Source organism: Balneolaceae bacterium, assembly GCA_034521495.1.
Classification (GTDB): Bacteria; Bacteroidota; Rhodothermia; order Balneolales; family Balneolaceae; genus Rhodohalobacter.
Genome location: JAXHMK010000021.1, coordinates 115,343 through 173,013 on the forward strand (window position 1 = coordinate 115,343; position 57,671 = coordinate 173,013).

The 57,671-nt window shown below is 42.1% G+C and carries 59 protein-coding genes and 1 pseudogene (2 of these 60 running past the window's edge); 39 read left to right on the forward strand and 21 right to left on the reverse strand.

The annotated features are described in order from the left end of the window. Window positions 1-187: the start of a heme exporter protein CcmB gene (locus U5K72_18660; protein ID MDZ7720848.1), read on the reverse strand. Its footprint begins 476 nt before the window's first position; only the first 187 of its 663 coding nucleotides appear in the window; the start codon lies at window positions 185-187; the stop codon falls past the left edge of the window. A gap of 16 nt (window positions 188-203) precedes the next feature. Between U5K72_18660 and U5K72_18665 the strand changes: the two genes are divergently transcribed. From U5K72_18665 to U5K72_18715, 11 genes are all read left to right on the forward strand, one after another. After that, entirely contained in the window at window positions 204-494 is a 291-nt protein-coding gene (locus U5K72_18665; protein MDZ7720849.1) for a hypothetical protein, read from the forward strand. A gap of 233 nt (window positions 495-727) precedes the next feature. Further along, on the forward strand, window positions 728-1,198 hold the full coding sequence (locus U5K72_18670) for a PTS sugar transporter subunit IIA (protein ID MDZ7720850.1): 471 nt from the start codon (window positions 728-730) through the stop codon (window positions 1,196-1,198). 90 nt (window positions 1,199-1,288) lie between these two features. Further along, window positions 1,289-2,551 (forward strand): D-alanyl-D-alanine carboxypeptidase/D-alanyl-D-alanine-endopeptidase, encoded by a 1,263-nt coding sequence (gene dacB, locus U5K72_18675; protein MDZ7720851.1) that lies wholly within the window; start codon window positions 1,289-1,291, stop codon window positions 2,549-2,551. Further along, window positions 2,499-2,747 (forward strand): D-alanyl-D-alanine carboxypeptidase, encoded by a 249-nt coding sequence (locus tag U5K72_18680; GenBank protein MDZ7720852.1) that lies wholly within the window; start codon window positions 2,499-2,501, stop codon window positions 2,745-2,747. The genes dacB and U5K72_18680 overlap by 53 nt, the downstream gene beginning before the upstream one ends. Before the next feature lies 1 nt (window position 2,748). Further along, window positions 2,749-4,119 (forward strand): sigma-54 dependent transcriptional regulator, encoded by a 1,371-nt coding sequence (locus U5K72_18685; protein ID MDZ7720853.1) that lies wholly within the window; start codon window positions 2,749-2,751, stop codon window positions 4,117-4,119. A gap of 177 nt (window positions 4,120-4,296) precedes the next feature. Then, complete coding sequence (folD, locus tag U5K72_18690; protein ID MDZ7720854.1) at window positions 4,297-5,190, forward strand: bifunctional methylenetetrahydrofolate dehydrogenase/methenyltetrahydrofolate cyclohydrolase FolD; 894 nt, start codon at window positions 4,297-4,299, stop codon at window positions 5,188-5,190. Window positions 5,191-5,339: 149 nt separating this feature from the next. Continuing rightward, window positions 5,340-7,466, forward strand: a complete 2,127-nt coding sequence (locus tag U5K72_18695; protein ID MDZ7720855.1) for a M3 family metallopeptidase — start codon at window positions 5,340-5,342, stop codon at window positions 7,464-7,466. Window positions 7,467-7,798: 332 nt separating this feature from the next. After that, window positions 7,799-9,400 (forward strand): sulfatase, encoded by a 1,602-nt coding sequence (locus U5K72_18700; protein MDZ7720856.1) that lies wholly within the window; start codon window positions 7,799-7,801, stop codon window positions 9,398-9,400. Between the two features lie 635 nt (window positions 9,401-10,035). Next, window positions 10,036-10,278, forward strand: coding sequence for a type II toxin-antitoxin system Phd/YefM family antitoxin (locus U5K72_18705; GenBank protein MDZ7720857.1), 243 nt, complete (start codon window positions 10,036-10,038; stop codon window positions 10,276-10,278). Further along, entirely contained in the window at window positions 10,275-10,541 is a 267-nt protein-coding gene (locus tag U5K72_18710) for a Txe/YoeB family addiction module toxin (protein ID MDZ7720858.1), read from the forward strand. The genes U5K72_18705 and U5K72_18710 overlap by 4 nt, the downstream gene beginning before the upstream one ends. Before the next feature lie 152 nt (window positions 10,542-10,693). Further along, the gene (locus tag U5K72_18715; protein ID MDZ7720859.1) at window positions 10,694-12,640 is read left to right on the forward strand and encodes an AAA family ATPase; all 1,947 of its coding nucleotides are present in this window, start codon (window positions 10,694-10,696) and stop codon (window positions 12,638-12,640) included. A gap of 538 nt (window positions 12,641-13,178) precedes the next feature. Here the strand turns inward: U5K72_18715 and U5K72_18720 are convergent. Beyond that, window positions 13,179-14,248, reverse strand: a pseudogene (locus U5K72_18720) (IS110 family transposase). Window positions 14,249-14,742: 494 nt separating this feature from the next. Between U5K72_18720 and U5K72_18725 the strand changes: the two are divergent. From U5K72_18725 to U5K72_18760, 8 genes are all read left to right on the forward strand, one after another. Then, window positions 14,743-14,985, forward strand: coding sequence for a thioredoxin family protein (locus U5K72_18725; GenBank protein MDZ7720860.1), 243 nt, complete (start codon window positions 14,743-14,745; stop codon window positions 14,983-14,985). Between the two features lie 15 nt (window positions 14,986-15,000). Then, on the forward strand, window positions 15,001-15,975 hold the full coding sequence (locus U5K72_18730) for a permease (GenBank protein ID MDZ7720861.1): 975 nt from the start codon (window positions 15,001-15,003) through the stop codon (window positions 15,973-15,975). A gap of 13 nt (window positions 15,976-15,988) precedes the next feature. Continuing rightward, complete coding sequence (locus tag U5K72_18735; GenBank protein MDZ7720862.1) at window positions 15,989-17,038, forward strand: ArsO family NAD(P)H-dependent flavin-containing monooxygenase; 1,050 nt, start codon at window positions 15,989-15,991, stop codon at window positions 17,036-17,038. Between the two features lie 135 nt (window positions 17,039-17,173). Further along, complete coding sequence (locus U5K72_18740; GenBank protein MDZ7720863.1) at window positions 17,174-17,773, forward strand: sigma-70 family RNA polymerase sigma factor; 600 nt, start codon at window positions 17,174-17,176, stop codon at window positions 17,771-17,773. Window positions 17,774-17,976: 203 nt separating this feature from the next. Beyond that, entirely contained in the window at window positions 17,977-18,201 is a 225-nt protein-coding gene (locus U5K72_18745) for a DUF433 domain-containing protein (protein MDZ7720864.1), read from the forward strand. After that, window positions 18,198-18,545 (forward strand): DUF5615 family PIN-like protein, encoded by a 348-nt coding sequence (locus U5K72_18750; protein ID MDZ7720865.1) that lies wholly within the window; start codon window positions 18,198-18,200, stop codon window positions 18,543-18,545. The genes U5K72_18745 and U5K72_18750 overlap by 4 nt, the downstream gene beginning before the upstream one ends. 123 nt (window positions 18,546-18,668) lie before the next feature. Further along, window positions 18,669-19,748, forward strand: coding sequence for a serine hydrolase (locus tag U5K72_18755; GenBank protein MDZ7720866.1), 1,080 nt, complete (start codon window positions 18,669-18,671; stop codon window positions 19,746-19,748). 162 nt (window positions 19,749-19,910) lie between these two features. Beyond that, a complete protein-coding gene (locus tag U5K72_18760) occupies window positions 19,911-20,126 on the forward strand; it encodes a hypothetical protein (protein ID MDZ7720867.1) in 216 nt (71 codons plus the stop codon). A gap of 253 nt (window positions 20,127-20,379) precedes the next feature. On the opposite strand, the gene U5K72_18765 is transcribed toward U5K72_18760, so the two are convergent. After that, a complete protein-coding gene (locus U5K72_18765; protein MDZ7720868.1) occupies window positions 20,380-22,176 on the reverse strand; it encodes an ABC transporter transmembrane domain-containing protein in 1,797 nt (598 codons plus the stop codon). 500 nt (window positions 22,177-22,676) lie between these two features. On the opposite strand from U5K72_18765, the gene U5K72_18770 reads away from it, so the two are divergent. The 5 genes from U5K72_18770 (at window position 22,677) to U5K72_18790 (ending at window position 26,859) form a co-directional block, all read left to right on the forward strand. Next, entirely contained in the window at window positions 22,677-23,174 is a 498-nt protein-coding gene (locus U5K72_18770; protein ID MDZ7720869.1) for an NfeD family protein, read from the forward strand. A 1-nt stretch (window position 23,175) separates the two neighbouring features. Beyond that, entirely contained in the window at window positions 23,176-24,111 is a 936-nt protein-coding gene (locus U5K72_18775; protein ID MDZ7720870.1) for a stomatin-like protein, read from the forward strand. Between the two features lie 2 nt (window positions 24,112-24,113). After that, on the forward strand, window positions 24,114-25,064 hold the full coding sequence (locus tag U5K72_18780) for a stomatin-like protein (protein ID MDZ7720871.1): 951 nt from the start codon (window positions 24,114-24,116) through the stop codon (window positions 25,062-25,064). Window positions 25,065-25,157: 93 nt separating this feature from the next. Next, complete coding sequence (locus tag U5K72_18785; GenBank protein MDZ7720872.1) at window positions 25,158-26,108, forward strand: alpha/beta hydrolase; 951 nt, start codon at window positions 25,158-25,160, stop codon at window positions 26,106-26,108. A gap of 196 nt (window positions 26,109-26,304) precedes the next feature. Beyond that, window positions 26,305-26,859 (forward strand): hypothetical protein, encoded by a 555-nt coding sequence (locus U5K72_18790; GenBank protein MDZ7720873.1) that lies wholly within the window; start codon window positions 26,305-26,307, stop codon window positions 26,857-26,859. Window positions 26,860-27,182: 323 nt separating this feature from the next. On the opposite strand, the gene nuoH is transcribed toward U5K72_18790, so the two are convergent. The 11 genes from nuoH to U5K72_18845 all read right to left on the reverse strand — a co-directional run bounded on the left by nuoH (window position 27,183) and on the right by U5K72_18845 (window position 37,693). Further along, window positions 27,183-28,184 (reverse strand): NADH-quinone oxidoreductase subunit NuoH, encoded by a 1,002-nt coding sequence (gene nuoH / locus U5K72_18795; protein MDZ7720874.1) that lies wholly within the window; start codon window positions 28,182-28,184, stop codon window positions 27,183-27,185. Window positions 28,185-28,355: 171 nt separating this feature from the next. Then, window positions 28,356-30,089 (reverse strand): molybdopterin-dependent oxidoreductase, encoded by a 1,734-nt coding sequence (locus U5K72_18800; protein MDZ7720875.1) that lies wholly within the window; start codon window positions 30,087-30,089, stop codon window positions 28,356-28,358. Between the two features lie 71 nt (window positions 30,090-30,160). After that, window positions 30,161-30,514 carry a four helix bundle protein gene (locus U5K72_18805; GenBank protein MDZ7720876.1) on the reverse strand — a complete coding sequence of 118 codons (354 nt, stop codon included), beginning with the start codon at window positions 30,512-30,514 and terminating at the stop codon, window positions 30,161-30,163. 70 nt (window positions 30,515-30,584) lie between these two features. Next, entirely contained in the window at window positions 30,585-31,880 is a 1,296-nt protein-coding gene (gene nuoF / locus U5K72_18810) for an NADH-quinone oxidoreductase subunit NuoF (protein ID MDZ7720877.1), read from the reverse strand. Window positions 31,881-31,883: 3 nt separating this feature from the next. Next, complete coding sequence (locus U5K72_18815; protein MDZ7720878.1) at window positions 31,884-32,417, reverse strand: NAD(P)H-dependent oxidoreductase subunit E; 534 nt, start codon at window positions 32,415-32,417, stop codon at window positions 31,884-31,886. Window positions 32,418-32,422: 5 nt separating this feature from the next. After that, window positions 32,423-33,715 (reverse strand): NADH dehydrogenase (quinone) subunit D, encoded by a 1,293-nt coding sequence (gene nuoD, locus U5K72_18820; GenBank protein ID MDZ7720879.1) that lies wholly within the window; start codon window positions 33,713-33,715, stop codon window positions 32,423-32,425. Window positions 33,716-33,726: 11 nt separating this feature from the next. After that, on the reverse strand, window positions 33,727-34,239 hold the full coding sequence (locus tag U5K72_18825) for an NADH-quinone oxidoreductase subunit C (protein ID MDZ7720880.1): 513 nt from the start codon (window positions 34,237-34,239) through the stop codon (window positions 33,727-33,729). Window positions 34,240-34,246: 7 nt separating this feature from the next. Continuing rightward, the gene (gene nuoB, locus U5K72_18830) at window positions 34,247-34,729 is read right to left on the reverse strand and encodes an NADH-quinone oxidoreductase subunit NuoB (protein ID MDZ7720881.1); all 483 of its coding nucleotides are present in this window, start codon (window positions 34,727-34,729) and stop codon (window positions 34,247-34,249) included. Window position 34,730: 1 nt separating this feature from the next. After that, a complete protein-coding gene (gene ndhC, locus U5K72_18835) occupies window positions 34,731-35,120 on the reverse strand; it encodes an NADH-quinone oxidoreductase subunit A (GenBank protein ID MDZ7720882.1) in 390 nt (129 codons plus the stop codon). Window positions 35,121-35,319: 199 nt separating this feature from the next. After that, window positions 35,320-36,933 carry a hypothetical protein gene (locus U5K72_18840; protein MDZ7720883.1) on the reverse strand — a complete coding sequence of 538 codons (1,614 nt, stop codon included), beginning with the start codon at window positions 36,931-36,933 and terminating at the stop codon, window positions 35,320-35,322. Then, window positions 36,878-37,693, reverse strand: a complete 816-nt coding sequence (locus U5K72_18845; GenBank protein MDZ7720884.1) for a glycoside hydrolase family 95 protein — start codon at window positions 37,691-37,693, stop codon at window positions 36,878-36,880. Before U5K72_18845 ends, U5K72_18840 begins: the two co-directional genes overlap by 56 nt. A 192-nt stretch (window positions 37,694-37,885) precedes the next feature. Here U5K72_18845 and U5K72_18850 point away from each other — a divergent pair, with 192 nt between their 5' ends. Beyond that, window positions 37,886-38,614, forward strand: coding sequence for a hypothetical protein (locus U5K72_18850; GenBank protein MDZ7720885.1), 729 nt, complete (start codon window positions 37,886-37,888; stop codon window positions 38,612-38,614). 5 nt (window positions 38,615-38,619) lie between these two features. Here the strand turns inward: U5K72_18850 and U5K72_18855 are convergent, their stop codons facing one another. The 4 genes from U5K72_18855 to U5K72_18870 are packed head-to-tail and all read right to left on the reverse strand — an operon-like array spanning window position 38,620 to window position 42,712. After that, window positions 38,620-38,763 carry a hypothetical protein gene (locus U5K72_18855; protein ID MDZ7720886.1) on the reverse strand — a complete coding sequence of 48 codons (144 nt, stop codon included), beginning with the start codon at window positions 38,761-38,763 and terminating at the stop codon, window positions 38,620-38,622. After that, window positions 38,744-40,918 (reverse strand): transglycosylase domain-containing protein, encoded by a 2,175-nt coding sequence (locus U5K72_18860; protein MDZ7720887.1) that lies wholly within the window; start codon window positions 40,916-40,918, stop codon window positions 38,744-38,746. The genes U5K72_18855 and U5K72_18860 overlap by 20 nt, the downstream gene beginning before the upstream one ends. Beyond that, window positions 40,908-41,687, reverse strand: coding sequence for a UDP-2,3-diacylglucosamine diphosphatase (locus U5K72_18865; protein MDZ7720888.1), 780 nt, complete (start codon window positions 41,685-41,687; stop codon window positions 40,908-40,910). Before U5K72_18865 ends, U5K72_18860 begins: the two co-directional genes overlap by 11 nt. An 8-nt stretch (window positions 41,688-41,695) precedes the next feature. Continuing rightward, on the reverse strand, window positions 41,696-42,712 hold the full coding sequence (locus U5K72_18870; GenBank protein MDZ7720889.1) for a polyprenyl synthetase family protein: 1,017 nt from the start codon (window positions 42,710-42,712) through the stop codon (window positions 41,696-41,698). Window positions 42,713-42,840: 128 nt separating this feature from the next. Here U5K72_18870 and pfkA point away from each other — a divergent pair, with 128 nt between their 5' ends. The 14 genes from pfkA (at window position 42,841) to U5K72_18940 (ending at window position 55,493) form a co-directional block, all read left to right on the forward strand. Next, window positions 42,841-43,809: a 6-phosphofructokinase gene (gene pfkA, locus U5K72_18875; GenBank protein ID MDZ7720890.1), complete on the forward strand. Its 969-nt coding sequence runs from the start codon at window positions 42,841-42,843 to the stop codon at window positions 43,807-43,809. Between the two features lie 12 nt (window positions 43,810-43,821). Further along, window positions 43,822-45,114, forward strand: a complete 1,293-nt coding sequence (locus U5K72_18880; GenBank protein MDZ7720891.1) for a glucose-6-phosphate isomerase — start codon at window positions 43,822-43,824, stop codon at window positions 45,112-45,114. Window position 45,115: 1 nt separating this feature from the next. Beyond that, entirely contained in the window at window positions 45,116-45,751 is a 636-nt protein-coding gene (locus tag U5K72_18885; GenBank protein MDZ7720892.1) for a deoxynucleoside kinase, read from the forward strand. A gap of 41 nt (window positions 45,752-45,792) precedes the next feature. Continuing rightward, a complete protein-coding gene (locus U5K72_18890) occupies window positions 45,793-46,311 on the forward strand; it encodes a DUF177 domain-containing protein (protein ID MDZ7720893.1) in 519 nt (172 codons plus the stop codon). Between the two features lie 206 nt (window positions 46,312-46,517). Continuing rightward, complete coding sequence (gene plsX / locus U5K72_18895) at window positions 46,518-47,507, forward strand: phosphate acyltransferase PlsX (protein MDZ7720894.1); 990 nt, start codon at window positions 46,518-46,520, stop codon at window positions 47,505-47,507. A gap of 8 nt (window positions 47,508-47,515) precedes the next feature. Next, the gene (locus U5K72_18900; protein ID MDZ7720895.1) at window positions 47,516-48,502 is read left to right on the forward strand and encodes a beta-ketoacyl-ACP synthase III; all 987 of its coding nucleotides are present in this window, start codon (window positions 47,516-47,518) and stop codon (window positions 48,500-48,502) included. After that, window positions 48,502-49,389: an ACP S-malonyltransferase gene (gene fabD / locus U5K72_18905; protein ID MDZ7720896.1), complete on the forward strand. Its 888-nt coding sequence runs from the start codon at window positions 48,502-48,504 to the stop codon at window positions 49,387-49,389. Before U5K72_18900 ends, fabD begins: the two co-directional genes overlap by 1 nt. 6 nt (window positions 49,390-49,395) lie before the next feature. Then, a complete protein-coding gene (gene fabG, locus U5K72_18910) occupies window positions 49,396-50,142 on the forward strand; it encodes a 3-oxoacyl-[acyl-carrier-protein] reductase (GenBank protein ID MDZ7720897.1) in 747 nt (248 codons plus the stop codon). A gap of 119 nt (window positions 50,143-50,261) precedes the next feature. After that, window positions 50,262-50,498, forward strand: coding sequence for an acyl carrier protein (locus U5K72_18915; GenBank protein ID MDZ7720898.1), 237 nt, complete (start codon window positions 50,262-50,264; stop codon window positions 50,496-50,498). Window positions 50,499-50,522: 24 nt separating this feature from the next. Continuing rightward, entirely contained in the window at window positions 50,523-51,767 is a 1,245-nt protein-coding gene (fabF, locus tag U5K72_18920; GenBank protein MDZ7720899.1) for a beta-ketoacyl-ACP synthase II, read from the forward strand. 3 nt (window positions 51,768-51,770) lie between these two features. Then, window positions 51,771-52,529 (forward strand): ribonuclease III, encoded by a 759-nt coding sequence (gene rnc, locus U5K72_18925; GenBank protein ID MDZ7720900.1) that lies wholly within the window; start codon window positions 51,771-51,773, stop codon window positions 52,527-52,529. A gap of 98 nt (window positions 52,530-52,627) precedes the next feature. Continuing rightward, entirely contained in the window at window positions 52,628-54,010 is a 1,383-nt protein-coding gene (gene mgtE, locus U5K72_18930) for a magnesium transporter (GenBank protein MDZ7720901.1), read from the forward strand. Window positions 54,011-54,174: 164 nt separating this feature from the next. After that, window positions 54,175-55,023 carry a thymidylate synthase gene (locus U5K72_18935; GenBank protein ID MDZ7720902.1) on the forward strand — a complete coding sequence of 283 codons (849 nt, stop codon included), beginning with the start codon at window positions 54,175-54,177 and terminating at the stop codon, window positions 55,021-55,023. After that, the gene (locus U5K72_18940) at window positions 55,020-55,493 is read left to right on the forward strand and encodes a dihydrofolate reductase (protein ID MDZ7720903.1); all 474 of its coding nucleotides are present in this window, start codon (window positions 55,020-55,022) and stop codon (window positions 55,491-55,493) included. Before U5K72_18935 ends, U5K72_18940 begins: the two co-directional genes overlap by 4 nt. A gap of 144 nt (window positions 55,494-55,637) precedes the next feature. On the opposite strand, the gene U5K72_18945 is transcribed toward U5K72_18940, so the two are convergent. The 3 genes in view from U5K72_18945 to U5K72_18955 are tightly spaced (at most 45 nt apart) and all read right to left on the reverse strand, a layout consistent with a single transcriptional unit that may run on beyond the window. After that, complete coding sequence (locus U5K72_18945; protein MDZ7720904.1) at window positions 55,638-56,885, reverse strand: HD domain-containing protein; 1,248 nt, start codon at window positions 56,883-56,885, stop codon at window positions 55,638-55,640. Continuing rightward, complete coding sequence (locus tag U5K72_18950) at window positions 56,878-57,324, reverse strand: thioesterase family protein (GenBank protein MDZ7720905.1); 447 nt, start codon at window positions 57,322-57,324, stop codon at window positions 56,878-56,880. The genes U5K72_18945 and U5K72_18950 overlap by 8 nt, the downstream gene beginning before the upstream one ends. 45 nt (window positions 57,325-57,369) lie before the next feature. Continuing rightward, window positions 57,370-57,671, reverse strand: the 3' portion of a protein-coding gene (locus U5K72_18955; GenBank protein ID MDZ7720906.1) for a type II toxin-antitoxin system VapC family toxin. It continues 97 nt past the right edge of the window; 302 of the gene's 399 nt are visible here — the last part of the coding sequence; its start codon lies beyond the right edge, outside the window; the stop codon is at window positions 57,370-57,372.

Consider the following 57,671-nt stretch of genomic DNA (forward strand, 5'->3'; position numbering starts at 1 on the left):
AAGCAAAAAGTATAATAATCCACACCAGCCCGCTTTTTGGAGTCGGATCCATTTGATGAGCCCGGAGCGTAAATAAAATCAGCAGAAGTGAAGCACCGGTAAACGCAAGAATGGTGTTGAGCGCATACTTGGTACGAAGCTCCTGGGTGATCTCCTTTTTTAAAATTGCAGTGGCTGATTGAATCATGAAACGGGGAAAAAGATTGAGTATAAAAGTACTAAAAAAGAAAACGGCAAAAAATGGTGAAAGTGCCAAGGATTTACCCCATTTTCTAATGGAAAACGAACTGCAATATATTCTTGTCTCACCGCCCTGCACTCTGTTTCACAGCAGAGCGGTGAAACAAGAGAATAAGGTTTTTCACCTAATTAAAGCGTTATCTATAAATTTTTATATTACTTATAGAGGGCTTTGCAAAACCGTGGTTATTGGTCAATCTGAACTCGATTCAGATTCTCCATTTGTCTTTATAGCCAGTATCTGGAGATCCTGAATCAAGTTCAGGATGACGGTCAGAGTTTTGCAAAGCCTTCTTATAGTTCATACAAATTAATTTCGGGATAACTTCACTAAAAATGCTCCACTACCTTGATGTGAATTAAAAGAGTTGGTTTGTAGATTTTTATTCCAATCAGTTTTTAAAATTTTTGATTCTTACCTTTGTGTGAAGCGTTAAAGCCCCGTAACTTCCATACGTAACCAAAAAATGTGATTTGAAAGAAATTTATGAATATCTATTCACTCATTGACAGATCCACTATTTTGGCAGATATAGAGATTGATGGAAAAAAAGACCTTCTGCACAAAATGGTTGATGTTTTGAAAAATCAGGTAAATGATAAACAACTGAAGGATATTCGGGATGCCGTTTTTGAAAGGGAAAAAATTATGTCGACCGGTGTGGGTAAACAGCTTGCTATTCCACACGGCAAGGTAGATTCCATAGAAAAGAATTATGCCAGTTTTGCCGTTTTAAAGGAACCCATTGAGTACGATTCTATTGATGATAAGCCGGTCAATATGGCTTTTTTACTGGTTGGGCCTTCGGGCGAAAACAGGCTTCATATCAAATTGCTGAGTAGAATTTCACGATTGATGAACAGTACTTCGTTCCGAGAAACCCTTTCAGAATGTAAAACACCTGATGAGATCTATGATGCATTTCATAAAGAAGAAGTTAAATATTTTGGCAATTGAGATTCTGCTTTTTTCTTTGGATTTAACAATTTCCCGGTATTTCTCTTTAGATATCATTTTAAATGATTGACAGTATTTTATATTTCTAAAATGAAATTTCGAGCATTTCTACCGGCTTTTATTTCTTTACTTTTCTTGATCTCTTTCTATACAAGAGCGGAAGCCCAGGTCTCGGAATCAATACTGGATTTAATCGAAAATAATCGGGCTGAGAATGCACTTTGGGCTATACAGGTAAGAGATTCAACCGGATCTATACTGGAGAGCTACAATGCAGATAAGATCGTTCGTCCGGCATCGAACCTGAAGCTTATAAGTTCCGGAGCGTATCTTGAATTATTGGGTTCTGAATTCCGATTCAAAACCCGGTTGTATGGAGAGGGCGAACAGGTGGATGAGACATGGTCAGGTGACCTGGTTGTACAGGGTTCCGGCGATCCATCTCTCAGCGGAGAATTTTACGATGAAAACCCACTCTTTCTGTTTGAAAAGTGGGCCAAACTTTTCATCGAAAAAGGGATCACAAAAATTGATGGAAACCTGATTGGGCATGCCGGATTGTTTGATGATATTCCCTATCCCGAAGGATGGGAGTGGAGTGATCTCTCATTTTATTACGCACCGGAAATTAGTGCTCTCTCTTTTAACGGGAATGTGGTTGACCTGGAAGTAAGAGCAGATGGACCGGTCGGGTCTACCCCGGAGATTCAGTGGTTTCCATTCAATACACCTTATGTGGAATTTGTGAACGAGCAGCAGATTACACCACGAGGTAGTGAATATGATGAATCATATCGTCGTGTTTTGGGAACAAACACCATTCTTCTTCGAAGCACACTCCCCCAGGGCTATTATGAGACAGAACCTCTTACTGTTTTAGAGCCGGCCTACTACTTTATGGATACATTTAAGCGCTATCTTTCGAAGCGTGGTATCGATGTTACAGGGCAGATTTTTATTGATCGTAACTATGATTTCTACAGTAATAACCGATTAACGCTCCTGGACGAACATCAATCCGAACCCCTGTATAAACTGGTTCAATGGATGAACCGTGAGAGTGATAATTTTTATACAGAGATGATCCTGAAAAAAGTTGTGACGGAGGAGCTTGATGTTCAGGGCTCAACGGAGACAGGCCTGGAAATGTTAAAATCGTACATGCACAAACTGTCGTTTGATACTACACAGGTAAGTCTGAAAGATGCATCCGGAATGGCTCCGGCAACACTCTTGAAGGCGAGTGATCTCAATCGATACCTTTTAAAGGTACAGCAGAAAGAGTATTTTCCCCACCTGTATGAATCTCTCTCAGTGGGGGGCAGAAACGGAACACTTAAGTTACAGGTTTAGAAACAGTTCCGTTTGGGGTAAATTTTATGGAAAAACCGGGTTTGTTACGGGGGTTCGGGCACTTTCGGGTTACCTGGAAACAGAATCCGGACAGCAACTGACCGTTTCAATATTTACAAATAACTATACTGCAAAGACCTCGCATGTAGATCTGATTCATCAGCGTATTCTCGAATTTCTCTATACTGCATATTGATATGAGTTCCAAAACAACCATACTAATTACTGATGATGAACAGAGCATCCGCAATGCCCTGAAGGAGATTCTTGAGTTTGAGGATTATGCTACTCTTGAAGCGGAAAATGGCGAGAAAGCCCTGGAGATTGTAGAAAACGAGCGGGTAGATTTGGTAATGCTGGACATTAAAATGAAAGGAATGGATGGCATAGAAGTACTGGGGAAATTGAAAAAGAGAAAGCCCGAGATCCCGGTCATCATGATATCCGGGCACGGCACTATAAAAATTGCTGTGGAAGCAACAAAGAACGGAGCGTTTGATTTTCTCGAAAAGCCGCCGGACCTGAACCGGCTTTTGACAAGTGTTCGAAATGCGCTAAAAAGCGGTGAACTGATCCAGGAGAATCGCGAGATTCGAAAAGAACTGCATGGAAATACAGAGATTATAGGGGAAAGTCCGGCAATCCTCAAAGTGAAGAAGATGATTGAGAAAGTAGCGCCGAGTAATAGCCGGATATTAATTACCGGTGAAAATGGAACCGGGAAAGAGCTGGTTGCACGCGCCATTCATGAAAAAAGTAAACGGGCATCAAAGAAGTTTGTGGATGTGAACTGTGCGGCCATTCCGCCTGACTTGCTGGAAAGTGAACTTTTTGGCCACGAAAAAGGGGCGTTTACCGGGGCATCATCTCAGCGAATTGGAAAGTTTGAGCAGGCCGACGGCGGAACGCTGTTTCTTGATGAGATTGGAGATATGAGTGCAGATTCCCAGGCCAAAGTTTTACGTGCTCTGCAAGAAAATCAGATCACCCGCGTTGGCGGTTCGGAACGTATTGATATTGATGTCCGTATTCTCTCAGCAACCAATCAAGATCTGCAGGAGCAGATTGATAATGGCAATTTTCGTGAGGATCTGTTTCACCGCCTCAATGTTATTCCCATTCATCTGCCGCCGCTTCGCGAGAGAAAAAATGATATTACTATATTAGCCAAGTGGTTTTTGAAGCAGTTATCTGAACGTGAGATTGTTTTTGCCGGGAAATCTTTTTCTGAAGAAGCACTTGAACTGCTTGAAAAACAACCGTGGTCAGGGAATATCAGGGAACTGCAAAATGTAGTGGAACGCCTTGCGCTTTTGTCTGCAGATGATGAAATCAGCTCTGAGGATGTGGAGCAGTTGGTCATCCAAAAAAAGAAACAGAAAAATATGCTTGATGATCTCCTGGATCATACTGATAGTTTCCATGAATACAAAGAGGAAGCTGAACGCCTCTTTCTTCTGAAAAAGCTCGAAAAGTACGACTGGAATGTATCGGCCACTGCCGAAGCGATCGACATTCAGCGGAGCCATATTTATAACAAGATGAAAAAATACGATATAGAACGGTAAAAAAAGCAGATGTGAAACGGCAAACTCCCCCGGCTGCCGAATTTGTCGGCTGCCGGGTATTGAGTAACAGACTTGGAGGTGATGGTGGAGTCGGCAGGTGAAAAAGGCAATCACCAGCCGACGAGAATCCTTGAACCACAATAAAGAAAGAATCATAATCTATTAACACAATTTAAAATGTCAGCCAAACTAATTGACGGTAGAAAAGTTGCAGATGAAACCATGTCCATCATCAAAGAGGATGTTGAGAATTGGGTAGAGTCCGGAAAAAGGCGGCCATTTCTAAAGGTGATACAGGTGGGAACTGATCCGGCTTCATCAACCTATATCAAAGCGAAAACCCGGGCGTGTAATAAAGTTGGAATTAAAACAGATACCAAACATCTGCCTGATACTGTTTCTGCTAAAGAGTTGAAAGCTACGATCCGATCGTTTAATGAGGATGATTCTGTTGACGGAATCCTTGTTCAGCTCCCTTTGCCATCGCATTTATCTTCGCACGATGTTATAGAGAGTATCGATTACCGAAAAGATGTGGATGGATTTCATCCCATGAACGTTGGGCGGCTGACGGTCGATCAGCCCACATTCCGATCGTGTACCCCGGCCGGAATTTTTGAGCTGTTCAAATACTACAGCATTCCCGTGAAAAGCAAGCATGCGGTGGTTGTGGGAGCCAGTAATATTGTCGGTTCTCCGATGGCCATTATGTTGTCCAGAGAAAATTCTGCGGGTAAAGCCACAACAACTATTTGTCATAAATTTACCCGGGATCTGACCAGCCATACCATCTCGGCAGATATACTTGTTGTGGCCGCAGGACAGCCCGAATTGATCAAACCGGAAATGGTAAAAGAGGGCGCTGTGGTAATTGATGTTGGCATCAATCGTGTGGCGGATGAAACCAGAGATAAAGGCTATAAACTGGTAGGTGATTGCGATTTTGAAGGGCTTAAAAAGAAAGCCAGCTTGATTACTCCCGTACCCGGTGGCGTTGGACCTATGACGGTGGCAATGCTGATGAAAAACACTCTTTTGGCTGCCAAGAAATCGATCTATCCGGAAGATTAAACCCCATCAGACGGTTGTTTTTACCGACCGATGGGTAGATAAACATCATGTGACCCGTCAGACCGCCCGAAGTGTTCAGACGGGGTAGTATTGAAAAATATTTATGAAAAATTTACATAACATTCTTACTTAATCTTAAACCAAATCTTATGAATAAACTATTAATATCAGTTGCTGTTGTGGCGTGTCTGTTTATGTTCACAGCTTGCAGCGAAGAGGAATCAATGACAGAAAACCCACTACTTACACCCAGTACACTTCCTTTCGAAGCCCCCGATTTCGACGCCATATCCGTAGAGCATTACCGGCCGGCTTTTGCAGAGGGCATGGAACGTGAACTTGCCGAGATGGACTCGATCGCATCGAACCCGGAGCCGCCTACTTTTGAAAACACTATTGTTGAGATGGAAAAAAGTGGTCAACTGCTTAACCGGGTCAGCAGCGTATTTTATAACCTTACCTCGGCTCATACCAACGATCAGATCCAGGAGATTCAGTCTGAAATGGCGCCAAAACTCGCTTCACACAGCGATAATATCTACCTGAATGCAGATCTGTTTGAGCGGGTTCAAACACTTTATGAACAGAGAAATGAACTTGATCTCGATGAAGCATCGCTGAAACTTCTTGAAGATACGTACCGGGATTTTGTAAGAGCCGGTGCGCTGCTTACTGATGAGGAGCAGCAGCGAATGCGGGAAATCAATGAGCGTACATCCAGCCTGACCACCGAGTTCCAGGACAACCTGCTGAAGATGACACAGGAGCGGGCCGTTTTGGTAGAGGATGTTGATCAACTGGATGGATTGAGCGAAGACCGAATTGCAGCGGCACAAGAAGCCGCCGAAGAACGAGGGCATGACGGACAGTACCTGCTGTCAATCACAAACACAACTCGTGTACCCATTCTTAAAAGCCTTAATAACCGCGATCTCCGAGAACGGGTTTGGAAGGCATCGGCATTTCGTGGAATTGGCGAGGATGGCGGTGTAGATAATCGTCCGCTGGTTCTGGAACTTGTTGAGCTTCGGGCTGAACGAGCGGAACTGCTTGGATATGAAAATCATGCATCCTACCGTCACGATCCGCAAACAGCCGAAAACCCGGAAAATGTATTGGATATGCTGACCGACCTGATTCCCGATGTGATTGCAAATACCGAGCAGGAAGCTGCCAAAATCACCGAAATGATGCGGGAAGACGGTGTTGAAGGAGAACTGCAGCCGTGGGATTGGAACTATTATGCTGAGAAGGTACGCCAGGCAGAGTATGATATAGACGAAGCAGAAGTACGTCCCTATTTTGAGCTGGACCGTGTACTAAAAGAGGGTGTGTTTTTTACCATGAACAAGTTATTTGGTATCACCTTTGAAGAGCGATTTGACCTGCCGGTGTATCACGAAGATGTGCGGGTATTTGATGTGTTTAATGAGGATGGTTCTCAGCTTGGGCTGTTTTATGCCGATTACTTTACCCGCGATTCCAAACGGGGCGGTGCCTGGATGAACAGCTTTGTATCTCAATCGCATTTGTTGGATAAGCAACCGGTGATTGTTAACGTGATGAATATTCCTCCGCCTGCTGAGGGAGAGCCTGCACTTATCAGCTTTGATAATGTAACCACCATGTTCCATGAGATGGGTCACGCCGTTCACGGGCTTTTTTCTGATGTGAAATATCCTTCGCAGAGCGGAACATCCGTGCCAAGAGATTTTGTAGAGTTTCCATCAACCTTTGAGGAAGATTGGGCAATTTTGCAGGATGTTCTTGAAAATTACGCAGTGCATCACGAAACAGGTGAACAAATTCCATCAGAACTGCTGGACAAAGTGATTGCAGCCCGAAACTTCAACCAGGGCTTTGATACACAGGAATATCTGTCGGCAACCATGGTAGATCTGGAATGGCACCTGCTGGACACCAACGAAATACCGAATGATGTAGTTGATTTCGAAGACCAGGCACTGGCCAAATACAATCTCGATATGAATGCCGTTCCACCCCGGTATAAATCACCATATTTTGCGCATATTTTTGCAGGCGGATATTCAGCTAACTACTATGCATATATCTGGAGTGAAATTCTTGCAGCAGATGCATTTGCTTTTATGAGAGAAAACGGAGGACTGACCCGCGAAAATGGCGATCGATTCCGTGAATATATTCTCTCCAAAGGCGGCAGCCGTGATGCGATGGAACTCTACGAAGCCTACAGAAACGGTGAGCCGGATGTGGTTCATCTCCTGAGGAGACGAGGTTTAACGGCTGAAAATTAAAGAATCCTCCTTCGAAGGGGGGAGAGGCTGTCCAGAAAAAATGTCATTCTGAACTTGATTCAGAATCTCCAATCATTAATCAAGTTTGGAGATACCGGATCGGGGTCCGGTATGACAAAATTTAGTTTGTTGTTTTCCAACATCCTTTTGGGACAGCCTTAAAAGGATGATCCTCAGATTCTAAGATTGTATCAATCCCAGATCCGCGAAGTTTCTAAAACTTCGCGGATCTTTTTGTTTAAAAGCCCTTCATTTTCATTAGCATCTCTCACCACAGTTTTTTATTTATGTAAGCTGAAATTGTGTCCAACAAATAACGACTGTAAAAAAAGATGAAACAAACTGTACTGCTGCTCACCTCAATTCTTTTAATGATTCTCAATGGTTGTACAAGCGAGAGCCAGACCGAGTCAGACCGGCCAAATATCATTTTTATCATGACAGACGATCATGCTTTCCAGGCAATCAGTGCATATGGGTCTGATCTGATTGATACTCCAAATATAGACCGACTGGCAGACGAGGGAATGTTGTTCCGCCGGGCGTATGTTTCTAATTCCATATGTGCACCGAGCCGGGCCGCAATTCTTACTGGTAAACACAGCCATATGAATGGACACATCAACAATGGAAGCGTGTTTGATTCCACACAGGTCACGTTCCCAAAATTGTTGCAGCAGGAAGGTTATGAAACATCGATTGTGGGGAAATGGCATTTGAAATCTGAACCCACCGGGTTTGATTTCTGGAAAGTGCTGCCGGGACAGGGGCATTATTACAATCCCGATTTCCGAACACCCGAGGGGATGATTCAAGAAGAGGGACACTCAACAGAACTGATTACGGATACAGCGATTGAATATCTCGATTCTATTCGTGACAAAGAAAAACCATTTATGTTGATGTACCAGTTCAAAGCGCCGCACCGCCAGTGGTGGCCCTCGGCCGAAGATATTGGAGTTTATGCTGACAGGGATTTTAAAGAGCCGGAAACCCTGTTTGATGACTATGAAAATCGGGGCACGGCAGCGAAAGAAGCCGAGATGAGAATTGCCGATCACATGGGGCTCACTCTGGATAATAAAATCCATCCCGATTCTTTAGCGAAAACCGGCCTTGAGGAGTTTAGCCCGGATATCTATCCACGAATTTACCTGGATGTGTACAGCCGCCTGAATGACGAACAAAAAGAGCAATGGGATGCTTACTACGGACCCATCAACAAAGAGTTTGTAGAGAATACACCCGGGGGAGATGAGTTGACAAGATGGAAATATCAGCGCTATATGGAGGATTATCTGGGAGTGATTCGAAGTGTGGACCGAAATCTGGGCCGGCTTCTGGAGTATCTCGATGAAAACGGACTGAGCGATAACACGATGATTGTTTATACATCTGACCAGGGATTTTATCTCGGTGAGCACGGTTGGTTTGATAAGCGATTTATGTATGAAGAGTCCTTCCGAACACCGCTCATTATTCGATATCCGTCAGAAATTGAGGCGGGATCAGAGAATAATGACTTCGTTCAAAATATCGATTTTGCTCCAACCATTTTAGATGTAGCCGGTGTGCAAATTCCGGAGGAGATCCAGGGAGAAAGTTTAACTCCGTTATTTACCGGAACAAATGATAATTGGCGGGATCAGTTGTACTATCACTACTACGAATATCCCGCTGAACATGCGGTGAAGCGTCACTACGGAATTCGAACCGATCGCTACAAACTGATTCATTTCTATTACGATATCGACGAGTGGGAACTTTATGACCTGGAGAATGATCCAAGTGAGATGACGAATGTGTATAATGATCCGGATTATACTGACATACGAGACAGCCTGCATCAAGAGCTTGAAGCAATCCGGCAATACTATGGCGATTCGGACGAGCTAACTCAACAATTCCTGGAAAGAGATCTCGCGGAAGAATAATCCTGAGATTTTGGACATATTTAAATGTCGTCTAATTGAAGGCTTTGCAAAACCGTGGTTATTGGTCAATCTGAACTCGATTCAGATTCTCCATTCGTCTTTACTGCCAGTATCTGGAGATCCTGAATCCCCCGGAGGGATCCCGATGTTCAGGATGACGGTCAAAGTTTTGCAAAGCTTTCTCTAGAATTTTATAAATAAATAGTTTGAGCCAGGAAAAGTGCCCGTGTGTAAACGGGCATTTTTTTACTTACCACAGAAGCTTATAGGAATTGAAGAAATACTCCAAAAGAGTAAAAATTAAAATTACCGTGTAAATGAGAGACGAACACCACCCGGGATTCTTAAAATGCGATTCTATTTCATGAAAACCACCCAGAGTTTATTCGGTGAACGCTCATCTCTGACTTATACATAGATGTTATGCAAATTTCATGCATTTTAAATTTGTATAACATTGAATAAACAGGCTTTTACTTGGTTTTTTGAGGGGTTTGAAATATTATACATCGTATTCGTACGGATTATGAAATTTGCTTAATTATATGTAATGCTCCCTCATCTTAAAGACTTGACAATACGAACGGAATAGCGTACGTTTTATGTTCAGGCAATTAACCAAACTTATTTATTCCATGAAAACTCTAACAGCAACACAAGCCCGAAAAGATATTTATCGATTGTTGGATGAAACTTCAGAGACTCATAAACCCATCCAAATTACCGGAAAACGATCGAATGCCGTATTAATCAGTGAAGAGGATTGGCGGGCTATTCAAGAAACTCTTTATTTGACATCTATTCCTGGAATGCAAGAGTCTATTGTTGAAGGAATAAATACACCTCTTGAAGAAACCGACGAAGAACTTGACTGGTGAGTAACTACAAACTCGTTTATACCAAACAAGCTAAGAAAGACGCCAAGAAAGCAGCTTCATCAGGATTAAAATCAAAGATCGAAGACTTATTGGAAATTGTTAAGGAAGATCCGTTTGAAGAATATCCTCCTTATGAAAAGTTAGTCGGTAATTTGGAAGGGGCTTATTCGCGGAGAATTAACATCCAACATCGCTTGGTTTATCAAGTGTATGAAAAGGAAAAAATTGTCAAGGTGATTAGAATGTGGACTCATTATGACTAATCCGGTAGCATAACAAGGCGTTTCAAGCGGATTTTAACGCAGCGTGATTTGCCACTTAGAAGTTTTTGGTCGTTATTGCCGTTGTTAAAAACCATCTTGTTAAAACCGCTTAAACGCTGGGTCGTTAGGGGTATTAATCACAAATTAATTATATGCTAAATTTTATATCTATCGATCTGGAGAATGAACCAGAAAACTCAAATAACATATCATCAAGTGGAAAATTAGTACTATCGAATGATGTCACTTTTATTGCTGGACCTAATGGTTCAGGCAAGACTCAAATTTTGTCTTATTTATCCAAAAATTTCTCAAACCTTAACTCTCTCCCAGTCGGCACAAAGTTTAGATTTGATATACAAAGCATAGACGACAGTTTTAAAAAATATATTGAGTCTAAAATAGATTACGACAAGGATTATTTTGGTCAAATAACTGAAGGAAGCTTTATAAATGCCAGACTTTCAGAAACTAATCAAAACTTAAGATTACCTGACTGGTTTAAAACCAATGAGGGAAAAACAATCAATAGATCCTCGAATGAAAGTGATGAGCTATTTAAGCTTATTGGAGAAGCTAGAATTAATCATAACACTGGTAAAGTAGTAAGGGTAAATGATGAATTTGAAATACCAGCTACCTACTTTGAGGTTCCTAGCACTAAGTTTTTAGATGCTAAGCGAATGAGAAATATTTCGATGGATCGCCAATCAAATCCACAAGAGTTTATTCTAAAACAAAACTCTAATAATACTAAACCAGTTGAACTATTCTCAATTCTTGAGGCTGATCCAGAATTAGAAGTTGAAATATTAGCTAGGATTGAAGCACTTACTGGAGTTAAAATTCATATTGAAAAAGAAGGGAGACAATATAACGTAAAATGTAGTAGAACAGGTAGAGAAGGTAGTTGGAATTATAAATCCGAAGCTGATGGCATTATTAGTTTGTTGGTACTCTTACCATATCTTTATTCTGAAATCTATGATATAATATTTATTGATGAACCCGAAGCTCATTTATATCCAGGCCTTCAACAAACTCTTCGCACATTAATATACGACGCTTGTGAAAAGACGGGAAAAAAAGTGGTTTTAGCAACGCACTCTGAAAAAGTAGTTGCTCCTCCAATGACTAATTTTCGTGAATCAGTACACGTTACTATCCCCCACCCTAACCATCATGAAGTAATCCAACTTCATAAAGCAATTTCAAACCTTGGTGAGGATTCATCTGAAATACATCAGTGGCTAAGTGAGCAAGCATTTGGGGATAATCAAGATAGTGTTTTCTCTTCATTGTTTGCATCCGAAACAATTATTGTTGAAGGTCCATTTGATATGATCTTCCTAGATCGTATTGCAAGGTTTGTTGGCAGAGAATTTAGAGCAGGGTCAGTTGCTTTTTTAGAAGCTGGTGGTGTAGGCGGAGTTCACAGATTGGTAAGGCTGTTAAAGTCAATGGGCAGACTGACAAAAGTTATAGTTGATTCAGATATAACTGATCAGCCAGGTGTGCTACTAAATATTGCTAAAGAAATGGGGGTTTCTAACAAAATAATTGAAAAAGCTGTTGATTCAGACTTAAACTTCCAAGAACTACAGAAAAAATGTAGAAAGTTTGACATTCATATTCTCTCGCATCCGGGTATAGAATTTTACTATCATGAAGAAGACAATGCTGAAAATTTAGAACATCCATCTCAAAAACGGACCTCACTGATAAGAGAGTTGAAATCTTTGGAGGGTCTTGGTTTTGATGAAGTAAGAAAAAGATATAGTAATCTAATTGATATTATTGAATCAGCTGTCCATCGGATGCCAAATGAATGGTTAGAGGCACATTCAAGAGAAACAAACAAATTGCTTGCCGAAATATTACATGAGTGGAAGCTTCACGAAAAAGAAAATGGGAAAGACCGAGATGGACTTATAGAAAATCTAGAACCTCAATTACAGCGGTTTGCAGATTATGAATTTGATGATGAGGAAAATTTAGTGTTAACACATCGTTTTTTATCAGCAGTAAATATAAAATTGGGTATTAATGATAACCCTGTTGAAACTAATTCGGAATGGATTGAAAATTTTGAAATATAAATACCCCTAACCTATATATGGCCTCCAATGTCAAGTGGCAATAGCATTCCCTGGCAAGAAAAATTTTCCTCACCTAACCGCACTCGATAGCCTTTCCGTGGAATTGTACTACAAGCAGTATTCAACGATGGTTTGCAGCATCATGACTGCACCAAACACATATAGAGGCTCGACAGCTGGCAGTCAGTATATAAACCGACTGTAACCAACCGGTCCTGCCGGTTGCAAGACGGCCATAGAACATATTGCGTACCCTGATCCCGGATGATCAAGCGCGGGGCTATGGCATTATCGAATCGCCATTCCAGTTATGGAGCATCTCGGAGCAGGGGCAGTACATGCCGATGGTTTCGGCACACCACATGCCGAGTATCGAAAAATCCAGGGGCAGCTACCGCCTCCAATCAAGCGGTGCGAGCTGGGCGTTATGGCCTGGCCAGCCGAGGAATGATCTACAAAATAGTCATAGTGAATGGGCTGGACGAAAGGCTCTTACCATAAAGCTTAGTTAGACGTCGGGCTGGCGGTAGCTCCCCATTTATGTTTTTTGTTTATTCATGATCGAATTTGTCAGAAATTTGTGCTCATTAAAGGGTTCCCGCCGCTTGAGCATATAATAGACCGCCACTCCCAGGCGCTTGGCAATGATGGTCAAAGCTTTTCCTTTTCCGTGACGGCTGATCAGGCGGTTATAATATTTTTCAGCCTGGGTATTTCCTCGCAGATATAACAGAGAAGCTTCCGAGAAGGCCCACCGCAGGTGCGCATTGCCGATGCGGCCGCCAGTGGTCCCGTAATTTTTTCCATTGGAGGATTTCTGCCCTTTCACCAACCGGGCATAGGAGCAAAACTCACCCGGCTGGGAAAACGGCCAATATCGTGGATCTCGTAGAGCATCGTCAAGGCCAGCACATCCCCGACTCCTCTAATGCTTTTTAGAAGGTACAGGCTTGTAGGATCGTGTCCCTTTGCCAGAGACAAGATCTGCTTATCCAGTCGTTTGATGATCGGGTCATAATGGTCGATCAGTTCCAAATCGGTTTGAATCATAAGCTGTACAACCGGATCGGGAAAATGCCCCACGATATCTTTATCCCGGCGATGATGTGGGCGCGAGAGTGTCCCCAACGACGGCAAATTGTACTGGCTCGTTGTATTTTGAATATGCCCCAACAGCTCCGCCCGTTTGCGGACAAAATGATTGCGCCGTCGCATCAAATCCCGGGTCGCCCGCATCTGAGGCGGATAGACATAAGCCACCGGAAAGTTCCCGCCCCGTATCAGCCGGGCGATCTTCAGCGAGTCGATGCGGTCGTTCTTGGTTTTGACTCCGTGAATGGCCTTCATATACAGGGCGTGACCCAGGATAAAGTCAATGCCCTCTTGCTCACATAGATCTGCAATCCAATACCAACAGAAAATGCACTCAACACCAACGACAAGACCATCCCGAAACTCGGCAACGGCTTCTAAAAAAGCTTCCGGAGTGCACGGACGGTTCTTGTGATAGACAACGCTGCCTTCGCTGTCCAGGATACAGATGTACATAAACCTTGCGTGTAGGTCAATTCCGTAGTAATATGAATGGATACCGGTATAAACGTTCATGGTTTTTCCTCCTTGAATAAGTTATAGGTAAGAACATAATGTACTTGAATAAGTTATAGGTAAGAACATAATGTAAGCCTCGGAGGAGGCCATGAACAATATCAAGCGCATTAACGCGGACAGGCCTCGCCATCCCCTTGCCTCCCTTTCATTTATTAGTTAATCTTTCGTTTTAAAACGAATTCGACACTCGGCGCCTGCCGGTTATGCGCAATGTCGATATGGCTTGAACACGGCATGCTAAAATATTAGAGAACTTAAGAAGCCGTGCTCTTCAATATAAGACTTTTAAGTAATTTTAAACTTTAGCGAGTAGACATTTCATTACGATCAAAAACTATTCTGTATCAAGTCTAGTCCATTTCTTAGAATTATAGACGCTTTTAGCTTTCCTGAAAGTTGATGCTTTAAAGTTTTTTGTGACTTTTTAGCTATTTCTCCGACTACAATACCACAACGACATTCTAAACTTTAATCACATATACCAACTTATTATGAGTACTGACATCAAAATATTACACTCGTCTTGCTGCGCAAGCGGCTCACCTATTAAAGAACGAATCAAAAAAATTGCTGCTGAAAATAGTATAGAAATATCGATTGAAGAATTATCAGACATACAAGAAACAGCTAAATACGGTACTACAACCTTTCCCTCGCTGGTAGCAGGAGGAGAGGTTTACGACTATAGAAAGCTGTCGACTGATAAAGAAATATTGTCAATTTTGAATCAATAATTGAGCACGTCAACAATGGAACAATTGACTAATCTCTTTTCGAGTTTTGCAGATTATATTGTCTATAATTTGCTCGAGTTGGAAAAAGCAGGGCTGTTTAGTACAGCCCTGCAATACTTTATCACTACATTTATTTTGATATCTGTGCTGGTAATTTTGGTTACATACATTATGGGTATTGTAACCAGCTATTTGCCAATGGATAAAATCAGGAAATATCTTGAAAAGTATAAAACAACGGGGTTGGGAAATATTATGGCCTCCGCATTAGGTGCTATTACTCCTTTCTGCTCCTGTTCTTCTATTCCATTATTCGTGGGCATGATGCAAGCAAAAATACCGCTGGGTATAGCTCTCTCATTTTTAATTACTTCTCCTTTGGTTAATGAAATAGCAATTGCATTATTTTGGGTGACTTATGGCTGGAAAATTACGGTCATCTATATTATTTCAGGAATTTTATTGGGCATATTTGGCGGTATTATATTAGAAAAGCTGGGTATGGCTAAATATGTAGCCGATTGGTTGCAGGATTTAGATAAAAGTAACACCCGGGTTAAAGAAGATGAGCGATCATTTCTTCAACGGATACCTGAAATAAATGCAGAAGCCTTACAGACAACAAAAAATTTAATGCCCTATATTTTTGTTGGAATCGCTATCGGAGCGTTTATTCATGGCTATGTTCCGCAATCCTTTTTTGAAGAATATATTTCAGAAAGTAATCCTTTAGCAGTTCCCATTGCGGTTGTTCTTGCTATTCCGCTGTATATTGATGCGGTCGGGATTCTGCCGATTATAGAATCCCTGATTGGCAAAGGAGTTCCCCTTGGTACTGCAATTGCTTTTATGATGGCTTCCATAGGCCTGTCACTTCCAGAAGCTCTTTTATTAAAAAAAGTGATGAAGAAAAAATTAATTATTTCATTTTTTACCACCATCGGAATAGGAATGATCTTGTCAGGTTATTTATTTAACCTTGTAATGTGAGTAAAAAAAGTTTATGAAGATTTATGATACCATCATAATAGGTGGTGGGCAAGCGGGTTTATCTGTTGCTTATTTTTTACGAAGGAGTGATTTAGAATATCTTATTTTGGATGATCACAAAGAAGCCGGAGGTTCCTGGTTGGAAACCTGGGACAGTTTAAAATTATTTTCACCATCTGAATATAGCTCCTTACCGGGTTGGCAGATGCCAAAAAGTGAAAATGAATACCCAACCAAAAATGAGTTTATTGACTATCTGAAGGCATATCAAGAACGTTACGATTTTCCTGTTCAAAGAAATACCTATGTCAGTCGGGTAGAAAAAGAAAATGGACTTTTTAAAATTGAAACCAGTGAGGGCGATCTTTGTACCAAAACACTGGTAAGTGCCACGGGAACGGCAAAAAATCCATTTATACCCGACTATCCAAATCGCAATGATTTTAAAGGTATGCAAATACATTCAGTGACCTATAGAAATCCAAATGATTTCAAAGGTAAAAAAGTACTTGTTGTAGGAGGGGGCAACTCCGGAGCCCAAATATTAGCAGAAGTCTCTAAAGTAGCCAAGACTAAATGGGTAACGAAAGAACCACCCGAATTTCTTCCGGAAGAAATAGATGGACGTTACTTGTTTAAGCAAGCCAATGCCAGATACCTTAAGAATGATACGCAAACCTATAAGCAGGAAGTTTCATTGAGTAATATAGTGCAGGTTGAAAGCGTAAAGGACGGTTTAAAAAGAGATATTTATGACGCTGTAAGACCATTCGATTCTTTTTACGAAAATGGGGTTGTATGGCAAAACGGAGAAAAGGAAGGCTTAGATGCGGTAATTTGGTGTACCGGTTTTAGACCAAATATTCATCATTTGCAACCCATAAATATTATGGAAAGCAACCACATTAAAACCGAAAACACACGCTCTCTAAAAGAACCAAACCTTTGGTTAGTAGGCTATGGAAATTGGACAGGTTTTGCCTCTGCAACTATCTACGGCGTAGGGAAAACGGCCAGAGCAACCGTTAAAGAAATAAAAGAGGAATTTGAAAATGTTTCCTAACGACGAAAATTCCGTTGCCAACAGGTTGTAGATTATGGAAAAAGAATTTATAAACTATTTAGTTTACGTCGCAGTTGGTATGTTTCCTTCCGCCGGCGTTTTTAAGTTGATATTTGAACTAAGTAATTTTTAGTCATGGATGATCACTCATTGGATATCAGTAGCACGGCTCAGGAATTTTATTCTTACTTGAATAATTATATATCGAAAAAAGTAGGCGATCCCCATATTGCTAAAGATTTGACACAGGAAGTCATGTATCGACTGGCTAAAGCAGATGATGAGGATCGAAAAATCCAGAACGTAAAGGCTTGGCTTTTCCAAACAACCCGTCATGTAGTGGCCGACTACTATCGCGATAAAAATAAAAACCCTGTTAATGACATTCGTAGCAATTTTTCGACAAATTCAACCACATTAGAGGCACCTCCACTATCTGAAGTTGATTTTCTTATACCAATGATTAAGTTACTGCCAGATAAATATAGCCGTCCATTACTGATGAGTGATATTAAAGAGCTTCCTCAAAAAGAAATTGCAGAGAAGTTAAACATTGGGCTCTCGGCTACTAAAATGCGCATCAAGAGAGCACGAGAAAAACTACATGAACTATTTACTATTTGCTGTGATATAGAGTTCAGTTCAAATGGAGATTTTGTTAGCTGTACTGTCAAAGATCATTGCGAACCATTGCAGAAGTTTCGAGAAGAATTGTGTCAGGAAAATAGATGCTAAGTAAAATTCTTGTTATCGATCCTATCATGTAGTGCCATATAACCATGCAAATCAAGCGGACACCTTTGCGTTTAGGTTACCTACATTCAAGCGCTTAGCAGCGCCGCTTATTTGCTAAGCCGTTAACCTCCTTTTCCTCAATCTATGATATTTGCCTTGTTTTAAGTAGATTTATAGTAATCAGCAACAAAATTTTTACCAAAATGAAAGATTGGAAACAACGCATAACGACTAATCCGGACCAATGTGGCGGCAGACCCTGCATTAGAGGAATGAGAATCCGGGTTGTGGATGTATTGGATCTGCTTGCAGTCGGTCTTAGCCACGATCAGATTTTGGAAGAGTTGCCTGATTTAGAAAAGGAAGATATTGAAGCTTCTATCAAATATGCCCGTGGTAAAATTGATCACCCGGTAGTCGCGGCATGAAAATTTGGGTTGATGCACAACTCTCTCCTTCTATTGCCGCGTGGATCAATCGCACATTTGATGATATCGAAGCAGAATCTGTACGAGCTTTGGGGCTTAGAGACGCGACTGATTCTGAAATATTTGAATCGGCAAAGAAAGCGGGTGCGGTTGTTATGAGTAAAGATGATGATTTTATCCAGCTCATTGAACAAAGGGGAACACCGCCAAAGCTTATTTGGATTACATGCGGCAACACTTCAAACGCCAGGATGAGAGATATTTTATCAACAGCACTACTTAAAACAAAAGAGCTGTTGGAAAGTGGCGAGAATATTGTTGAAATCAGCGATAAAGTAGGTTAACAATGTGGCTCAAGCGGACGAGTTTTCAGTTCGAGACTTTGGAAAATTAATCGCCTCGCCGCTTAGCCATCGAACCGTTAGGCTTCTTTCTTAAGAGCATTAAAAATTCAATCGCTTTATCTTATGAAATTAATCATCAAGTTTTTATTGTTTCCTTTGATTTTGGCATTGTCGACCAATTGTTTTGGCCAATCAAAAAATAACAAGTCTTTCCCAGATACAACTTGGTATCAATATTCATCTCCACAACAAGTTGGCTGGTCATCAAATGGAATTACAGAAGCAAAAAATTTTGCAGATTCTCTTGGAGCTAAAGCAGTTATGCTCATTGAAGATGGGGCAATTGTAACTAAATGGGGAGACAACACGGGATTAGCACCCATTTTTTCTATTCGCAAAAGCTTGCTCAATGCCTTATATGGAATCTATATTGAAAAAGGGATCATTGACACGACTATGACTCTTGCTGAGTTAGGAATTGATGATAAGCAAGGTCTAACCAAGAAGGAAAAATCAGCAACAATAGCTGATCTACTTACAACAAGTTCCGGTGTTTATCACCCTGCTGCATTTGAACCACCGGGTATGCAAAAACCAGATCGGGGCAGTTTCAAACCTGGTGAAAGGTGGTACTACAACAACTGGGATTTTAATGTATTGGGAGTCATTTTTGAAAAGTTAACCAATAAAAAAATATTTCAAGTTTTTGAAGAACTTATTGCCAATCCTATCCAAATGCAGGATTATAATAGCGGTTGGGGAGCTTACCATTTTCAACCAGAACGTTCACAGCATCCAGCTTATACGATACGAATGTCTGCTAGAGATCTCGCAAGGTTTGGTCTTTTATACGAACAAAACGGCGTTTGGGAAAATAAACAGCTGATTCCAAAAAAATGGATTCAAACGAGCATCTCTCCGAAAATGACTGTGCCCTATGGTCAGGATTATTCTTATGGTTATTTATGGTGGATTTATGGACAATCAATTCTGGGACATAAAACTTTTTTTGCATCCGGTAGTGGTAGTCAACTCATTGTTGTTATTCCTGATTTAGATATAGTTTACGTAATGAGAGCGTCTGCAGAATTAGAACGTGGAGTAAATGGCCTTGAGGCAAGAGAAATTCTAACTAAATTATTAGATGCAAAAAATGAAAAAGCTATTTCGGAGCCGAAAATAGTGCCAGCCAAATTTGAATAAAGGGAAAAGAAAGAAACCTAATCGCATTAACTGGGACGCGGACGTGGCTTCGATTTACAGAGTTGCTTGTTTTGAATTTTTAGCCGTTAATTAACTCATAATCTCCGCGCCCGTTATGCGCTGAGTCGTTATATTTTTAAACTTTAAATTAAAAATTTCATCATGTTAGAATTTATAGGTGGTCTTCTCGTAGACCTATGTCTTTTCGGTGGTATTGCCCTATTTGGTATGAGCTTTTTCAAAAAGTTCAAAAAACATCAATTCAAAATGATTATTTTTAGTATTGTTCTACTTGTACTCTGGATTGTGTTTATAGATATGGCAGCTCTTTCTGAAGCATTTCAGCAAGGCGTTGAAGCAGGTAGAGGTAATCAATAAAACTGTTTAAAATATCAAGCGCATTAACTCGGACAGGCCTCGCCATCTCCTTGCCTCGCTTCCACTTATTAGTTAATATTTCGTTTTAAAACTAATTCGACATTCTGGCGCCTGCCGGTTATGCGCAATGTCGTTATCTGAATAACTTTCCCTCTCGTTTTCAACTGATGCACTCATTATCCATAGCCACTTTCCAGGTTATCGGTCTTCCGTATTGATCTGCTCAACCCCTCAATATCTCTGCGACCATCTGCTAAAATCTCATATTCAACTGACTATCCTCATCCAGATCGCGGAATTGCAGTTCATAGAGATGGCTGTACAATCCTTTCTGTTCGATCAATTCGAGGTGAGTTCCCTCTTCCACAATTTTGCCTTCATCGAGTACAAGGATTCGATCTGCATGCTGTACGGTGGAGAGACGATGTGCAATGACAAACGTAGTACGATTTTGCATCAGCCGATAGAGTGCTTCCTGTACCTGGGCTTCTGATTCGGAATCGAGGGAGGAGGTGGCTTCATCCAGTAATAGAATCTTGGGATTTTTAAGGATGGCACGGGCAATGGCCAGCCGTTGTCGCTGGCCGCCGCTCAATTTTACACCCCGTTCACCGATCATGGAGTCATATCCATTTTCGGATTCCAGGATAAATTCATGGGCATTGGCATCTTTTGCGGCTTTTACTACCTCCTCATCCGTGGCATCCAGTTTTCCATACAGAATATTGTCTTTGATGCTGGTTCCGAACAGGTGAATCTCTTGTGGTACGATGGATATTTTCTCGCGGAGTGATTTTACTTTCAGGTTTCGAATATCCTGTCCGTCAATAAAAATAGAACCCTCTTGTGGATCATAAAATCGAGGCAGTAAATTCAATAGCGTTGTTTTTCCCGCGCCGCTGGGTCCGACGAGAGCAATTGTTTCCCCCGCTTTTCCTTCAAACGAAATTCCTTTCAGAACATCTCGTCCATCTTCATAAGCAAATCGTAGATTTTCCAGAGTCACCTTCCCCTTTACATTTTTGAGTGGCTTGGCATCAGGTGAATCTTCGATTTCGGGTGTTTCATCCAAGAGCTCAAAAATCCGTTCAGAAGCACCGGCTGCGGAGTTTACGGCAGTATAAAGTCGCGAGGACTGGTTAATAGACCTCGAAATATTGAGTGCATAAATGATAAAAGCCACGAGGTCACCCGCGGTTAAGCGACCGGCAAGAACCTCTTGTCCGCCATACCAGAAGATGATGACCAATGTTGTCATAAACATAATTCCCACACCCGACCAAAAAAGCTGTGTGAGGACTACTTTGCGCCGGGCTGTTTTGAAAAGTTTTTCTACTGCATTCTGATACCTGTCTACCTCATAGTCTTCACGTACAAATGCTTTTACAAGACGAACCGCCCCGAGGGCATCTTCAGCAACAGCGGTGGAGTCGGCCAGTTCATCCTGGATGCCACGCGAGAGCTCTCGAATTTTCTTTCCAAAATATCTTGTGGCGATAGTTACAACAGGAACCGTCAGGAATATGACGGAACTCAGCCGCCAGTTCAGCATGACCATTAATGAAACGGAACCAATCAGGGAAAATGAGATGGTAAGCAGTTGCGGGAGTGAATCTGTCAGCGCGGTCCGTATCGATCCAACATCATTCGTAAGGCGTGATGTGATCTCTCCTAATCTTCGCTCGGCAAAAAATCGAAATCCTAATCGGTGCAGGTGTTGATAGAGTTTCTTTCGAAGGTCGGTAATCACCCGTTCACCCACCCACTCCAGGTGGTAATTCCCGGCGAATGAGAATACAGCCTGTAAAATAAACAGTACAAATAACCCGATAGCGAGCATATTCAGCAGGCCGGCATCACCCGTTTCAAAAACGGCATCCAGCAGTTCACGTAATCCCAGTGGAACCGTCAGCCAAATTCCGGATGCAATAATCGTAGCTACAGTAGCCGCATAAAACCGAAGTCGATACGGCTTGCTGAGTTCAAATATTTCCATCAGAGTCGTCCAAAGAGACTTGATGGATCGCTGCTGTTTTTCTTCTTCTGGCATTGAATACTTATTAAGGATTAAAATCTCCCCTTGAGGGGAGTCCCCGATTTATCGGGGGAGGGGTGTTCCCGTCGCAAGACCCACACCTGCTTTTCTGGCATTATATAATTGTTAAAGTCATTCCAGCCCCTGAGCCGGAATCTCCAATCGAAAGAATATTTGGGGATTCTGAGTCAAGCGCAGAATGACTGAATCTATTATTAAATTATCAGAAATTGTCTCCCTCACCCCAACCCCTCTCCCGCGGGAGAGGGGCAAAGGGGAGAGGGCAAAAACTCATTTCGACCCCCTGATCCGGAATTCGGCTGGCGCAAACGTCTCGTTTGTGCCCTGCGTTTTTGATGACACAAGCGAGGACGCTTGCGCCATTACTTTTCACTTTTGCGTTTTGCCTTCTCACTCATCAAACCCTAATTGTACAAATTTAATGCCAACAAATTGAGATTTTTTGCTTTCAATTCAGTATCTATCAGCCAGAAAGAAAAATTAGAGATGAGCGTATGGATGCAGACTTGATTACGTGGATTTTTTTAGTTGGCGGAGTGGTGCTTATGCTGTTGGAGGCGTTAATTCCGGGGGGTGTAACATTTATCCTTGGATTCAGCGGACTGGCAGTCGGCATTTTTCGATATCTTGGATTTTTGGAAGATCCATTTACCGCCACATTTACATGGCTCTTCTCGTCCATGGCGTTGACTATTCTCATTCGCCCGTTCATTAAAAAGTATTTTCCGGGAGAAACCTTCTCCAAATTTGCTGATGAAGATTACGAAGCGATGGGACAGATTGTAGAGGCTTTGGAACCGATTAACGAATTTGATAACAGCGGACGAATCCGTTACCAGGGAATTTCGTGGCAGGCACGTTCGATGGAAGGAAAAATTCCTGCCGGAACGCAGGTGCGCATCAAATACAGAGAAAATACAACGTGGATTGTGGAACCGGTGGATTCGATTGATCCCCAAAAAACTCAACTCAAAGATAAAAACAGGAATTAATATGTGGACAGTACTATTAGTGATTATTGTAATCATGTATATAATCTTAACCCGGTTGTTCCAGATTGTGGAGTTCCGGGAAGAGGTGATTCAGGAGAGACTTGGTAAATACAAGAAAACACTTACACCGGGCTTTCATTTTTTGATCCCATTTGTGGATCGTCCCGCCTATAGCCAGGAGATGCGCGAGCAGGTGATTGATGTTCCCAGCCAGACCTGTATCACAAAAGATAATATAGAAGTAACGGTGGACGGGCTCGTGTATCTGAAAGTGATGGATTCGTATAAAGCCAGCTATGGGATCGCAAATTATCACTCCGCCGCAGTAAACCTGGCTCAGACAACCATGCGGAGTGAGATCGGGAAAATTACACTGGATGATACCTTTTCAGAACGCGAAATGATGAATGAAAATATTGTCCGGGAGATCGATAAGGCGGCCGACCCCTGGGGAATAAAAGTGATGCGATATGAAATTAAAAATATTCGTCCTTCGGAAGAGATTGTGGATACAATGGAGAAACAGATGGAGGCCGAAAGGGAAAAACGGGCTGAGATTACTCATTCCGAGGGTCACCGGCAGGCGCGTATCAATGAATCGGAAGGAGAGCAGACCAGCCAGGTATTGGTTTCTGAAGCGGAACGACAGCGCAGAATTAATGAGGCCAAAGGCCGTGCCAAAGAGATTGAATTGATTGCCACAGCAACTGCGAAAGGTATTCGGCGAGTGGCTGAAGCTATCCAGCGGCCCGGCGGAGATATTGCGGTTAAAACAAAACTCGTGGAACAGTACATCAACCAGTTTGGCAAGATCATCAAAAATACAAATGTTTCAGTTTTGCCAACGGAAACAGCCAACCTGAAAACATTTTTTGAAGGGGTAAGCAAGGTAAGTGATCACACAAAATCGTCAACAAATTCTAAGGGAGGGAAATAATTATGCAGATTCTAAATTCAATCAGCCAGGTATTGTTGGCGCTTTTTTCTGTCTATGTGATGTTTCAATTTGTTCGGGCGATACGCCTGGTGCCCAACCAATTCAATTTTATCGTAGAGCGGCTTGGTAATTATCATAAAACGCTCGGAGCCGGCTTTCATGCTCTTGTGCCCTTTATTGATAAGGTGGTGTACAAGCAGGATTTGAGAGAGGAAACCATTGAGGTGGAACCGCAGGAGTGTTTCACCAAAGATAATGTAAAGGTGGAAGTGGATGGTGTGATCTACATCAGTGTGATGGACCCGGTCAATGCCAGTTACGGCGTAACCGATTATCGGTATGCGGCCGTTCAGCTTGCGCAGACTACAACCCGGTCCGTAATCGGTGTGATGGATCTGGATGAAACCTTTGAAGAACGGGCCAAAATGAGTAAGGAAGTAGTGGAGGTGCTCAGCGAAATGGAGCGCCCGTGGGGAATTAAAGTCCACCGGTATGAAATTAAGAATATCATGACTCCCCGAACGGTACAAAACGCGATGGAACGGCAGATGACGGCGGAGCGAGATCGCCGGGCTGTGATTGCAAAATCGGAAGGAGTGAAAGGTTCAAAAATTAATGATGCAGAGGGGATGCGTACGGAGATTATCAACATCTCAGAGGCAGCTATGCAGCGGCGAATCAACGAAGCTGAAGGTACAGCGCAGGAGATTGAAGCGATTGCTGAAGCCACGGCAAGTTCCATTGAACAGATTGCCGATGCACTTTCTCAAGACAAAGGAAAAGAAGCGATGCAGCTACAACTTGCTGAGAAGTATCTTGACGTTTTGGAAGGCCTCGGCAGGGATGAGAACGATATTATCCTGCCCAAAGATATCACCAATTACGATGCATTAATGGAGGGCTTGTCATTGGATAAAATGGTGATGGGTTCTAATCCAGAGAAGAAAAAGTGAGGCTTTTCTCAATACGTTTTTACTTGTTCCGAAAGTCTCTTTCGGAACACACGGCTCTGAAGCTCCGCTTCTCATCAGAAAAACAGTCTAAAAATGCTACATAAATCATTGCGGCAATTTATTGTCATTGTAATTTGTATTCTTCCGTTTCTGCAATCATGTGGTGAAGCAGAAACTCAGTCCAATCTGCAAGTTGAAGAAGGAACGGTATCCATCAACGGGACGGAAATTTACTACAACAAGGTGGGAGAGGGAGAGCCGATTATCGTTGTTCACGGCGGACCGGTGTTGGATCATGGATATCTTGAACGTTCTTTTGAACCGCTTTCCGAACATTACGAGCTTCTCTATTTTGATCAACGGCTGAGCGGCAGATCATCCGCGGATGTGGACAGTACCGACATAACACTGGACAATTTTGTGGAGGATATCGAAGCCCTTCGGCAAGAGTTCAACTATGAAAAGGTGCACCTGATGGCACATTCCTGGGGCGGCTTGCTGGCGATGAAGTATGCAATCAAATATCCATCAAACCTGAATTCCCTGATTTTGTTGAACACGATGCCGGCGAACACGGAAGACTGGCGGAAGGAATCGCAAATAGTTGCCCGGAGAACATCGGCAGAAGACAGTCTTAGGCGTAGTGAGATTATGAGTTCGGAGCTCTTTCAAACCAATCCGCCCGAAGCTATCGAGCAACTGCTGGTTCTGTCATTTCGAAATCAATTTAAAGATCCTTCGCTGACTGATAGCCTGGATTTTTACATCCCGGAAGATTATATGATTCGCAGCCAGCGATTTGGATATTTAATGGCAGAACTCTCGAACTATAATCTGTATGCGGAATTAGATTCACTGGACATACCAACACTATTAGTGTATGGAAGTAATGAACCTGCAGTTGACATTAGTGGTAAAAACCTGAATTCGACTTTTCCAAATTCTCAATTGTCAGTCATTCAAAATTCAGGTCACTTTCCATTTATCGAGCAACCAAATCAGTTTTTTGAGATAATTCAATCATTTCTTGATACGTTAGAGTAACTCAATATGCCCGGTATTTCAAAGACCTCTAAAATTTTTCACTTTTTCGCTTCAAAGGAATTTCAGCATTTCCTTTTGAGTTATATAAATTGTAATCATGTAGAATTTCAGACGTTGGCGTATGATTTTCCCATTAAAAACAATCATAAAAAAGCGAAGCAGCTTAAAATTTTTCCTTTTCTCAGGTTTGGTTTTTATGCTCTCGATTTATCTGGCTATACCGGCAAAAGCCCAGGTGAATCGCGTGGAGATTGGAGACCGCGTACGGGTTACAGCACCTTTTGTTGATCCGATGGAGAGAATAAAAGGTACCATTTCCGAGATGTCCGGATCCGTATTGGTACTTTCCAACAAAGATTCACTGATATATATATCTGATTCTTTGATACAAAATTTAGAGGTATCTACTGGAAAAAAGAGAGTGATTGGTGAAGGATTATTAATCGGGGCAGTGACCGGTACCGTATTGTTCGGAGTAATATCAGCGATTATCAACGATCCTTGCAGACCCACCGAAAATAATTGTTCGGCTACGAGAACGAGAAGCAATGGAGATGCATTTGTATCAGGCGGTACTATGGGGCTGTTGGCAGGGAGTGTAGCCGGGATAGTGTCGGGATTTTTTATAAAAATTGACGACTGGGAGCGAGGACCGGTTCATTTGGGGTTAGGAGTTGCACCTGCACAAAGTGATGTAGATGAATGGTCGGTGAAGCCTGCTGTTTCTTTGAAAATACCGTTGGGTGATTAGAGGAATGAATTCACCATACCGCTGGGCGTTCCTCACAAACCTTACAACCCGACCGATGAGCCCGTTGTATGTGAGGTGATCTGCCGGCGCAATTTGTCGTGTATCTTATTCAGATATACGGCTATATGGACGAGAACGAAAGGAATGGAGAGCCACCGAGAATGATTTTCCAGATGGCGCTGTCTAACCAGTATTTTGATTCCTACCTCGGCGAAGACCCATTTGGCTTCAGAAGACGCTCAATTTTCTACTCATTCCGCTGGCCCGGCTGATGGGATACAAATCATTCTATGAGAAGTACCGGGTTTGATAACAAGATCCAATTATCCGTAAATCAAGAATAATATACCTGCAATCACTATAAAGTTGAGAATACTCAGCGGCAGTAATCGAGACCAGCCCAGTTTCATCACCTGGTTATATTTGAATCGTGGAATGGTCCATCGTACCCAGATAAACAGGAATATGAAAAACCCGGTTTTAATCGTGAAGACCGATACATCGAGAATACCTTTAACAAGAGGTGAGAGTTCAGGGAGCCAGTAACCGGCAAAAGGAAGATGGTAAGCGCCAAAGAAGAAGGTGGTCATCAGCATGGAGTTGATCACAACGTGCATATACTCAGCGAGAAAAAACATTCCGAATTTCATGGAGCTGTACTCTGTGTGGAATCCGCCGACAAGTTCCTGTTCCGCCTCAACCAGATCGAAAGGCGTTCGGTTACTTTCAGCAAAAGCAGCAATAATAAAAATAATTGCACCCAGCGGGTTCAGAAATACGAACCACCAGGTTTCCTGGTAGGCGGCAATATCAACTACGCGAAGAGAACCAACAAAGATTACAACAGATGCAACTGCCATTCCAAGTGGTAATTCATAACTGATCATTTGAGCTGCCGCCCGTAAACCTCCAAGAAGAGAATATTTACTATTGGATGACCAGCCTGCAAGCGTAACCCCATAAACACCAAGAGAGGCTACAGCAAGAAGATAAAGTACACTTGCATTGATGTTTGTTGCGTAAAGTCCTTCGCCAAATGGAATTACGGCTACCGTCATCAATGCGGTTATTACAGGTATCATCGGGGCAACTGTGTGGATAAACTTGTTGCCTTCTGTAGGTGTAACATCCTCTTTTAAAAGTAGTTTTAAAACATCCGCTATGGGCTGAAGTAAACCTGCCGGACCAACCCTGTTAGGTCCCATACGGTTTTGAATAAAGGCTGCAACTCTGCGTTCAGCATATACTGCAATTGCTGCAGAGTTTAAGAGCATGAATAGTGCCACGCCCAGTACTATGAAAGATGTTAATGTAACTTCTGCCATCCCAATAATTTAATTGAGTTTATGATTGTTGAATGTCCCCCTTTGAAGGGGGCAATGGGGGATGATCTTTAGTAATTTAGTTTGATTTCTAAATTTATAATTGTCTTAAATTCCATTGGTCATCCCCCTGAATCAACTTTGTTGATTCTCTCCCCCTTCGAAGGGGGAATTTTACGCTTTCGTTTTTTTAGATTCTTCTGCGGTTAATTGAATACCACCGTTTTCATCCATTTCAGGATAGCCAACGCCAGAAAATGCTTCATTTAATTCACTTATCTCTTCCAGAATTTCGCGTCCGGAATTAAATACAACTTCTATTCCGCTTTGCTCGGCTACTTCAGCCATGAATCGCCAAAGTGGTAAACAGTCGATCTTATTCTCTTCTGTTCGCCAGTTATCAAAGCTTGTTCCATAGCGGTCCAGGCGGCCTTCAGACATCTCGAGATCGAGCCGGCGGTTGGTGTATTTTGTCTCTTTTGCCGGGAACGTTCGCTGAATTCGGCCGTCAATATTCACATAACTTGCTGCATGTTCGGCAGCAGTTGTGATTGGCACGACAAGATCAGCGGCCTTAGTTGTATCGGAATGATTCGTTGCAAAAACGATCACAAATTTATCGTCAAAATCTTCTTCAGAGAGAACCCCGCGATCCAGCAGATGATCACTTAAAACAATAACCAGTTCAGCATTTTTTACTGATTTTTTAATGTCTGAGGCATTCTCTTCTTTGAGATTCAGCAGCTTGCAGCCGGTTGTGTTTGGTGCAAGATCATCTGTAATCAAAAATCCGTCGCCTTTACCATCTTCTGTATTTGGTGTAAATACGGGCTGATTGATACCTGATAAGTTCGCATACTTGCTGAGGATGTAATTCTCTTCAACCGAAGCATGAGGACTACCAATAATCAAGATTTTATCATTTTCCGTATCTGCTACCTGTTCATTGAAAGTGGCAATTGCGTTGTTCCAGGAAGACAGAATTTGTTCTCCATCAAGTTTTTGGATGGGTCGTGAGATCCTGTTTTCATTAAACAATTTGTAAGCATCACGAGCCTCATCGGGAATCCAGTGATCATTTACCTCTTCATTATGTCGTGGTGTTATTCTCAGTATGAGATTATCGCGGGTCCAAAGGTCAATATTTGATCCTTTTCCATTCGTAATATCTATACTTGGAGTTTGATTCATCTCCCAAACCCGGGCTTTGAATCTAAAATCAGATGAGGTAAGTGCACCAACAGGACAGATATCAACGGTATTTAATGAGTATGGATCATCAAATGTACGTCCGGGTGCAGTTGTAGGGTAATTCTTATCCCCGCGAGAGGTGATTGTTAACTGGTTTGTCTTACTGATCTCCTCGGTAAATCGCGTACATCGGGTACAGTTGATGCATCGTTCTGCATCCAGTGTTACCCGAGGGCCGAGCTGTACATGCTTCGGTTTGTGTACTTTCTTCACTTCAAATCTGCTTCCTTCAGGACCATATTTATAAGTCTGGATTTGAAGCGGGCATTCACCGGCCTGATCACAAATCGGGCAATCCAGTGGATGATTGATCAATATAAATTCCAGGTTATCTTTTTGTGCCCGTTTTACAAGGTCGTCGGTTTCCTGTGTGTGTACCACCATATCATCAGCTATGCTGAAATTACAGGAAGTCTGAAGTTTGGGGAACCACCGAATTTCCTTATTTCCATCTTCATCTAATTCATACTCACCGGTCTCTTTGTCCTTCACATACTGACCAACTTTCACCAAACACTGGCGGCAGTTTGCCGGGATGGACATTGCCGGATGGTAACAGAAGAAGGGTACTTCTTTCCCGAGATCCTGAATAAACTGGAGCAGCTTGTGCTCTCCTTCAAATTCGTATGTCTGACCGTCAATGACTATTTCGGGCATCTTTATTGGATTGTTGATTTTTGATTGACTTCGGATTGATAATTGGTGATTGGTGAATGTTGATTACAGAACTATAAATTTTGTTGGGCTGTTATCCTGGATTTGATAAAAATTGAAGTCAGTTCATAAGCTTCTTTTCTTAAGTGTTCCACTAATTTTTTAGATTTCAATTTTTCATCAACAATAAATTCTAACCAGAATTCAGATTCATCCGCTTCTTCTATGACAATACCGATCTTGTGTATAAAAACTGCTTTCGTTTGTCCATGACATGCAGCTCTATAATTTGCAGCAACGGATGTACTACATCGTATTAACTGTCCTTTAATGTGATTTCCTAAAGCAGTCTTCGGTAAAGCGACAGCCAATTTTACACATCTATGGGCAAATAATTTTGTTCGTTTTATTAATTCTTCTTTTCTCATGATGATTGAGGTTTGTGATTATTTGATTCAATTCTAAAATAATCAACAATCTCAAATCAGCAATCATCAATCACGCGATAGCGTGAACGCTTTTCTTACAGCGGGCTTCAAACTCATCCCGGAAACGGTTGATGGTGTGCCGGACGGGCCATGCGGCTGCATCAGCCAGGGCACAAATTGTACGACCTTCCATCTGTGTGGTAACATCAAGTAAGAGATCTAAATCTTTTACTTCACCTTCACCATTTTTAATTTTTAACAAAACTTTTTCAAGCCAACCTGTACCCTCACGGCATGGTGTACATTGTCCGCAGGATTCATGATGATAAAAATGGGCGATTCTCCACAGCATGTCCACCATATCGGTGTCCTCATCCATCACAACCATTCCGGCTGTCCCCAGCATGGTACCTACTTCCCGGAGGGAGTCGCTATCCATGGTAATTCCGTCAAGTTGATCGGCTCGTAAAATGGGTGTTGATGATCCGCCCGGAATCACTGCTTTCAATTTCTTTCCGCCTTTTATGCCCTGTGCCACATCATGAATCAAATCAAGAATTGGAACACCGGAGGGCAATTCATACACGCCGGGACGGTTTACATGTCCTGAGATTCCGTAAAGCAGCGGTCCGGGATGATTCTCGGCACCAATGTTTTTGAACCAGTCCGCCCCGTTGTTGATTACCCCGGGTACATGAGACAGTGTCTCAACATTATTAATGGTTGTTGGCCGTCCCCAAAGTCCTTTTTGTGCAGGGAAGGGAGGCTTTACTCTTGGGTATCCACGTTTTCCTTCGAGGGATTCAAGCATGGATGTCTCTTCACCACAGATATACGCACCAGCACCGGAGTGAACATAAAAGTCGATGTCTCGTCCGGATCCTAAAATATCTTTGCCGATATATCCGGCATCATATGCATCCTGTATCGCCTCCTCAATTATATCGATGTAGGATTTGTATTCACCACGTATATATACATAGATCGTGGTGACTTCCATTGCGTAAGCCGCGATCAAGGCACCCTCAATAAAAATATGAGGGTTGTATTCAAAAATCTTTCTGTCTTTGAACGTACCTGGTTCAGATTCATCTCCATTACATGCCAGATATCTTTCACCGCCATCAGACGGGGGCATAAACGACCATTTTAAACCTGCATTAAAACCAGCACCACCACGCCCGCGGATATTTGCTTCTTTTACTTCGTTAACTACACTTTTTGAATCCGGCCATTTTTCGTCGTCTGTAAATACAGATTTCAGGGCCGAATATCCGCCGTTCTTTTCATAATTATCAATCTGATCCAGGTCTGGAATGTCAGGAATCAGGACGGGTTCAAAATCTTTCCAGTCGGGTGTGCTCATAGTCTATTTAATGTTATTTCGCAGTGGCATTCCGATTTTCTCATACTCTGGTTCCTCACCATTTTTCAAAGACTCAACAAGTTTATCTACTTTTTCTTCGGTAAGGTGATTGACATACTTGTCATTCGTAACCTGTAACATCGGAGCGTAACCACAGGCACCAAGGCATTCAACTTCATTCAGTGTAAACATTCCGTCTTCGGTTGTTTCACCTTTTTTAATGCCGAGTTTATCCTCGAGATAGTGCAGAATATCATAACCGCCGCAAAGCTGGCAACTCAGACAAGTACAAACATCTAATACGTATTTACCTTTCTCCTCTTTATAATATTGAGTGTAGAAAGTTGCAACTCCATGAACGTGTGCTTCAGGAAGGTCAAGAGTTTCAGCTACCAGTTTTTGCACCTCGGGATTGACATGACCAAAACGGTTTTGAGCAATCCAGAGAGCTGGTAAAGTGACCGGTTTTACTTCCGGGTACTTTGTTTTGAGTTGTTCAATTTCTTCGAGGTCTTCCTTTGTGAATTCGTATGCCATAATTCTTATTTGTCAGCTTCTCCAAGTACAGGATCAATTCCACCAATAATTACAACGGTGTCTGCCACCATTTCTCCGTCCAAAATATTTTCAAGAACCTGCAGATTGGTGTAGGAAGGAGCGTTAATCTTTAGTCTCCAGGGATGGCCAGTACCATCACTTTGAATATAATATCCAAGTTCACCTTTCGGAGATTCAACAGCATGGTAACTTTCAGCACCTTCAGGTGGACAAATACCGGTGTCTGTCATCATAAAATCGTGAATCATACCTTCCATAGAGTAATACACTTCATCTTTAGAGGGATATGATTTTTTTGCGTCGTCCATTCGAATGGGGCCGTTTGGTATCTTTTCGAGACACTGCTCTATAATTCTTACACTTTCATGCATCTCCTCCATCCGTACAAAATATCGTGCGAGGTTATCGCCTTCAAGCCGCGTTGGTATGTCAAAATCAACTTCCGAATACCGTGCATAAGGAGAAATTTTTCTCGTGTCAACCGGATAACCACAAGCCCTTAAAACCGGTCCTGTAGCTCCTAATTCTATAGCATCTTCAGTTTTTAAAACACCAACGGCTTCATTTCTTTCAATAAAAATTCTATTCCGATCCAAAAGCTTGTGATAGTCTTTCAACTCTTTCGGAAAGGTTTGAATAAATTCTTTGATTGCACCGGTTGCTTCATTCGTCAGATCATTTGCCACACCACCAATCCGGGCATGAGAAATAGTAAAACGGTGACCGCCAATCCGGTCCATGATATCATAAATTTTTTCCCTCTCCTTAAATGTCCAGATGAAAAATGAGACGGCTCCGGCATCCATCACCATGGTTCCAAGCCAGAGAAGGTGAGAAGAAATTCGGGCGAGTTCGCAACCGATCATACGTATATAATGAGCCCGTTCCGGTACTTCTACATTTGCAATTTTTTCAACGGCAGTACAAAGCGCCACATTATTACTGTAAGGAGACAGGTAATCCATGCGGTCTGTGTAAGGCATGAATTCCTGGTAGGTCTTATTCTCTGCAATTTTTTCAACTCCACGATGCAGATATCCAATATCAATTTTTGTTTTTTCAATGGTTTCGCCATCCAATTGCAGAACCAATCGAAGAACTCCATGCGTAGCCGGATGCTGTGGTCCCATGTTAAGAACCATCTTGGTGGAGAGTGGATCACCATCATCAATCTCCTCGATCGTGGTGTGCTTATCTTCAAGGCTTTGGTAGAGTTTTCTCTGATGCTCCTTGAAAAATGTGGGTTGTACCTTGCTTTGTATGTCTTTTAATTTCATATGTGGACTGCTTAATCGGAATCGGGCGTTGTACTCGGTAATTCAATAGAGCCGGGAATTCCCAAAAGCGGAAACTCTTTTCTCAATGGGAAGTAATCAAAATCTTCCGGCATGAAAATTCTGCGCAGATCGGGGTGATTTCTGAAATAGACACCAAACATATCGTATACCTCTCGCTCAAACCAGTTTGCCGCTTTCCAGACCGGAATAACAGAATCTACTTCCGGATTTTCTTCCTCGCAGCGCACTTTTACAAAAACTCTTTGTTGATGCTTGAGCGAAATTAGATTGTAAACAACTTCAAATCGATCTTCTGATGTATATCGGTCAATGCCAAAAACATCGCTTAAATAGACGTAATCTAATTTTTCTTTGAGATGTTTACTGATTTCAAGAATGGAGTCGGTATCTACAACAATAAATGTATCACCCGAAGATTGATAAACGTCTACAAGTTTATCAGAAAAGTTTTCGGATAAAGAATCAACGGTTGATTGAAGATGTTCTGATAATTCTAAGCTCATATATCAATCAGGTATCGAGCATTACAGAATGCTCTGTTTTAATTTTGTCCTGTATTTTCATCAATGCGTGAAGAACGGCATCAGGGCGTGGGGGGCAACCGGATATGTAAGCATCAACAGGAAGGAAGTTATCACAACCCTGAACTACTCCATAACATCGGTGCATGCCACCCGTGGATGCACATGCTCCCATTGCGATACACCATTTCGGATCGGGCATCTGGTCCCAAATCCTCCGGATAGCGTGAGACATTTTATATGTACACCAACCGGCAACAATCATTACATCGGCCTGTCGCGGAGAGAACCGCATTACTTCTGAACCGAATCTTGCTGCATCGTATCGTGGACCAGCAAAGGCCATCATCTCGATGGCACAACACGCCAGGCCCATCGGCATGGGCCAAGCCGCGTTGGATCTTGCCCAGTTTACGAGCGTATCCATTCGGGTTGTTAAATAGCCTTTTCCAAGTGCGCTTTCTATTCCCATATTACTTTTTCAAAGCCTCATATTTAAAATTTTTCATGTCCCAGTCTAATGTACCCTTCTTGAGAGTATAAATCAGACCTATAAACAGTATTACAATAAATACTGTCATTGCTACAAACGTTCCTGTTCCCAAATCTAAAAAACGAACAGCCCACGGATAAACAAATACAACTTCAAGATCAAAAACAATGAACTCCATGGCTACAAGATAGAAAGCAATTGAATAACGGTCTTTCGCCTGGCCAACCGGATCCATCCCACTCTCATAGGGTTTAAGTTTTACAGAATTGGGTCGGTGCGGACCGAGAAATCGGGAGAGCGCCATAAAGGCAAATGCCAACACGAATGCAACGCCGAGTAGTACAAAAATTGGTAAATATTGCTCAAACATATATGCAGATTTCTTACGATTGCTAAATTACCGCCAGACAATTGGAATGTCAACGTTGTAGCGGCAGGAATATAGCAGTTCTTACGGGCAAAGTAGAACTGTTTTTTAAAAAAATTAGGTAAAGAAAATCTATTTAGACTGATTCTAAAAGAACAGCAAATTTTACTTTCTGTAAATTACTCACCTTAATCATTTTCTGCTATAAAAGATGAACAGATTCACCAGAAACTAAGCTGACCTGCTTCGTTTCTCCGTTTACAATTACTTCAACCGTTTGTCCAACAGGAGAGTAGAGAACTACGCTTGTTGCACTACCTTTTGTCCATTCAATATCTGCCGTGATGTTGCCTCGGGCTTTTAGCCCGGATACAGAACCTGAAGCCCATTTATCAGGCAAAGCCGGAAGAATTCTGATCAAATCTTCTTCGTGAGATTGGAGCAACATTTCTGCAATTCCGGCGGTAAGTCCAAAGTTTCCATCAATTTGAAAGGGCGGATGCAGATCAAACAGATTTGCAGCCATCGATTTTTTAAGAAGAAGCATGATGTTTTCATGTGCGAGATCTCCATCCAGGAATCGAGCCTGGAGATTAATCAGCCACGCCCGGCTCCATCCGGTATGGCCGCCTCCATGTTCCATCCGATATTGCATTGTTTTTTTTGCAGCATCTATTAACTCCGGAGTTTTTTGATGGGTGATCTGATTCCCCGGATGGAACGCATAAAGATGAGACATATGCCTGTGACCGGGTTCAAACTCTTGGTATTCGCGATCCCATTCTAAAATTCTACCGTCGCTTCCCAGTCGCACACCCGGTCTCAATCGGTTAAGTTGATCTCTGACTCTGGTAATCCATGGATTTTCAATCTCCAATATTTTCGCAGCAGCTAAATAGTTTGTAAAGACCTCTTTAATCACTTGTTGATCTTTCGCACTACCAAGTACGAGAGCTGCGGGTTCACCACTCTCAGTAATAAAACGGTTTTCAGGCGAGGAAGATGGGGCAGAAACCAAAGAGCCGTCTCTCGGATCTTCTATCAGCCAGTCGCTGTAAAATTTTGCAACCTCCTGGATTGCCGGGAAGGCCCGTTCACGTAAAAAAGTCTCATCCTGTGTGAACAGGTAGTGCTGCCAGTAGTGCTGCATCATCCATCCGCCCGCTCCAAATGAAGCGCCCCAGTATGCCGTTGTTGAGCGAAGCCATGCCGGTGCCCAAAGGTCGGTTGCGTGCGGTAAAAAGGAACCGCTGGCGCCATAATTTACTCGGGCTGTTTCTTTACCATTTTCAATGAGTCGATCTAAAAAATCGAAAAGAGGCATATTTAACTCATCCAAGTTAGTGACATTTGCGGGCCAGTAATTCATCTGCAAGTTGATATTCAGATGATAATCTGCATTCCACGGAGCCTCGATGTGCCGATTCCAAATTCCCTGCAAATTTGCCGGGTTGGTTCCTTTGCGTGATGAACTAATCAACAGATATCGCCCATAGTTAAAAAGCATCTCCTCAAGGCCAATGTCGTGACCTCCTTCAATCACCTGCCGGAGGCGTAGATCGGTAGGCTGATTTTTGGTTTTGTGATCGATAGAAAGTTCAACCCGATCATAAAGTTCTCGATAATCAGTGACGTGGGCATTCAGCAACTCCTCAAACGATATTTCAGAAACCTCTTTTAAATGAAATCTGTTTTTCTGATGGTAGTTTTTTGAATAAAAATCAGTTTTTGAAACCAGGTATAGCGTTACACTTTGAACGTTATTTAAACTCGATGGAATCGTCGTGGTAAAGTACTTCGCCCCCGGTGTGATCAACTTTCAGGCGGGTATCAAATTTTACTCCGTGGGTAATGGGCCTTTCCTGTCCCTTAAACTCTCCGCCATACTGTGTGATCTCTCCCTGCATGACCAATGCCTGTTCTTCCAAAAATGTGTGAGCGGTTTGATGGCCTTGATCATCCGGCCGGCTCATTGTTATTGTCGCAGAAAGTCCCTCATCTGAGGTGGTAGAGTATTCAATAAATATTCCATCATGTGGATGTGATGCGATTGCCCGCTGATGGATTTTATCACCATTAACTGTGAATTCAGATTCAAAAACGGCGTTCTCCAGATTGAGCCATCGTCTGTAATTTTCATAGCTTTCTGTATCAAAATCAATATACAGGTCGCCCATTGTTTGATGGGATCGTGTCACTCCTTTGTTCAGAAATTTTTCTACAAACAGAGAATCTGCCTGAACGTTATTACCCTCAATCAAAAATTGACGTACCCTTTCGAGGTCTTCAGGATCACCTTCGGCAAGTCCCCAATTGTCATCAGCCGGCCACAAACTGTCTTCATTCAGTTGAATTCGTTCATGGGTTGGATCACCAAATATCATTGCACCGAAGTGGCCGTTTCCAATTGGTAATGCTTCAATCCACTCTGCAGCGGGTTGCTCATACCAAAGAACCTGCGAGTCATCAAATTCTGTGCTTTGATTTGTATGTTTCGCTTCTGTCGATGCAGCAAATATGCTGTTAAATGTGATTATAAATCCTAAAATAAAGAGGTAAAAATTGTAGAACTTCATGAATGGTACACAGGTTTTTGTTCACACTATCTTATGGAAGCAAATGATGTTGCTTTGCAATTCTATACAGAATTAAAATCATTAATAAGTTGTTTGAGAATTAATGTCGGCAGAATTCGTTTATCATTTACAGAAGGAATAAACGTATTTTAAATGTAAATATTCAATCATCGTCACTATTTGTGTTTTACTATGAATAAATTCAAGATCTTTTTTCTGAGTTTTTCCATCATCATTATTTTCGTCTCTTGTAAATCAGGCAACAATGTAAACGTTGAATTTGAAGATGGAATCAGCGAGCCAATCAGAGATCTTTTGGGAGATGATCTGTTGAATGTACTTGAAAATGATTTGGGTCTTCCGATCCACAGAGGAAAAAATCCCCCGAACGTAGAAGCCCGACTATTAACATCAAGCTCCTCCATAGGTCAGGCAACTGTAATGATGCAGCCGACGATTTTGGAAAGCACAAACGTTCCAAATGATGGAATTCAGCCCGGCGGAAGATTTCGGGATACGCTATTCAGATTCAGTAACCAGGATAATAAAAACTTAACGGTTGATTTTGACAGGATTGTACTGGGTTCAAATCCATTTCTTGGAGAAAACTCATTTATAATAGGTAAGGGTAAGAAATTTTCTGTATTTGGAAAGCAACTGGATATCGTAGAGCAGGATACCGTGGTTTCTGTAAACTTCCTGTCAGGAACGATGGATGATAATGGGATCCGGGATGCCTTTGGAGGAATTATTGTAGTGGATGATCAAGGCATTGGGGTTTTCATTCCCAGTGGAACAGGACGGGTTTTCGTAGATGGTGATGGTTTTGCCGAACTTGGAAAATGGCCGTCCACAGGAGAAGGAGAGATCAGTAAAATGAATACCGATCAATTAATAATGAATTATCGTCTGAATGATTGATTAATCTACCATCCAATACGTTCCCGTTCACGATTTTGATCGGTATTTGCAGGATTTTCCGGCATCACAAAACCTGGTGGGGGTTCAAACGCATCATAACTCCAGGGAGCTTCGGGGTCATCCGTTACGTTATTGATGAACTGTCCCACAATTGGGTAACGCCGTTCTTGCACCCTGACCAATACTGTATCCACCATCAGTTGGGAATCGTATTCGGCGATCTTCCCCGCCTACCCACGATCCCATGACGATGTGGGGCATCATGGCTACAAACCAGTTATCGGCACTGTTTTGCGTGGTTCCGGTTTTGCCGGCTACATCCTGCTGAACATTGTACACATTTCTTAAACGCACGCCCGTTCCGTGATAATCCTCTCCGCCGCGAATCACACCGCGCATCATATCAACCATCATGTAAGCTGTTTCCGGACTGATGGCTTCCTGGCTGTATTCTGGAAAATATTCAACTAATACATTTCCCTCTTTGTCCTCAATTCTTGTAATTGCAATCGGTTCGATGTGAACACCTTTATTCACAAAAGTCGTGTAAGCACTCACAAGTTCAAGCAGTGAAACCTCCGCAGTTCCAAGAGCAATGGAAGGGTAGGGTGGGAAATCACTAACATCTATACCGAGGTTGCTCGCCATATCACGAATCATGCGGGCGGCCGGTTCAAGATCACGGGTTCTGTTTGTTCCGGGAGCACCGGCAATTTCTGGCAAAAGTCGTATCGTAACGTTATTTAAACTTCGTGCCAGGGCTTCCCGCAGAGGTACCATTTGTGGCCCGGATGGTATGGAGGGATCTTTCGGATTCCATGTCTGTCCGTTAGGCTGTATGTAACTGCTGGGATACTTAGAAAATTTGTGATAGGGCATATAACCGTTATCTATGGCTACGGCATAGACAAACGGTTTGAACGTAGAACCTGCCTGTCGCTTGGCTTGATGTACATAATCGTACTGTTCGGTTCCAAAATCAGCACCGCCAACCCAGGCCAAAATGTGCCCATTGTCGGGACGGATAGCTGTGAAGCTTGCCTGTAATTTCGTTCTGACCCTTTTTACTGAATCCACAAAAGAGGAGTCGGCCATTAAGTGATCAAAAACAACCGATTCCTGGTTTGTCTCGAGTTTCGAGAAGGAATTTTTATATCGGTCTGTTTCCCGAATAAAACTTTTTAAGAAGGAGGGATGTTTTTCCCAAAGTTCGTCCATATAATCGCCATTGTAGGAGGTCCATTCGTTCTCGAATGTTTTCTGGAACTCTTTGATTTTTTCCTGTACGGCCGCTTCAGCATGTTTTTGAAGACGCGAATCAATTGTGGTGTATATCACCAGGCCGTCTGAATAAAGATCATACCCATTTTCTTCGGCCCAATCTTCTACTTTCAGGCGAACATATTCACCGAAATATCGGCTTTCTCGTCCTGCTTTTGATGGCCGTTGATAGTTAAGTGCAATCGGTTCTTCACTTAAATTCTCAAACACTTGCTGGCTGATAAATCCATGCTTTTGCATCTGGTTCAACACAATATTTCGACGAGACTTGGCTCGTTCAGGAAAAAGTCTTGGGTTATAGGCATATACAGCTTTGAGTTGCCCGATCAGATTGGCTGATTCAGTCAGAGTTAAATCACTTGCTGGTTTACCATAATGGGTTTGTGCGGCCGATTCAATTCCAAACGCACTGTTGCTAAATTCAACAGTGTTCAGATACATCTCAATGATTTCCCGTTTGGTGTAATTACTTTCGATCTGAACGGCTGTAATCATCTCGCGCAACTTTCGGGTAACGGTTACTTCAAACCCAATTTTCCTGTAAAGATTTCGTGCAAGCTGCTGGCTGATTGTAGATCCCCCTTCAAATCGTTGTTGAAGCCAATAATAGGGTAGTCTCATCAGGCTTTGAAAATCAACTCCCCAGTGATTAAAAAACCGGTGATCTTCAGTGGCGATGAGGGCATTGATAGCATTCGGTGATATTTTTTCAATAGGAACATAGGTTCTGTTCTCTACGAAATACCGGTCAAGAACTACACCATCTCGGCTTCGTACTTCTGTAGCAATGGCTGTTTTAGGATTTTCAAGCTCCTGGATGGAGGGAAGTCCCTGGAAAAGGTAGTACACATATCCGCCGAGAGCTATTAAAAGTATTGCAAGTGTTACTAACCCTGCCTTTACGATTCTATTTGAGAATAGCCCCCGAAAAGTTTTTTTCTTTTTTCTCTCGGCTGAGATCTGTTTTCGGTATTCCCGGTCGTTGAAATACCGATCCATGTCTATGTTATTATTATTGTCCATTCAGACCTGCTTTAGACTGATATTCAAATGGTTGAAATTTGTTTGCGCCATCGTCCCATCTAACGAGTTCAATGGCCTCTTTGGTATATTTTAAAACGGTTTTGTACTTGTTGAAAGCACCGGTATTTATATAGGTTCCCCGGGAAAAAGTTTCCACTCTCGGAACGTGATCGTGCCCCGATACAATCACATCAAATGGAAAATTTTTGAACATAAATTCTGCCCAGTTGCTAAGGCGTTCGGTATCAATAAAATCTTCATCGCGGGTAAATGATGAGAATGATTTCATTAATTGTAGCCCGGTTTTTCCGGGTAACAAGAATTTATAGAATCTAACAAATTTAGGATGACGAATAAATCTGTGCAGCAATGGCCTGCGAAGACGAAATTTTTCGTCTGAGAGTCCGTCGCCATGGCAGAGAAACAGTTTCCTGTCACCCAGATCAAGGTTCATATATTCATGCTCAACTTTAAAGCCGAGTTTCTCAAAATGTGAAACGGTCCAGTAGTCGTGATTCCCGGTAATATAGGTTGTGGCACTATTCACTGTACGATTATAGCTTTCAAATCGCTTCAGAATATCTTGCCCTAACTCTGGAACGTAGTCTGGAAATTCCATCCAATAATCAAAAAAATCACCCAATATATGAATCTGTATTTTCTGTGATTCACAATAGTCCACAAGCCGGATAAGTTCATGTTCCAGTTGCTCTGTTTCCTCAGGATTATTGGCTCCCAAATGGACATCAGACAAAAAAATATGCACCATCAGATTGGCTATTTCTTTCTTGTGATGATGAACTCAACAAGTGCTTTGAAGTCTTCGTAACCTTTCTTTATGGGAAGTTCCTGCAGTAAATCGAGGGCACTATTAGCATAGTTTACCATCTTCGATTCAGCAAGCGCCAACCCGTCATGTTCATGAACAAACTGCACAATCTTATCAATATCTTTTTGTGTTTTTTTACGCTTTTTCATGAGACGCCGCGCGTTTAACTGCTCCATTTTCGACGCATTGTCCAGCGCATAGATAAATGGCAGGGTTACTTTTCTTTCCTGGATGTCGTTGCGTGTTGGTTTGCCAACATCAGCAATTCCATAATCAAAAAGATCATCCTTAATCTGGAACGCTATTCCGATTTTCATGCCCACCTCTTTCATCCCCTCGATGGTAGATTCATTATCGGTGGTGGCAATTGCCCCGCATTGGCAGCAAGCAGAAATAAGGCTTGCTGTTTTTTCAGAGATAATCTGAAAATATCGATCCTCCGTCATATTAAAGAGGTTGGAGGTTTTTAACTGCCTGAGCTCTCCCTCGCTCATATCGCGAACTGCATCAGAAAGTACATGGAGGAGCTGATATTCTTTATAATCGAGGGCAATGAGTAATCCTTTTGAGAGTAAAAAATCCCCCAAAAGAACCCCTGCTTTGTTCCGCCAGATTTTGTTGATACTTAAAAAACCCCGCCGTTTATCTGACTCATCAACCACATCGTCGTGAATAAGTGTAGCGGTGTGAAGAAGCTCAATCATCGTGGCAGCCACAAAACTTCTTTTGTCCACCGTTCCAAACATTCGGGCGGTCATAAAAACAAGAGTGGGACGAATCTCTTTGCCCTTCTGCCGCAGAAGATAACGTATGATTTGATCCAACAAGAAAACATCGCTGCTGATTTCGTCTTTAAAAAAACTACGAAATATACTAAGATGCTCCTGTACGGGTTCAGTTATTTCCTTTAGTGAGCTTTTATTTTTAGGAATATCTTTGGTATGTGGCAATACCTCTTGTGTCATTAATGCAGTTCAGTTTGAAACTTTAAACGTTGAAAATACAAATTATGGTGATTAATTATTTGCGCAAAGTTTTAGGGCTGATTAGTTTTGCATGAAATAATTTAAATTGCTTAATCAGAAATTACATTTTGAAAAAAATAGCCACCCTCACAAGTGGTGGGGATGCCCCCGGGATGAATGCAGCCATTCGTGCAATCATTCGAGGTGCAGCACATTTTAACGTAGATGTAACCGCTATTCGTCACGGCTACAAAGGGCTGATCGATGGTTCGTTTGCCGACCTTCAACATACAGATGTTTCAGGTATAATTCAGAGGGGCGGTACCATTTTAAAATCTGCCAGGTCTGAGGAATTCCGGACAAAGAAAGGCAGAGAAAAAGCGGCCGATCAGCTGAGGGCACAGAATGTAGATGCGCTTATTGTAATTGGAGGAGATGGAACCTTCCGCGGTGCAACTCTCCTTGCACAAGAACATGGTATAAATACGGTTGGCATTCCTGCAACTATAGACAATGATCTGATAGGTACAGATGAGACGATTGGTTATGATACAGCTCTGAACACGGCAATGGAGGCTATAGACAAAATCCGGGATACTGCCGATGCTCATGAACGTCTCTTTTTTATTGAAGTGATGGGAAGGGATGCCGGATTTATAGCACTTGAAACCGGAATTGCAAGTGGTGCTGAAATGATTGTGCTGCCCGAGTATCTTACAAGTACTTCTGAGATTAAGGAATCCCTCAGAAAAGTTTTAAAGTTTCATAAAAGAAGCTCACTTGTGGTTATTGCCGAAGGAGATCAGACCGGTGGTGCTCTGAAAATATCGCAAGATCTGGAAAAGGATTTCGAAGAGTATGACATGAAAGTTGCGATCCTGGGTCACGTTCAGCGTGGCGGTAACCCGTCGGCAAGAGATCGTGTGCTTGCAACTCGCCTGGGATTTGAAGCTGTTCAGGCCATTCATAACGGCGAGAGTGAAGTGATGGTTGGAATTATAAATAACAATGTGAAATTGACCCCACTGAAGGATACTTTTGGAAAGATAAAAGAGATCAATCACGATTTGGTTGCTCTCGCAAAAATATTGAGATAATGAGGCTATACTATGATAACTACTGATGTAAAAAGTGCACGCTCTTTTCTATCTGATGATGAGTATGACGAAGCATTAAATTTGGCAAAGAAAAGCTATAAACAGGTTGAAAATAAAACCGGGCAGGGCAGCGAATGGCTTGGTTGGCAGAGAATTTTGAATGAGCCCAATGATGCCGAATTAGAAGAGATTGCCAGCCATGCTGCACGAATCCGGCAGGATGCTGATATTTTTATTGTATGTGGAATTGGCGGGTCGTACACCGGCGCAATGGCGATTATTAAAGCACTGAGTCCATATTTTAAAAACAACGGTCCCGAAATTTTGTATGCCGGTCATCATATGAGCGGTAAATACCTGGAACAGTTGATGGAGTATCTGAAAACCCCTGATGAGGATGGAGAACTGAAAAGTGTTTACCTGAATGGGATTTCCAAGTCGGGTTCTACGCTGGAAACGGCTCTTGCCTTTCGGACCATTCGCTCATGGATGCATGAAGTGTATGAGGATGCCAGTGACCGAATCATCGCCACTACAGGCAAAGAGGGCGGTGTTATGAATAAAATTGTGGCAAAAGAGGGATATCAAAAATATATAATCCCGGATGATGTTGGCGGACGGTTTTCCGTTCTGACACCTGTTGGTTTGCTTCCTATTGCAGTAGCCGGTATCGATATTCAGACACTTTATTATGGGGCTGTTTCTGAGTATGAAGATTGTAATGAAGGCCAGGAAACTATTTTGGAATATGCCGCTCTTCGATACTCATTCTTGAAAAAAGGTTACGCATTGGATGTGATTACATCATTTGAGCCGGAACTATTAGGAATAACAGCCTGGATTCAACAACTCCTTGGAGAGAGCGAAGGTAAAGAGGGAAAGGGGATGTTCCCGGCAATGGCTGGTTATTCCACAGATCTTCACAGTATCGGCCAGATCATTCAGGAAGGTCAGCGAAATTTAATTGAAACGATACTGGTGGTAAAGAAACCTATATCCAATTTTACAGTCAATGAAACGAAGGGCGAAGATATTGATCAGCTTGGATATGTTGCCGGCAAATCATTTCATGAGATTAATAAAAGCGCGCTCGGCGGAACGGTAGAAGCTCATACTGAAGGAGGTGTTCCTGTTTTGAAAATTATTATCGAAGAACTGAATGCTCAGCAGTTGGGCAAACTGATCTATTTCTATGAGCTTTTTACGGCTGTGTATGTTTATATGCTTGAGGTGAATCCGTTTAACCAGCCGGGTGTTGAAGGTTATAAGAAAGCGATGTACAGGTTATTAGGAAAAAATGGATAATATGCCGGCTCAAAAAGAAAAAAAATATATAGCTATTGCGGGAAATATCGGTGCGGGAAAATCATCCCTGACCGAGCTGTTAGGCAAAAACTTTGGATGGAAAACCTATTACGAATCCGTAGACGATAATCCCTACCTGTCAGATTTTTATGAGGATATGAGACGCTGGAGCTTTAATCTTCAAATCTACTTTTTGTCCAGCCGGTTTCAGCATCAAAAAAAGCTTATGGCACTCGATAAAAGCCTTATACAGGATCGAACGATCTACGAAGATGTGGAAATTTTTGCGAAAAACCTGCATGAAATGGGCTTGATGAGCGATCGGGATTTTAAAAACTACTGCGCTCTTTTCGATGAAATGGAACATTATCTTCAGGCACCTGACCTGCTAATTTATCTTCGTGCTGAAGTACCAACCCTTGTTCGGCAGATACAACAACGGGGCCGGGATTATGAGAACACCATTCGAATTGAGTATTTGGAACGGTTGAACCGCCTTTATGAAGATTGGATTGATCGGTATGACCAGGAAAAGCTGATTATAGATACCGATAACCTGGATTTTGTGAATAATCAGGACGATCTGGGGAAAGTCCTGGAGCTGATTGAGCAAAGGTTATTCGGGTTGTTTAATTAAATTGCATAAAAAAAGAGTTCTGTCTATCTTTTAAAGCTATTGTGGAAACGTCAAAATTAATATTTGATTTACAAGAGATACCCGACGGACAAAGTGAAAGAACTGTATCTTTATCTGAAGGCGATCTCAAATTAGATGATGAAGTTACTCTGAAAAAGGGCGATGTTCATATTAACTTCCTTAGAACCAATCATTTTATTGAAGTTAATTTTGAAATTGATGTGGACACAGAATTAATTTGTGATCGATCATTAAAACCATTTTCAAAGCATTTAAATGGTTCTTATCACGTACTTTTTGAACCGGATGACATCGAAGATACTGAAACAGAAAAAGGTGCCGTTCGGCAAATTCCACCGGAAGATTTAGTGCTGGATATTGAAAAAGAGGTCCGTGATACGATCATGCTGGAAATACCGGTTCGAAAAATTCATCCGGATTATCTTGATTCTGAAGGAAAACCGGAAGATTTTGAAACGAAATGTTATGGTCCGGAACCTGATGAGGAAGAAATGATTGACCCAAGATGGGAAAAATTAAAGAAACTGAAGAAAACTTAAATTAAATTTACATGGCACATCCAAAACGAAAAACTTCCAAGTCTCGCAAAAATAAGAGACGTTCTCACCATGGATTGTCCGATATTCAACTCACAGAATGTTCTAACTGTGGCGCGATGCACAAGCGCCATCATGTTTGCATGGAATGTGGGCATTATCGTGGCAGACAGGTGATTAATATTTCTAATTAATCTAAAGGTAACCACATGGTGATTGCTGTTGATGCGGTAGGAGGGGACCACTTTCCAAAAATTCCGATTCAGGGGGCAGTTCAGGCATCACAGGAAAATGCCGAGATTGAAATCCTTTTGGTGGGACCAAAAGAGATGATCCAAAAAGAACTGGATGATCTTGAGTACGATTCCAACAGGATTCATATTCTGCATGCTCCGGAAATCATATCTATGAATGAATCGCCTGCAGCAGCTGTCAAATCCAAGCAATCTTCATCCATTGCCGTGGGACTCTCTGCTCATAAAAAAGGGGAGTGCGAAGCTTTTGTAAGTGTAGGAAACACGGGAGCATTACTGGCTGCATCCACATTTATGCTCGGCAAACTTGAAGGGGTGATACGGCCAACTATCGCAGCTACTTATCCCAATTTAAAGGGTATAAGCCTGTTGACAGACGCCGGAGCAAATCTTGAGCTAAAGCCTGAGATGTATCTCCAGTTTGCCAAAATGAGCCGCATTCTTGCGAAGGAAATTCTGGATATTGAAGATCCCACTGTAGGTCTGTTAAATGTTGGGGAAGAACCCGAGAAAGGACTTGAACTGCATAAGAAAGTATATGATTTACTATCAGATCTGAGCTATTTTTCAGGAAATATTGAAGGAAAAGATATTTTGTATGGAAAAACAGATGTCTATCTTGTTGACGGATTTTGCGGAAACGTTCTGCTGAAATTTGGTGAATCTATTCCCGAAATTCTGAAACAACTGCTCAAAAAGACGATGACCGACGAGAAGATAGAACCCGAGATGCAGAAAAAGGTATTTGGAATTTTATCAAAATCGCTCAGAGCCTTTAATTATGAACACGTAGGCGGCATTCCCTTTCTTGGAGTGAACGGAATGAGCCTTGTAGGACATGGTGGCAGTTCGGCAATAGCAATCAAAAATATGATCCTTAATGCCGTTCAGTGTGTTGAGCACGGTATCAATGACAAAATTGTAGCATCTCTAAACGAAAACTAACTGATTTAATGTCTGTAAAGCGAGCTAAGATTAGCGGGGTTGGGCATTTTTTGCCCGATTATGTATTGACCAATAAAGAACTCGAAAATTTAGTTGAGACCAATGATGAGTGGATTCGTTCGCGAACAGGGATTGCTGAGCGGCGAATATTAAAAGATCCGGAAAAGGCAACATCTTTTATGGCCGAAAAAGCAGCTCTTGAAGCTCTTGAAGATGCCGGCGTTGACGCAACAGAAATTGATGCAATTATTGTAGCCACTGTAACGCCCGATTATATGTTTCCAGCTACAGCTGCACTTGTTCAAAAACGGATAGGTGCAGAAAATGCCTATGGGTTTGATCTATCAGCTGCCTGTTCAGGATTCCTTTTTGCTCTTTCCAACGGAAGTATGATGATTGAGTCGGGCCGTGCTAAAAAAGTTTTAGTGATTGGCGCAGATAAGATGAGTGCTATTGTTGATTTTACAGATCGATCCACTTGTATCTTGTTTGGTGATGCTGCCGGAGCTGTTGTTCTCGAAGAAACAGATAGAGATGGTATCATCGATTATGTTCAACACACGAATGGGGATGAAGAGTGCTTGCTTTATCAACCTGCGGGTGGGAGTATAAACCCGGCAAGTGAAGAAACTGTTAAGAACAAGCTGCATTTTCTTCGGCAGGATGGCCGCGTTGTGTTTAAGAAAGCTACTGAAGGAATGGCCGATGTATCCCTGGAAATTATGGAACGAAACAATCTCAGCGGAGATGATGTCACATGGCTTGTTCCCCATCAGGCCAATAAAAGAATAATTAGTGCAACGGCACGCAGAATGGGGCTTTCAGAAGATAAAGTGATGATAAATATTGAAAAATATGGAAATACCACTGCTGCCACGATCCCTCTTTGTTTATATGATTGGAAAGATCAACTTAAAGATGGTGACAGTCTGATCCTTTCAGCATTTGGTGGAGGATTAACATGGGGAGCTATCTACCTGAAATGGAGTAAATAATGCGTACAGCTATTCTATTTCCGGGTCAGGGCTCTCAAAAAGTTGGAATGGGACTCGATCACTATGAATCGAATCCAAAATTCCGGTCAATTATTGATGAAGCTGATGAGCTTCTCGGATATTCATTGAGTGAAATTATGTTTGAGGGACCATCTGATGAGCTGACTCAGACAAAGTACACTCAACCGGCCATTTTTCTTCACTCCTATGCATTGTTTACCACACTGGATTTGGATCCGGATGTAATGGCAGGACATAGTTTGGGAGAATTTACAGCCTTAACGGCGGCCGGAGCCCTGGATTTTGAATCGGCCCTGGAGTTAGTAGCTCTTCGCGGCCAAAAAATGCAGGAAGCCGGGGATGAAAATCCCGGAACAATGGCTGCTATCATAGGAATGGACGATGAGACTGTAGATAAAATTTGTGAAGAAGCCACCGAAGAGATTGGAAAACCGGTTGTTTCGGCCAATTATAATTGTCCGGGTCAGCTTGTTATTTCAGGCGATGTGGATGCGGTTCATAAAGCTGTTGACATTGCAAAAGAAAAAGGCTGTCGGTTGGCTAAAATTCTGCCTGTCAGTGGGGCTTTTCATTCCCCACTTATGAAACCGGCATTTGATGCACTTCAAAAGAAATTGGAAAGTACCACGTTTTTCCGTCCTCGTTTTAAAGTATTTAGTAATTTTACGGCTCGGCCAACAAGGGACGAGAGTGAACTAAAAGATAATGTTCTTCAACAACTGTTGAATCCTGTACGATGGACGCAGACATTATTGAATATGGAAAAAGAAGAAGTAAATTCGTTTGTTGAGGTTGGTCCCGGAAATGTTCTCCAGGGCTTGGTGAAACGAACTCTGAAGGAAATTAATATTGAAGGATATCAATAGAATAACATGATAAATCTGGAAGGAAAAAATTGCCTGGTTACCGGTGGAAGCCGGGGTATTGGTAAATCAATTGCTCTAACACTGGCAAAAGCCGGGGCAAATGTAGCTATTACATATGCAAGTTCGGCTGATGCGGCTGCCGAAGTTGTGAAGGAGATTGAAAATGAAGGTGGAAAGGGAACATCCTATCAAGCCGATGCGGTTAAGCTCGACAGGGCAGAAGAGGTAATTTCTGATATTGTTGATAAATGGGGTTCATTACATGTGTTAGTAAACAATGCCGGAATTACAAGAGATAATCTCATACTCAGAATGGATGAGAAGGCATGGGACGATGTAATCACTACCAATCTGAAAAGTGTATTTAATTACAGTAAAGCAGCTGCAAAACCGATGATGCGGGCAAGAGGCGGATCAATCATAAATATCAGTTCCGTTGTGGGACTGAGCGGAAATGCAGGGCAAAGTAATTATGCCGCATCTAAAGCAGGTATTGTTGGGTTTACAAAATCGTACGCAAAGGAACTTGCAAGCCGTAATATTCGGGCAAATGTTGTTGCCCCTGGTTATATTTTAACCGAAATGACCGAAAATCTCAGTGAAAAAGTATTGGAAACAATTAAAGAGGAAACACCACTTGGACGGGCAGGAGATCCCGAAGAGGTTTCGAATGTGGTTGCTTTTCTCGCGTCAGATATCAGCTCATACATTACTGGAGAAGTAATCCGTGTAGATGGCGGTATGGCTATGTAATAAGCCATTTAGACGATTGATTTGTGCGTGTTATTTTATGAGCAGATGTTGTATTTTCACGTATCTAAAATTTTAATGAACTTATTTTTAACTACTAAACCAAACAAAAGGTCTAATTTATGTCACAGGACGTTGAAGCTAAAGTAAAATCTATTATTGTTGATAAACTCGGAGTTGATGAGTCTGAAGTTGTTGCAGAGGCGAACTTTACGAATGATCTGGGTGCCGATTCTCTGGACACTGTTGAACTCATCATGGAGTTTGAAAAAGAATTTGATATTAGTATACCTGATGAAGACGCCGAAAATATTGCAACAGTAGGCGATGCTATCAAATACATTCAGGAGAAATCGTAGAGTTTAAACGATAACACCCCTTTTATGACCGGACGTAGAGTAGTAATCACTGGAATTGGTGCATTCACACCTGTTGGTAAAACCGCTCCTGATTTTTGGAACGGATTAATATCTGGCAAGAGCGGAGTGCGTACAATTGAACATTTCGATACAAGTGATTTGCCCACAAAATTTGCTGGCCAAATAGATAATTACGATTCGAATGATTACTTCGATCGCAAGGAAGCCCGCAGGTTAGATCCGGTTACCCAATATGCAATGATCTCTTCGGATGAAGCGATTAATGACAGCGGCATCGATCTTGAAAAAGTAAACAAAGATCGGGTCGCTGTAATTATCGGTACGGGAATTGGGGGGATGCAAACCTTTTACGAGCAGTCGATAGAACTTCATGAATCGGGTGCCCGCAGGGTCAATCCTTTCTTTATTCCTATGTTAATACCGGATATGCCCGCCGGCCAGGTATCTATAAAATATGGATTTAGAGGCCCAAACTTCTGTGCCGTATCAGCGTGTGCAACAGGTTCTCATAACATAGGTCTCGCATACGACTCTATTCGGTACGGACAATCTGATATGGCTCTCTGCGGGGGCACTGAATCTCCTGTCTGGAGAATTGGTGTTGCCGGGTTTTCATCTATGAGAGCTCTCTCACGACGAAATGAAGAACCCGAAAAAGCTTCCCGGCCTTTCGATAAAGAACGAGACGGTTTTGTTCTGAGTGAAGGATCAGCCATGTTTTTCCTGGAATCCCTGGAATCTGCGCTCGATCGCGGTGCTCGAATTTACGGTGAAATTGTGGGGTATGGTTTTTCTGCGGATGCACACCATATTACCGCTCCCGATCCGGATGGAAACGGAGTGCTGCTTGCATTAAATAATGCACTGGATATGGCCGATATCAAACCGGAAGATGTGGATCACATCAATATGCATGGAACATCCACACCACTTGGTGATATTGCCGAAACCAACTCTATCAAAAAAGTTTTTGGGGATCACGCCTACAATATCAATCTGAATTCAACTAAATCGATGACGGGCCATATGCTTGGAGCTGCCGGTGCTGCAGAATCAATTGCAACACTACTGGCAATCTATCATAGCATGGTTCCTCCCACCATCAATCAGGAAAATCCGGATCCGGAATGTGATCTGAATTACACACCAAATAATGCGGTTGAACGCGATATCAATTATGCATTGAACAATGCATTTGGTTTCGGGGGACATAACACTACACTTGTTTTCAAGAAATTTGAAAAATAATTGATGTTATACCGACTCAAAAAATGGTTGTGGAAAGATAAAGGTCCGATACAATCTGAGTCGAAGGAACGTTTAGAAAAACTTGAAAACACGTTAGATCTTACCATTCCTGATGAATATCAACAGCTTTTTCAGAAAGCGTTACGTCATAAATCTATTGTAGATAACGATAAATTCGAGTCTTATGAAACGTATGAGAGACTCGAGTTTTTGGGAGATGCCGTTCTCGATCTGATAGTTACCGAAATTTTATTCGAAAAATATCCCAAAGAAAACGAGGGTTTTTTGACCAAATTGAGGGCAAAAATCGTTCGCGGTGATACTCTGTTTGAGATCTCAAAAAAACTGGGCCTCAGCGAGTTTCTTGAAATTGGAGAAAGAGCCACAGGACAGGGGATAGAACTGTCAAAAAGTGTTCTTTCTGATGTGTATGAAGCCCTTGTCGCAGCAATCTATATTTCCAGTGGATACGACAGCGCTCATAAATTTGTCTCCTCGCATATAGATCAGTTTATCAATTTCGATAAGATTGTAAAGGTCATAGATAACTATAAGAGCGTGTTGATGGAATATTCGCAATCCGAAAAGTTAAAACTTCCAAAATACCAGGTAATTTCGGAAGATGGGCCGGGGCATGATAAAACATTTCATGTGGCAGTTTTCATTGAGAATGAAAAATTGGGAGAGGGAACGGGTAAAAGTAAAAAGAAAGCAGAACAGGCGGCTGCCAGAGATGCATTAGAAGTTTTGGGACAAAATTAATTTCCCATTTAACAACGAATGCCTTTTATTTTTTTGATAACTTCAGCAAGCGTTATCATAAGAGTTACTATTATTGAATCCATCCGAATTTATTCTCCATGATCGCACATTTACTAAAACCGGAACTGGATGAACTCATCCAAAAAAAAGAGTGGGTTACCATCAAAGAGGTACTTGATGATGTGCCCGCTGTGGATGTTGCCGAGCTTTTAGATGACCTGAACCCCGAAGTGGCCGTGGTGATATTCCGCTTATTGAAAAAAAGTAAAGCGGCGGATGTTTTTACATATCTCAGTTCTACAAAAGGCGTAGAGTTACTGGAAACATTTAGCCGTCAACAGCTCAGCGATGTAATGAACAACCTGGAGCCGGATGAGCGCGTTGCTCTGATGGAAGAGCTGCCCGGGGATCTGACACAGCGTGTGCTCAACTCCATGCAGCCGGAAAATATCGCCCAGGTTCGAAGGCTTTTGGGTTACCCTCCGGAGAGTGTAGGTCGGTTGATGACCACGAATTATGTTCGCATTAAAAAAGACTGGACCATCAACCGAAGTTTTGAACATATCCGTAAACATGGAAGAGATGCCGAAACTGTAAATGTTATTTATGTGGTTGATGAGGATGAAACACTGATTGACGATCTTCGCCTGAACCAGCTTATTCTCGCCGAACCGGATGGGAAAATTACAGATATTATGGACTACACATTTGAAGCACTCAGCGCTTTCGATGACCAGGAGGAAGCCGTTCGTATGTTAAGTAAGTATGACAGAGTTGCACTTCCGGTGGTAGATTCAGGCGGGGTCCTTGCCGGTATTGTTACTGTAGATGATGTTTTAGATGTAGCAGAGCAAGAAACGACCGAGGATATGCAGTTGATGGCCGGTATGAGCGCCCTCGAAAAAAGCTATTCTGAAACGAATATATTTGGAATGGTTCAGAAGCGTATCGGTTGGCTTATCTTGTTATTTCTCGGACAGATGTTTACGGTAACGGCAATGGCAGGTTACGAGGATACACTGGCAGCTGCTGCAGTATTAGCTCTGTTTATTCCCATGATTATTTCGAGCGGTGGTAACTCCGGATCACAGGCTGCAACACTGATTATTCGTTCTTTATCAACGGATGATCTGAAGTTGGGAGATTGGCTGGGAGTTTTGAAAAGAGAACTCTTATCCGGCTTGTTACTGGGTAGTATTTTGGGCGTAATGGGCACGGTTGTTATCTCTTTTTGGATGGTAGTACGCGGTGATCCATTTTCGTTTGCAGTGTTTATGCAGGCTCTTACGGTTGGAACAAGCCTTGTTGGAGTTGTTCTTTTTGGAAATTTGAGCGGTTCTATGCTACCGTTTATTATGTCGAAACTGGGATTAGACCCGGCTGTAACATCAGCTCCGTTTGTGGCAACACTTGTCGATGTCACGGGAATAATTATCTACTTTACAGTGGCCGTTATGCTGCTTCGCGGAGTTGTCCTGTGATGTATGATGAAGTTGAATTTCATGTATCCATCGCTGTAATAAGTTCATAGTTTCATGTTGAAGGATTTAAAATCCAAAAACTGTTGATGCCTAATGATCGCATCAGATTGCTGAAATAACAATCCTTTAAACTTTAGACGTCATAACCTTAAATCACATAAAGTATGAAACAATATCTCGACCTCGTTCAAAATGTTTTGGATCACGGAGTTTGGAAAGAGAACCGTACCGGTGTTAAAACTCTTGCCAATTTTGCCGAGTTTTACAAAGTAGATCTGTCTAAAGGTTACCCGCTTCTGACCACGAAAAAAGTTTATTTTCGATCAGTGATTCTCGAAATGTTGTGGTATTTGAGAGGTGAAGATCATATTAAATGGTTGAGAGATGAAAAGGACTGCCATATTTGGGATGCCTGGGCCGATGAGGACGGATATGTCGGTCCGATCTATCCGGTGCTCTGGCGTCGTTTCCCAATGGCGAAATCAAAAGATGGGGATGTTTACAAGCCATTGGGAGATAAACAGGAAAAAGACTGGCAGTATGAAGAATTTGATCAGGTTCAAAACGCAATTCACATGCTTAAAACAAATCCCAACAGCCGGCGAATTGTTGTGTCTGCATGGCATCCGGGTTTGCTTGGAGAGATGGGATTACCGCCCTGCCACCTGATGTACATTTTCAACGTAGCAGATGGAAAACTGAATTGTCATCTCACACAACGCTCCGGTGATATCGCCCTCGGAATTCCGTTTAATCTGGCCTGTTATTCGGCGCTGACAATGGCGGTGGCTCAGGAAGTAGGATTGCAACCCGGAACATTTGCTCACACCATTGTGGATGCACATATCTACGAAAATCACATAGATGGTTTAAAAGAACAACTTACCCGCAAGCCCAAAGAACTGCCTACGCTGGAAATTGCCAATAAACCGGTGGATGAACTCACTTTTGAAGATTTCACGCTAAAAAATTACGATCCTGATCCGGGCATTAAATTTCCGGTTGCGGTATGAAGTTGTCGATTATTGTAGCTCACGATCCTAATCTTGTCATCGGGAAAGATGGAGAACTGCCGTGGCACTTTAGCGAAGACCTGAAATTTTTTAAAAAAACCACGATCGGTTCTCCCATTTTGATGGGACGCGGAGTTTTTGAGGAACTCAACGAAAAACCATTGCCCGGAAGAGAAAATGTGGTTTTAAGCCGGTCGAAATCTTACGATCATGTGCCAACATTCAGCTCGATTGAAGCGGCACTGGACTATTTATCCGATCAGGAACAGGTGTTCATCATTGGCGGTGGAGAGATCTACAAGCAAACCATTGATAAGGTTGATGAGCTCATCACCACCCAAGTCAAAGAAAAATACGAGGGAGATACATATTTCCCGGAATATCGCGATGAAATTGGTAAAGTTTGGGAAGAAATTTGGAGAGAAGATCATGAGAAGTTTTCTTTTGTGAAGTTTGAGCGAATTGGTTGACATGTACAACGGGCAGCTTGCCCGTTACCTCAAAATGTATTAGTAATAAGAAGTGGTTTGGGATAATTGCTAATTTAATCCCTTATTGATAAATATTTTATGATTATGAGATGCCGGACAAGCTGTCCGGCGTACATTCATATCTCAAAATTCCTTCAAATGCACTAAATACGGTTTCACAACCGGTTCGGTCAGCGCAATAATGTGCTTGGTATCAGCCGCTTTGGAAAACTCTACCGCCTTATTGTTATCCTCTAAAATCCATATACTCTCGTTTTCGTAACGGTAGGCTTCGCTGTAATTTTCATTGGCATCATAATAATAGGAAGCTGCCTCATCATCATGTGGAAACCCCTGTTTTTTGAGATATTTTTTTGTTTTGACCTGAATCTCATCTTTTAACTCATCTCTCTCTTTGCGATCGGCAAATGTTGTTCTGAAGAGCTTCCGGCTCAAAAAGCGGTGGGACAGATCCGCTAAAATCACGTCTTCACTGGCAGCCCATCGCTTAATGCAGATATAAACATCATGGTCGTCTAAAGCCATGTAGTGCTCCAGCATTTTTTGTGTGATTCTTTTTTTGGATGATGGGTTCTTCGACAGGAAATAATTCAAAGGAATAGATGGAATTTCAACTTTCTCACCTGCATCAAGGAGAAAACGAACCCGCTTAAAGATTTTTCTTAACAAAGCGTCAGCGCTGACAACAGTTTTGTGGAGATACACCTGCATGTACATCAACCTGCGGGAGAGAATGTAGTTTTCAACCGCATAGATACCTTTCTTTTCGATGACTACGTTACCCTTAAAAACCCGCATTGTTTTTAAAATCCGGTTGATTCCAACGGATCCTTCCGAGACGCCTGTAAAAAAGCTGTCACGTTTTAGATAATCCAGCCGGTCCATATCAAGCTGAGAAGAGATCAATTGATGGAGAAATTTTTTAGGATACTGATCTTTGAAAATCTTAATTGCTGTACTGAGTTCACCCTCAAACTCCTTGTTCAGTGTCTCCATAATTTTGAGACTCATCATCTCGTGATTAAAATCATCGATGAGGGTATGTTCCAGCGTGTGGGAGAGAGGGCCGTGTCCCACATCATGAAGAAGAATGGCAATCAATGTGCCTGAAACTTCTGCATCACTAATAGTTGTGTCTTTTTCGCGTAGATTTTTGAGCACGCGCTGTCCCAATTCCAATGCACCAATCGCATGAGAAAACCGGGAATGTTCAGCTGCCGGAAAGACGAGATAACCTAAGCCTAACTGACGAATCCGTCGCAAACGCTGAACATAGTGATGATCAATGAGCCGTAAAATTGTGCCCTTCGGAATGGTGATAAACCCATGAACCGGATCGCTAAAAATTTTGTACTGGCTGCTCTTATCCATTATCGGGAATTTTGTAGAGGTACTTATCCCGGTCTTTGATCTCGGGTAGTTTTGCAGGTTTGTTTAATTCAAGATCAAACCAAACACCAGTGGTTTTTGCAACAGCTTTCAGTTCGGAGTCAACTTTTGAGTAGATTGCCTGGAATCCCTTGATACTCGTATTTCCATACTCCTCGACAGACGTTCCGATTAAAATAGTTTCATTCAGTGAAATTGGCCTTATGTAGTCCAGTTCCAGGTGAACCAGCATAAAACTTTTACCTTCACTCATAGAAGCCTGGAATTCTGGCACTTCATTGATAAAGTTAATTCGAGCCTCTTCAAAATAGGTATTGAAAACGGCATTATTTACATGATTCAATGCATCGAGATCACGAAAACGAACGGGAAGTTCAGTCCAGTGAGCAAATGAGTCGGGCTTATATTCAGGTGTATGCATAGATTGTTGAATTGAATAATTTAAATGATTTCATGCTTTATCTTATCACCATAATACTTTAAGACCATGTTTTTGATACTCCTTTATCTTTCGGTCTTTTGTAATAAGAATATGATTCTGATGAATGGCCTGCCAGATAATTAATCTGTCGAATGGATCTTTGTGCTTAGAGCGCGGCAGTTTATGAAATGTAGAAGCTGTAATTTCTGATACTTTTGATGTCTGAATTCCAGCTTCTTTTGCATAATAAGGGAGTTCATCAGGAGTAATTCCTGTCAACTCTAATTTTCCCAACCCATATTTTAGGGATATTTCCCAATAACTTACAATACTTACAAAAAGAATAT

What these genes read in the sequence shown, in the direction of transcription:
- U5K72_18670 (MDZ7720850.1), top strand. Translation starts at nt 728, where the DNA reads ATGAATATCTATTCACTCATTGACAGATCCACTATTTTGGCAGATATA.
- dacB (MDZ7720851.1), top strand. Translation starts at nt 1,289, where the DNA reads ATGAAATTTCGAGCATTTCTACCGGCTTTTATTTCTTTACTTTTCTTG.
- U5K72_18680 (MDZ7720852.1), top strand. Translation starts at nt 2,499, where the DNA reads ATGAATCTCTCTCAGTGGGGGGCAGAAACGGAACACTTAAGTTACAGG.
- U5K72_18685 (MDZ7720853.1), top strand. Translation starts at nt 2,749, where the DNA reads ATGAGTTCCAAAACAACCATACTAATTACTGATGATGAACAGAGCATC.
- folD (MDZ7720854.1), top strand. Translation starts at nt 4,297, where the DNA reads ATGTCAGCCAAACTAATTGACGGTAGAAAAGTTGCAGATGAAACCATG.
- U5K72_18695 (MDZ7720855.1), top strand. Translation starts at nt 5,340, where the DNA reads ATGAATAAACTATTAATATCAGTTGCTGTTGTGGCGTGTCTGTTTATG.
- U5K72_18700 (MDZ7720856.1), top strand. Translation starts at nt 7,799, where the DNA reads ATGAAACAAACTGTACTGCTGCTCACCTCAATTCTTTTAATGATTCTC.
- U5K72_18705 (MDZ7720857.1), top strand. Translation starts at nt 10,036, where the DNA reads ATGAAAACTCTAACAGCAACACAAGCCCGAAAAGATATTTATCGATTG.
- U5K72_18715 (MDZ7720859.1), top strand. Translation starts at nt 10,694, where the DNA reads ATGCTAAATTTTATATCTATCGATCTGGAGAATGAACCAGAAAACTCA.
- U5K72_18725 (MDZ7720860.1), top strand. Translation starts at nt 14,743, where the DNA reads ATGAGTACTGACATCAAAATATTACACTCGTCTTGCTGCGCAAGCGGC.
- U5K72_18730 (MDZ7720861.1), top strand. Translation starts at nt 15,001, where the DNA reads ATGGAACAATTGACTAATCTCTTTTCGAGTTTTGCAGATTATATTGTC.
- U5K72_18735 (MDZ7720862.1), top strand. Translation starts at nt 15,989, where the DNA reads ATGAAGATTTATGATACCATCATAATAGGTGGTGGGCAAGCGGGTTTA.
- U5K72_18740 (MDZ7720863.1), top strand. Translation starts at nt 17,174, where the DNA reads ATGGATGATCACTCATTGGATATCAGTAGCACGGCTCAGGAATTTTAT.
- U5K72_18745 (MDZ7720864.1), top strand. Translation starts at nt 17,977, where the DNA reads ATGAAAGATTGGAAACAACGCATAACGACTAATCCGGACCAATGTGGC.
- U5K72_18750 (MDZ7720865.1), top strand. Translation starts at nt 18,198, where the DNA reads ATGAAAATTTGGGTTGATGCACAACTCTCTCCTTCTATTGCCGCGTGG.
- U5K72_18755 (MDZ7720866.1), top strand. Translation starts at nt 18,669, where the DNA reads ATGAAATTAATCATCAAGTTTTTATTGTTTCCTTTGATTTTGGCATTG.
- U5K72_18760 (MDZ7720867.1), top strand. Translation starts at nt 19,911, where the DNA reads ATGTTAGAATTTATAGGTGGTCTTCTCGTAGACCTATGTCTTTTCGGT.
- U5K72_18765 (MDZ7720868.1), bottom strand. Translation starts at nt 22,176, where the DNA reads ATGCCAGAAGAAGAAAAACAGCAGCGATCCATCAAGTCTCTTTGGACG.
- U5K72_18770 (MDZ7720869.1), top strand. Translation starts at nt 22,677, where the DNA reads ATGGATGCAGACTTGATTACGTGGATTTTTTTAGTTGGCGGAGTGGTG.
- U5K72_18775 (MDZ7720870.1), top strand. Translation starts at nt 23,176, where the DNA reads ATGTGGACAGTACTATTAGTGATTATTGTAATCATGTATATAATCTTA.
- U5K72_18780 (MDZ7720871.1), top strand. Translation starts at nt 24,114, where the DNA reads ATGCAGATTCTAAATTCAATCAGCCAGGTATTGTTGGCGCTTTTTTCT.
- U5K72_18785 (MDZ7720872.1), top strand. Translation starts at nt 25,158, where the DNA reads ATGCTACATAAATCATTGCGGCAATTTATTGTCATTGTAATTTGTATT.
- U5K72_18790 (MDZ7720873.1), top strand. Translation starts at nt 26,305, where the DNA reads ATGCTCTCGATTTATCTGGCTATACCGGCAAAAGCCCAGGTGAATCGC.
- nuoH (MDZ7720874.1), bottom strand. Translation starts at nt 28,184, where the DNA reads ATGGCAGAAGTTACATTAACATCTTTCATAGTACTGGGCGTGGCACTA.
- U5K72_18800 (MDZ7720875.1), bottom strand. Translation starts at nt 30,089, where the DNA reads ATGCCCGAAATAGTCATTGACGGTCAGACATACGAATTTGAAGGAGAG.
- U5K72_18805 (MDZ7720876.1), bottom strand. Translation starts at nt 30,514, where the DNA reads ATGAGAAAAGAAGAATTAATAAAACGAACAAAATTATTTGCCCATAGA.
- nuoF (MDZ7720877.1), bottom strand. Translation starts at nt 31,880, where the DNA reads ATGAGCACACCCGACTGGAAAGATTTTGAACCCGTCCTGATTCCTGAC.
- U5K72_18815 (MDZ7720878.1), bottom strand. Translation starts at nt 32,417, where the DNA reads ATGGCATACGAATTCACAAAGGAAGACCTCGAAGAAATTGAACAACTC.
- nuoD (MDZ7720879.1), bottom strand. Translation starts at nt 33,715, where the DNA reads ATGAAATTAAAAGACATACAAAGCAAGGTACAACCCACATTTTTCAAG.
- U5K72_18825 (MDZ7720880.1), bottom strand. Translation starts at nt 34,239, where the DNA reads ATGAGCTTAGAATTATCAGAACATCTTCAATCAACCGTTGATTCTTTA.
- nuoB (MDZ7720881.1), bottom strand. Translation starts at nt 34,729, where the DNA reads ATGGGAATAGAAAGCGCACTTGGAAAAGGCTATTTAACAACCCGAATG.
- ndhC (MDZ7720882.1), bottom strand. Translation starts at nt 35,120, where the DNA reads ATGTTTGAGCAATATTTACCAATTTTTGTACTACTCGGCGTTGCATTC.
- U5K72_18845 (MDZ7720884.1), bottom strand. Translation starts at nt 37,693, where the DNA reads ATGAAGTTCTACAATTTTTACCTCTTTATTTTAGGATTTATAATCACA.
- U5K72_18850 (MDZ7720885.1), top strand. Translation starts at nt 37,886, where the DNA reads ATGAATAAATTCAAGATCTTTTTTCTGAGTTTTTCCATCATCATTATT.
- U5K72_18860 (MDZ7720887.1), bottom strand. Translation starts at nt 40,918, where the DNA reads ATGGACAATAATAATAACATAGACATGGATCGGTATTTCAACGACCGG.
- U5K72_18865 (MDZ7720888.1), bottom strand. Translation starts at nt 41,687, where the DNA reads ATGGTGCATATTTTTTTGTCTGATGTCCATTTGGGAGCCAATAATCCT.
- U5K72_18870 (MDZ7720889.1), bottom strand. Translation starts at nt 42,712, where the DNA reads ATGACACAAGAGGTATTGCCACATACCAAAGATATTCCTAAAAATAAA.
- U5K72_18880 (MDZ7720891.1), top strand. Translation starts at nt 43,822, where the DNA reads ATGATAACTACTGATGTAAAAAGTGCACGCTCTTTTCTATCTGATGAT.
- U5K72_18885 (MDZ7720892.1), top strand. Translation starts at nt 45,116, where the DNA reads ATGCCGGCTCAAAAAGAAAAAAAATATATAGCTATTGCGGGAAATATC.
- plsX (MDZ7720894.1), top strand. Translation starts at nt 46,518, where the DNA reads ATGGTGATTGCTGTTGATGCGGTAGGAGGGGACCACTTTCCAAAAATT.
- U5K72_18900 (MDZ7720895.1), top strand. Translation starts at nt 47,516, where the DNA reads ATGTCTGTAAAGCGAGCTAAGATTAGCGGGGTTGGGCATTTTTTGCCC.
- fabD (MDZ7720896.1), top strand. Translation starts at nt 48,502, where the DNA reads ATGCGTACAGCTATTCTATTTCCGGGTCAGGGCTCTCAAAAAGTTGGA.
- fabG (MDZ7720897.1), top strand. Translation starts at nt 49,396, where the DNA reads ATGATAAATCTGGAAGGAAAAAATTGCCTGGTTACCGGTGGAAGCCGG.
- U5K72_18915 (MDZ7720898.1), top strand. Translation starts at nt 50,262, where the DNA reads ATGTCACAGGACGTTGAAGCTAAAGTAAAATCTATTATTGTTGATAAA.
- fabF (MDZ7720899.1), top strand. Translation starts at nt 50,523, where the DNA reads ATGACCGGACGTAGAGTAGTAATCACTGGAATTGGTGCATTCACACCT.
- rnc (MDZ7720900.1), top strand. Translation starts at nt 51,771, where the DNA reads ATGTTATACCGACTCAAAAAATGGTTGTGGAAAGATAAAGGTCCGATA.
- mgtE (MDZ7720901.1), top strand. Translation starts at nt 52,628, where the DNA reads ATGATCGCACATTTACTAAAACCGGAACTGGATGAACTCATCCAAAAA.
- U5K72_18935 (MDZ7720902.1), top strand. Translation starts at nt 54,175, where the DNA reads ATGAAACAATATCTCGACCTCGTTCAAAATGTTTTGGATCACGGAGTT.
- U5K72_18940 (MDZ7720903.1), top strand. Translation starts at nt 55,020, where the DNA reads ATGAAGTTGTCGATTATTGTAGCTCACGATCCTAATCTTGTCATCGGG.
- U5K72_18945 (MDZ7720904.1), bottom strand. Translation starts at nt 56,885, where the DNA reads ATGGATAAGAGCAGCCAGTACAAAATTTTTAGCGATCCGGTTCATGGG.
- U5K72_18950 (MDZ7720905.1), bottom strand. Translation starts at nt 57,324, where the DNA reads ATGCATACACCTGAATATAAGCCCGACTCATTTGCTCACTGGACTGAA.